The following is a 56,498-nucleotide window of genomic DNA, read 5'->3' as shown; positions in this document are numbered from 1 at the left end:
ATCAAACAGAAGGAACACTTAATTACTTATATGCTTCATTTGCTCAGTAACAAAGCTTCATTAATCATGATAATGTCAGAGATAATATTAATTATTATTTTAATTAGATAAGTTATTTAATATAGATAAAAAAACAGCACCAATTAAGTGCTGCTTTTTTTTATTGAGTTTTTTTAAATTATTAGAATGAATAGTTCAAACCTATTTGCGCACCAAGTTGACGGTAGTTGTTGCTACCAAATCGGCTGTCTAATTGAGCATAGCTACTGAGGGATTTGGTTAAATTACCATTCACACCCACTTTTAATTCAATATAATTTTTACTCATGTCTGATTCAACATGTTTACCATTAATTTTTGCTTCCGGTGAAGAAGAATCATACAACCAGTTGGCTTCTATAAATGGTAATACTCCATAGCCTTCTTTAGTGCTTTGACCATAGAATCTTGCACCTAAACGCATTTGTACTCCATCACCATTAACATTACTTACTTCGCCTTGTGTGCCTAACTTAAAGTTGTGGCTGTCTGACCAGGTATAGCCTAACTGAGCATGTGGCTCAAGTAACCAATTCTTAACTAAACCTTCATGAAGAACCAAACCATAACCAGCTTCCGCTAATACTATAGTTGCCTTGCATTATTAAATACATAATTTTCCCAATATAAATTCAAAATTTATGTATTTAAATCAAAGAAATTTTATAATTAAAATAGTTTAACAAAACTATTTATTCAATATTTTGCACTTGCTCACGTATCTGCTCAATAAGGACTTTTAACTCAATAGCACTAGCTGTGACGTCAGCATTAATTGATTTTGATGCAATCGTGTTTGATTCACGATTAAACTCTTGCATCATAAAATCTAACCTACGACCTACTGCTTCGTTTTTCTTTAATATCGAGTAGGTTTCTTTAACATGCGTCATTAAGCGATCTAACTCTTCTGCAACATCAATACGTTGAGCCATCAAAACAATTTCCTGTTCAAGACGAGAATTGTCCAATTCAATATTGGCTTCATCTAATTTGGCCTTTAACCGTTCCTTTTGCCATTCAAGTATTTGTGGCATCGCTTGACGAATTTTATCCACTTGCTGAGCAATGCCTTCTAGACGCAGGACAATATGGTCACAAAGAGCCTTACCTTCACGTTCACGGACGGTAATAAATTCATCTATTGCTGATTCTAATAGAACTAGAATTTCTTGTGATATTGTGTCTAAATTTTGTTCTTTGGCTGATAAAACTCCTGGCCAACGCAATACATCTATAGGATTTATTTCACCTGATTTATACTCTGTCTGTACCCAATTAGCTGCATTAAGAATTTGTTTTGCTAAATCTTTATTTAAAGATAGTTCTTGATGTTGCAATTCTGAACCTAATTCAAATCTTAAAGTACATTCGATTTTACCACGTGTTAAGCGCTTACGAAGGCGTTCACGGACAAGCGGCTCAAGTGAACGAAACTGTTCCGGCAAACGGATATAAGTTTCTAAATAGCGTTGGTTGACCGAACGCATCTCCCAAGAAGCATTACCCCAAGGTTGGTTTAGTTCTTTTCTGGCATAAGCGGTCATACTGGAAATCATATTTACTTCCTAAATTTTAAAAAACTTACTGGGCATTGTATCATATATTCTGTATAATGCGCTCTTAGCTTAGGCTAAACATCAACTATTTCTTGTTGATGTCCCCTTAAATAATTAGTTCAAAACCATATTTTTTAATTGTAACATCTGGAGAATTGCATGCGCCCGTCTGGTCGATCTGCGGAACAAACCCGCCCTATCAAAATAACCCGCCATTATACTAAGCATGCAGAAGGTTCTGTATTAGTTGAGTTTGGTGAAACAAAAGTACTTTGTAATGCAACAATTGAAGAATCTGTGCCTCGTTTTTTAAAAGGTCAAAACCAAGGTTGGGTTACCGCAGAATATGGTATGTTGCCTCGTGCAACCCATTCACGAACTCAACGCGAAGCGGCTAAAGGTAAACAAACCGGTCGCACTATGGAGATTCAACGCCTTATTGCTCGTTCTCTACGTGCAATGGTCGACCTTAAATTATTAGGTGAATATACCATCACGTTAGATTGCGATGTTATTCAAGCAGATGGGGGCACTCGAACTGCGTCAATTACTGGTGCTTGTGTGGCACTAAATGATGCAATCAATAAAATGGTTACAGATGGTAAAATTAAGCAAAATCCAATTAAATCATTAGTTGCAGCTGTTTCTGTCGGTATTGTCGATGGCCAAGCAGTATGTGACTTAGAATACATAGAAGATTCAAACGCTGAAACCGATATGAATGTTGTTATGACTGGCGATGGTCGTATTATTGAAGTGCAAGGAACTGCTGAAGGCGAACCTTTTAGTCATGACGAATTATTAAAACTATTAGAGCTAGCAAAAAATGGCATCAAAACTATTATTGATGCGCAAAAACAGGCCTTAAAAGATTAATTGGAGAGGATCGATGAAATCATACAAAAGTGAATTTATTGAATTTGCTTTAAATCGGCAAGCATTAAAATTTGGTGAATTCACATTAAAATCAGGACGTAAAAGCCCTTATTTTTTCAACGCCGGATTGTTTAATACTGGTAAAGATCTGGCTTTATTAGGTCGTTTTTATGCAGCCGCACTAATGGATGCTAATTTAGAATATGATGTCATTTTTGGTCCAGCATATAAAGGTATCCCTATTGTTTCATCAACCGTTGTTGCACTATCTGAACATCATAATGTTGACATTCCTTACTGTTTTAACCGTAAAGAAGCAAAAGATCATGGCGAAGGTGGTAATTTAGTAGGTAGTTCTATCTATCAACAGCGTGTTATGTTGGTCGATGATGTTATTACTGCCGGAACGGCTATTCGTGAATCAATGAACATATTGGCAGATAACCAATCTAAACTCGCTGGCGTACTGATTTGTCTAGACCGTCAAGAAAAAGGTCGAGGTGAACTCTCAGCAATTCAAGAAATTAAACAAGCTTATCATTGCGATGTAATTTCAATTATTACGCTTGATGATTTAATCCAGTACCTCTACAAAGATCCTGCTCGAAAAGATCAAGTAACGCAAGTTGAGGCTTATCGGTCTGAATATGGGATAAAGTAATAGCAATTTACTTTTTTATCTTATAAACATTAAAGCATCGAAAGATGCTTTTTATTTTCATATTTTATCTATAAATTTTTTATTTTCAGTAAGATAAATTCCGCAATAAAGTAAAATAACTGCTTTTATTCTTTTAAGATTTAATCATCATATCAAGCCGTTTAAATTTTATTTATATTATTAATCATGATATTTAATTTATATGAAACAAGTAAATTGGTAGAATAACAACTAATAATTAAATCTTTTCAAATTAAATAAAATAGAAATATAAGTAGGTATAAATATGGAAGACTCTTTTAAACCTCGTAGTTTATCGATTAGTGAATTATTTGGTGATACAAAAAATCTTTATAAAATACCAAAGTATCAAAGACCTTATAAATGGGAAAGTGAACAAGTTGAACAGTTATGGGACGATATTTTAGAATCATATGAAAATGATGTGCCAAATTACTTTCTTGGCTCTGTTATTACAGCAAATTCTTATGATGAACCTAATTCACCTTATATTGATGTTGTTGATGGACAACAAAGATTAACAACGTTAATGATACTATTTTGCGTTATACGTGATTATTTTCCGAATCTTAATCTACATGATAACTTAAATCCTCTATCTGTAAATATTGATATTATCCGTTCTGCAATAATTTTTAATAGCCGAGCTTCACGTTTAAGATTACACACTCATAGCTCTCATCAATCTGATTTTGAAACGTATATTTTAAACGAGGGAGCAACAAAAATATTGCCTCCTCCATATAAATATCAAATTAAAAATGATCAAGAACCCAAATTCAAATTTATTAATACAGCACTAATTTTTAAAGAGAAATTAAACTCTTTACCTGAAAGTAAACTTGGAGAGTTAATTAATTACTTATTTTACCAAGTTAAAATTATACGTATCGATTGTACCAGCCGTGATTTCGCTATTAAATTGTTTCAAGTGCTCAATAATAGAGGTTTAGATCTAACTTCTGCCGACTTAATAAAAAGTTTTTTATTAGAAAAACTTTATAAAAAATATAAAGATGATTTAACCACTTCAAAATTAAAAGAAGATAATTTTATGTCTGATTGGCGTGAAATGGAGCAGCTCATTAAACAATGTGACGATATAAGTTTAAATGATTTATTTATTATTTACGCACATTATTTATTAGGCTCAAATCAAAAAAAATCATTTACTGAAGAGCTACAAAACTTATTCGAAAATCAAGATCCTAATCAAGTCATAGCCTCATTAAAACAATTTGTTATTAATTATTACGAAAAAATATATTGTTCAAAAGATAAAAATATTTATTCGTTCCAATATTTGAGATGGAGTAATTATTGGAAAGCGATATTAATGACAGCCATTACAACAAATTATAAAGATTTCGATAAATTAGTTTTTGAACTAAGACGTTTTTATTATTTATATTGGATTGCGGGAAAAACATTATCCCAAGTAAAGCAGACTTCTTTTAATGTCATTAAAGCACTGAAAGAAAAAAAACATATCAATTATTTAAAAGCAATCTTTTCAAATAAATTAAATTCCGAAAAGATTTATGAACTAGCAATATCTCAGCTAACTTCTAATGTGGTTGATAAAGAAGCATGGATTAAACCTCTTTTGATTTTAATTGAATATGATCTAACCGATCAATCTAATCCTATCTTATTAAAACTTAATAATGACTTGCACCTTGAACATATATTACCTAAAAAATATAAGACTATTGCTGAATGGAATCATATAACCGAAGAAGTAAAAAACAGATGGTTACATAGTATTGCTAATCTAACACTATTAAGTGGTAAAAAAAATATTGATGCGAGTAATAATCCTTTCAATGTCAAAATGATTGTATATCAGGGTAGTCATACTAATAATACGACTGCTTTTCGCCTTTCCCAAAAAGTATTAGACGATTTTAATCAAAAAACATTTAATCAACAATGGCATGAAGATGCATTAAAAGATCGTTATAATTGGATACTTGCACGATTAGAAAAATTATTAGCTATAGATTTTACATTAGTAAAGCAGATTGACACCCCTAAATTGGCAAAATAATGATCAATCAGCTAATATGATGTGTAGAAATTATTTTCGTTAGTTACAGTAAATAATTAAGCTAGTGTAATAAATTTTCATAAAATAAAATTAACGCCATATCAACAACAAGCGATATGGCGATAATATCATAAAGAAAAAATCATTATTAATTTGACTAAAAACGTATTATGGTCAGTCATCCAACCATCTATAATACAGAAAGACCTCATGAAGTATTAACTAACATGACTCCTAAGCATATCCTTATATGTCTTTCTAAACTGCCTACACGGCAATGAACTAGAAGCTAATATACTATCAATATAGTATGTAAAAAGGCAAATAGGTATTTAGGTTTTAAAAACCCTTTTTTTTGAGATAAATTTAATTTATTGATTTTATTGAATTTTAAAATATAGCTAAAAAAAGGGTTTTTGTTTTTAGATTTTGTTGCTTTGTTATTTTTTAAGATTTCCCAACTTTAAAGTTCAAAATACCCATTGGCTGAGTTTTTAATAAACGCCCCAGATGGAAAAATAACAACAAATCAGCTATGCTATAGCACCTATAACAGGTAGCTATAAAATGACTAATATGAAAGTAAAAATTAGTTACTTTCTAATTAGGCAGCACCTATTTTTTATTTAGGAATTTTGAAAAATATGACATCTAATAACGCTAAATCAATTACCGAAACGCAACAACGCGATCAACTACAACGACAAATTTGGAAAATTGCCGACGAAGTCCGTGGTGCTGTCGATGGTTGGGATTTTAAACAATATGTACTTGGTTCTTTGTTTTATCGCTTTATTAGTGAGAATTTTGCCAATTATATTGAAGGTGGCGATGAGAGTATCGATTACAGCACATTATCCGACGATGTCATTATCGATGAAATAAAAAAAGACGCAATAAAAACCAAAGGCTATTTTATTTATCCTAGCCAATTATTTTGTAAAATTGTAGCTGAAGCTAATACCAATCCAAGTTTAAATACTGACTTGGCTAATATTTTTAATGCGATTGAAAGCTCAGCCATTGGTTACCCTTCAGAAAGCGATATTAAAGGATTATTTGCCGATTTTGATACCACCAGTAACCGATTAGGTAATACAGTTGCCGATAAAAACAAACGGTTAGCCGCAGTACTTAATGGTGTGGCCGAACTGGATTTTGGCGATTTCGCAGACAATAAAATCGATCTGTTTGGCGATGCTTATGAGTATTTGATTTCTAATTATGCCTCGAACGCCGGTAAATCAGGTGGTGAATTTTTTACGCCACCGAATGTGTCGAAATTAATCTCACAATTAGCCTTACATAATCAAAAAAAGGTTAATAAAATCTATGACCCGGCGGCTGGTTCGGGTTCTTTATTGTTACAAGCGAAAAAACAGTTTGACGAGCATATTATTGAGGATGGATTCTTCGGTCAAGAAATCAACCATACCACCTATAACCTTGCTCGAATGAATATGTTTTTACACAATATCAACTATGATAAATTTGAAATTGCCTTAGGGGACACGCTGCTTAATCCCAAATTTGGCGACGAAAAGCCATTTGATGCCATTGTTTCAAATCCACCCTATTCAATTAAATGGATTGGCAGTGATGATCCAACCTTAATCAATGATGACCGATACGCACCTGCCGGTGTACTGGCACCCAAATCGAAAGCCGATTTTGCCTTTATTATGCATGCACTAAGTTATTTGTCCGAGCGAGGGCGAGCGGCAATTGTTACCTTTCCGGGGATATTTTATCGAGGTGGTGCGGAACAAAAAATTCGTAAATATTTGGTCGATAATGATTTTGTTGAAACTGTAATCTCGCTCGCACCAAACTTATTTTATGGCACATCGATTGCGGTTAATATTTTAGTGCTTGCCAAAAATAAAACCGTCAAAACAACACAATTTATTGATGCTAGCAAACTGTTTAAAAAAGAGACCAATAATAATGTGCTCACTGATGAACATATTCAAGAAATTATGCAAGTATTTGCTAGCAAGCAAGATATCGAATATTTTGCTAAATCGGTCGATAATCAAACCATTGCGCAAAATGACTATAATCTATCAGTCAGCTCGTATGTGGAAGCCGAAGATACCCGTGAAGTGATTGATATCACCCAACTTAATGCCGAAATAAAAGATACCGTAGCTAAAATTGATAGTTTACGTTCCCAAATTGATGCAATTGTGGCGGAGATTGAGGGATGAATAAGAGTAATAACATAACTGAGTTGCTAAAAGGTGTTGAGGTTGATTGGAAAGCTTTGAGCTCTGTTGCCCAATATGTTAGAGGGCTAACTTATAACAAAAAAAATGAAAGCAACAATAGCATAGGATATAAAGTACTACGTGCAAATAATATTACACTATCAAACAATACGCTAAATTTCAATGATGTTAAAATTATCAATTTGGATACCAAAGTTAAAGATACACAAAAACTTTATAAAAATGATATTTTAATAAGTGCTGCAAGTGGAAGCCGTGAACACGTTGGAAAAGTTGCTTTCATAACTAATGATATAGATTACTATTTCGGTGGTTTTATGGGCGTGATTAGAACCTCAAACAAAATCAGCCCTCGTTATTTATTTCACATTTTAACAAGTGAAATTTTTCAAAATTATCTAAATGAAATGTTGAATAGCTCAACTATAAATAATTTAAGTTCAAAAATTATAGAAGGATTCCAAATTCCCATCCCCCCTCTACACATTCAAACCGAAATTGTCCGTATTTTAGACACATTCACAGCCCTCACAGCAGAGCTCACAGCAGAGCTCACAGCAGAGCTTACCGCAAGGAAAAAACAATACAACTATTATCGAGATAAATTGTTGACCTTTCAAGAGGATGAAGTTGAGTGGAAGGCTTTAGAAAGTATAACTTTACCAACAAGCAATATAAGATGGAAAGAAACAGATCGTATTTACAAATATATTGATTTAACTTCTGTTAGTCGTGAAACTAAATCAATTATTGGAACAACTGAAATAACAGCTATAAATGCACCAAGTAGAGCACAAAAAGTTGTTGAAGAAAATGATGTTATTTTTGCAACGACTCGTCCAACACTACAAAGATTCACATTAATAGAAAAAGAGTTTTCTGAGAACATTGCAAGCACAGGTTATTGTGTTTTAAGAGCAAATCGTAATTATATTCTACCTAAATGGATTTACTACAATATTTCATCTACACGATTTAATAATTATGTTAATGAAAACCAAAGTGGTACTGCATATCCTTCAATTTCAGATGCAAAAGTAAAACAGTTTAAAATCCCAATTCCCCCACTCAAGGAACAAGCTCGTATTGTCGAAATCCTAGATAAATTCGATGCGCTTACCAACTCAATCACCGAGGGTTTACCGCGTGAGATTGCATTACGCCAAAAGCAATATGAATATTATCGGAATTTATTATTAGACTTTCCGAAAGTACAAGAATAATAAGATAGAGTTATAAAAAATGAATGCCACATTAAGGAATATTGCTGAAAAGCTGGATAAAAACAATAGAAAAGTCCAATTAATCTATGCCTTTAACGGCACTGGTAAAACACGTTTATCTCAAACCTTTAAGAATTTAATTATATCGCAGCATAAAGATGATAAAGAGAATAATGCCGCCTTAACAAGGCACAATATCCTGTACTATAACGCTTTTACTGAGGATTTATTTGCTTGGGATAATGATAAACATCAAGAGGGTGAACATCAATTAATCATACAACCTAACTCATTTACTGACTGGATTTTAAAAGACCAAGGACAAGACCAAAATATTGTTCGTTACTTTCAATCCTATACCCATCAAAGATTACAGCCACATTTCAATGAGGATTTTTCTACTATTACTTTTTCGCTAATAGGCGATAATGATCAGCGTATTGATAATATTAAAATCTCTAAAGGCGAAGAAAACAATTTAATTTGGAGTCTTTTTTTTACACTGATTAACTTAGTTATCGCAGAGCGCAATATTACTGACAAAAGCGAACGCTCAACTAATGAATTTGACCATTTACGCTATATTTTTATTGATGATCCCGTCAGTTCATTAGACGAAAATCATCTTATCCAATTGGCAGTAGATATTGCCCAATTAATCAAATCTAGTGAATCTGATATTAAATTTATTATTACGACCCATAACCCGCTGTTTTATAATGTGCTTTATAATGAATTAGGTTTAAAAAATGGTTATATTTTAAGACGATTTGAGGACGGTAAATTTGCATTAGAAGATAAAAAAGGCGATTCAAATCACTGTTTTTCTTATCATCTTTATTTAAAAGATATTTTACAACAAGCCATTCGCGAACAAAAAATTGAAAAATATCATTTTACCCTATTACGTAACTTATATGAAAAAACCGCTGGTTTTTTAGGCTATCCACAATGGTCAGAATTATTGCCTGACGATAAACAAGTTTATTTAACACGAATTATCAATTTTACAAGTCATTCAAAATTGTCGAATGAAATGATCCCTGAACCTTCCGATCCTGAAAAGCAGATTGTTGCCTTTTTACTTAATCATTTACTCGAAAATTATAATTTTAAATAGCTGGAATAGAATATGACGACTTATACAAAACCAATTGCCGAAACCAATAGCTACATTATTTTAGATAACTACAACAAACTTGAAGAGACGGCAGCTGTTTATCAGACTGAAAAGGATTTAGAAAATGAATTTATTCATGATTTAGTTCGACAAGGTTATGAATACTTACCGAATTTAAATACGCATGAAAAGTTATTAGCAAATGTTCGCGAGCAGTTGCAAAAACTTAACAAAATACAATTTACGGATGATGAATGGCGACGTTTTATATTAGAGTATTTGGATAAACCCAATGAATCGATGATCGATAAAAGTCGCAAAATCCACCACGATCATATTTACGATTTTGTTTTTGATGATGGTCATATTCAAAATATCAAACTGTTAGATAAAAAAGATGTTGCTAATAATAAATTACAAGTTATCCATCAATTCCAGCAAACTGGTAATTATACAAATCGTTATGATGTGACGATTTTAGTGAATGGCTTGCCGCTTGTTCAAGTTGAACTAAAAAAGCGTGGTATTGCTATTCGTGAAGCCTTTAATCAAGTACATCGCTATAGTAAAGAGAGTTTTAATCAAGACAATTCACTATTTAAATATTTACAACTGTTTGTTATATCAAATGGTACCGATACGCGCTATTTTGCTAACACGACAAAACGTGACAAAAATAGCTTTGATTTTACAATGAATTGGGCAAATGTTAAAAACGAACCAATAAAAGATATAAAAGACTTTACCGCAACCTTTTTTGCCAGCCGCACGCTATTAAATGTGTTACTGACTTATTCGGTGCTTGATGTAAATGACACATTGTTAATTATGCGCCCTTACCAAATCGCCGCCACCGAACGTATATTATGGCAAATCATTAGCGCTTATCATGCCAAAAAGTGGAGTAGCTTACAAAGTGGGGGCTTTATTTGGCACACAACAGGTTCCGGCAAAACACTAACCAGCTTTAAAACAGCACGGTTAGCGACAGAATTAGAATTTATTGATAAAGTTTTTTTTGTGGTGGATCGTAAAGATCTGGATTATCAAACCATGAAAGAGTATCAAAAGTTTTCAAAAGATAGTGTGAATGGTTCAAATAGTACCGCTGGGCTTAAGCGCAATATTGAGAAAACCGATAATAAAATTATTGTTACTACCATTCAAAAACTCAATAACTTGATCAAAAGCGACGATAGCTTAGCGATCTATGATAAACATGTGGTATTTATTTTTGATGAAGCGCACCGCTCCCAGTTTGGCGAAGCTCAAAAAAACTTAAAGCGTAAATTTAAAAAGTACTACCAATTTGGTTTCACCGGTACGCCGATTATGCATACTAACGCAATCGGAACGCAAACCACAGAGGATGTTTTTGGTCGTGAACTGCACGCTTATGTATTAACCGATGCAATTCGTGACGAAAAGGTACTAAAATTTAAAGTTGACTATAATGATGTGCGCCCTAATTTTAAATCGATAGAGCAAGAACAAAATCTCGAAAAACTTAGCGCTGCTGAAAACAAAAAAGCATTGCTCCACCCAAACCGTATTGAGCAAATCACACAATATATTCTGAATAATTTTAAACAAAAAACCCATCGATTAATGGGTAAAAGTAAAGGATTCAATGCCATGTTTGCTGTGAGTAGTGTCGATGCAGCTAAGCTCTATTATGAATCATTCAAAAAATTACAAAAAGGTGCAAATCAGCCATTAAAAATAGCTACGATATTTTCTTATTCTGCTAATGAAGAACAAGATGCACAAGGTAATTTTGCCGATGAAAGTTTTGAAATAGATGCCTTAAATCAAAGTGCTAAAGAGTTTTTGGTTTCTGCGATATCAGATTATAATCAGATGTTTAAAACTAACTTTGATGTCAGTAGTGATCAATTTCAAAACTATTATCGCAATTTGTCTTTAAAAGTAAAAAATCAAGAAGTCGATCTATTAATTGTCGTTGGCATGTTCCTAACTGGTTTTGATGCCCCAACACTTAATACCCTATTTGTTGACAAAAACCTGCGGTATCATGGGCTAATTCAAGCCTTTTCACGCACTAATCGTATCTATAATGCTACCAAAACCTTTGGTAATATTGTGGCGTTTCGTGATTTAGAACAAGCGACCATTGATGCAATAAAAACATTTGGTAAAAGTAATACTCGTGAAGTAGTGTTAGAAAAAAGCTTTAAAGAATACATGGAAGGGTTTACTGATAAAAATTCAGGTAATTTCCACAATGGCTATCTAGCCATCGTTGCCGAGTTACAAGAAAAGTTCCCACGCCCTGATGAAATTATCAAAGAAAAAGATAAAAAAGAGTTTGTTAAATTATTTGGTGAGTACTTACGTGCTGACAATATATTACAAAATTATGATGAATTTGTTGCATTAAAGGATTTCCAACAATTAGATATGAAAGATGCGCAGGCGGTTTTAGCGTTTAAAAACAAGCATTATGTGACTGATGAAGATCTGCAAAAAATGGAAGCAGTTAAACTACCGACTGACCGCGCAATTCAAAATTACCGTTCAACTTATAATGATATTCGTGATTGGCTACGCAGAGAAAAACAAGCCAATCAACAAGATCAACAAAGCATTGACTGGGATGATGTGGTTTTCGAAATTGATCTACTAAAATCACAAGAGATCAATCTGGATTATATTCTTGAGTTAATTTATGAACAAAATAAACAAGAAAAAACCAAACAAAACATTGTCGAAAATGCTCAGCAATTAATTCGATCAAGCTTAGAAAATCGTGCTAAAGAAGAGCTAGTTGTTGAGTTTATAAAACAAACTGATCTTGATGCTATTCCAGATAAAGCCTCGATTATTGATGCGTTTTTCTTGTATGCACAGCAAGAGTTACAGGTAGAGCTTAATTTCTTAATTGAAGAAGAAAATTTAAATGAAGCGGCTACAAAACGCTATATCGCCTCGTCACTAAAACGAGCATATGCAACCGAAAATGGCACAGAGCTAAACGAAATTTTACCGAAGATGAGCCCACTCAATCCACAATATTTAATTAAAAAGAGCCGAGTCTTTGAAAAGATCGCGGCATTGGTTGAAAAGTTTAAGGGTGTTGGTGGTGAAATTTAATTGTTAACAGTTAAATTCGCTAATAATTAAAGGAAGATGAATGATCGATTTCTTATTCATCTTCCTAATAATTTATCATTCAAACTTACTTTGAGTGATTTTGTATGCAAAATCTTGCATGCTCATAATGATAAATGATTTTTGAAAAATCAAATGGTTCGCCTGATGAGGTGTAAAATATTTCTTCAACACAAAGTGCTGGTTCACCAGGTTGCAGTCCTAAATAAAGAGCCATTTCTTCATCAAGTTTTATCACTTGCATATATTTATCAGAAAAACCAATATTAATATTATAATTTTCCTGAATGTAATTAAAAATTGAGTTTTCCACAATTTCTTTATTTAAATAACAAATTAACTTTTTACGGTAATATGACTGTTCTAAGCCATATAATTTATCTTCAACATAGCGCAATCTTTTAACAAAATAGACTTCTTCGTTATCATCGCATTGTAGATTTTCTTTAACTTTTGCACTAGGCTTGATGATATCAACATTAAATACTGTTGAAGAACCATAAACATCTTCTAGATCGACAGTAAAACCATGACTTTGCAAAAAATTGAGATAGCCTCTTTTTTTACGCTCACGAACAAAAATACCACTACCTTGCACTTGATAAATAACGCCCTGCCGCTCAAGACAATTAAGTGCTTTAACAATTGTACTACGACTGACCTGATATTGATTAATTAGACCGTCAATATTATCAAGCTGAGTGCCTTTGGACAGTTGTTTTTGATAAATCATCTGTTTAATTTTTTTTGCAACTTCTTGATATTTAACCATTTGTTATGTTATTAATTTAATCAATAATTAAAGTTGTATTTTATACAGCTTATTTTTAGTTTTAAATTAAATAATATAAAAACTCGATCTAGATCACAAACAATATAATTGTTAATTAACAATTTTGAAATTGTCTATAAGATGAACTTACTAAATTGCTTTTAAGGAGTTTATGGATGTCATCAAAAATTAGAGATTATAACAAGTTAGCTGTTGATATTTTAAATGAGTTAGGTGGTGAGAAAAATATTGTTACCGTCGCTCGTTGTGCAACACGTCTTCGTCTTGTGACCCAAATTACACCAGAGCATGCAAAAGAAAACATAGCTAAATTACCAGGTGTTATTACCGTTGTTGAGAAAGGTGGTCAAATCCAAGTTGTAATAGGTACAAACGTCGATAAAGTCTACAATGCTTTTATTCAGCTGGTTAATACCGATAACAAAATCAAAACAAGTAATGATAACAACATCTTAAATCAAATTATTGCAACAATGTCAGCTGTATTCGCTCCCTTTGTCTATATTTTAGCCGCATCAGGTATTTTGCAAGGCATCTTGATTTTAATTAAATTGGCATCCCCTGAATTAGAAAAAACTGGAACCTTTGGAGTATTCAATTTCATCTCTTGGGCACCTTTTTTCTTTTTACCTATCTTTATTGCTATTACTGCTTCTCAGCATTTTCGTTGTAACTTATATATCGCTGTTGCTTGTTGTGCAGCGCTGTTATCACCAACATGGACTGAGTTTGCAAAACTAATAAGCGAAGGGCAAAAAATTGATCTATTTGGTATTGCGCTATCGCAAACCACTTATGCTTCAACCGTTTTACCACCACTATTTTTAGTTTGGTTACTCTCTTATTTAGAACGATTTTTAGAGCCTAGACTGCACAGCATTATAAAACCCGTTTTATTGCCATTATTTAGTCTTGTCATTATGGTACCTTTAACATTACTTGTTGTTGGTCCATTAACCGCAAATGGTGCGCAATATATCGCTAACGGTTATAATTGGTTTGTCAGTCTAGCACCTTCAATAGCTGGTGGGATTATTGGAGCCGTTTGGCAAGTCTTTGTTATTTTTGGTGTGCATTGGGGGATCACACCTGTTATCGTCGAAAACTTTAAGCAGTATGGTCAAGATTCTTTCCAAGCTTTCCAAACCATTGCCGTTATTGGTCAAGTTGGTGCAGCATTAGGTTTTTATTTAAAAACCAAAACGCAAGAGATGAAAGGTATTTCATTATCTGCTTTTATCACTGGCTTATTCGGTATAACCGAACCTGCTATTTATGGTGTTAACTTACGCTTTAAAAAACCATTTATTTATGGTTGTATTTCTGCATCTTGTGGTGGTATTGTGGCAGGATTTTTTGCTCCTCACTATGTTGCTTACGCTGGTTTACCAGGTCCATTAACTATCGTTAATGCAATTAGCCCAAATAATCCTGATTCATTTATTGGCGTGTTGATTGGTGCGCTTATTGCTCTTTTAGGACCTGTATTGTTAATCCAACTATTTGGTACTGGTGAAACAGTGCAAGATGCTGCTGTTGTTGAAAATGATAACCCTAAAATTCTTCTTGATGAGGTTAATATTACTAGCCCGATGACAGGCCATGCTTTACCACTGAGTGAAGTGCCCGATCCTGCTTTTTCACAAAAACTTATGGGTGAAGGGATTGCCATTGAGCCTACTGATAATCACGTTTATGCACCTTTCGATGCCGAGGTAACTGCGGTATTTGAAAATTCCAAACATGCTATTGGGTTAACATTAGATAATGGCGTTGAATTATTAATTCATGTGGGGATTGATACGGTTAATTTGACTAATAACGAGTTTGCATATCATGTTGAATTACACCAAAAAGTGAAAAAAGGTGATCTACTAATCAGCTTCAATCCTGAGGCAATAAAACAAGCAGGCTACCCACTAATCACCCCAATTATTATTGTTAATACCGATCAATACCAATTCATTTCATTAACGGATAAAACAGAAGTCACAGTTGATGATATCATATTTAACATTAAGCAATAACAAGGAATCAAAAAATGACTAAAAAACCATTTTTATGGGGCGGTGCTTTAGCCGCTCACCAATTTGAAGGTGGCTGGAACGAAGGCGGCAAAGGACCAAGCGTAGTTGATGTCATGACAGCAGGTGCGCATGGCGTAGCAAGACAAATCACTCAAGATATTGAACCCGATAAGTTTTACCCAAACCATACGGCCATTGATTTTTATCATCATTATAAAGATGATATCAAACTCTTTGCTGAATTAGGTCTTAAATGTTTACGCACGTCAATTGCTTGGACACGCATTTTTCCAAAAGGTGATGAGCTTGAACCAAATGAAGAAGGTCTGCGCTTTTATGATAATGTTTTTGATGAGCTCATTGCTCATGGCATAGAGCCTGTTATCACGCTATCACATTTTGAAATGCCATTACATATAGCTCGCCATTATGGTGGTTTTAGAAACCGTAAAACAGTAGAATTTTTTGAACGTTTTGCGACAGCATGTTTTGAACGTTATAAAAATAAAGTTAAATACTGGATGACATTTAACGAAATCAATAATCAAATGGATACTAGTAATCCTATCTTCTTTTGGACTAACTCTGGCGTACAAGTTAAACCTGGCGAAAATCCGCAAGAAGTTCTATACCAAGTCGCTCATTATGAACTTTTAGCAAGTGCCAAAGCAGTCATTGCCGGTAAAAAAATCAATCCTGATTTTCAAATTGGTTGTATGGTATCGCATGTGCCAATTTATCCATATTCTTGTAATCCTGAAGATATGATGGCTTCAGAAATTGCTATGCATCAACGCTTCTTCTTCCCTGATGTTCACGTTCGCGGTTACTATCCAGCTTATGCATTAAAAGAATTTGAGCGTGATGGCTATAAACTCGATATTACTGAAGAAGATTTAGGTTATTTGAAAAAAGGTACGGTTGATTACATTGGCTTTAGCTATTATATGTCAACCGTTGTGAAAGCGGATGCCAAAAATGATAATCGTGACAACATAGTTAACGGTGCACTACCTAATGCAGTTGAAAATCCTTATATAAAAAGCAGTGATTGGGGTTGGCCAATTGATCCTGAAGGTTTACGTTATACACTTAATCGTCTGTATGATCGATATCAATTACCGCTATTTATTGTCGAAAATGGCTTTGGTGCAATTGATGAACTCGAAAACGGTAATCAAATACACGATAAACCACGTATTGAATACTTAGGTGCCCATATCAAAGCTATGCAAACCGCTATAGATTATGATGGTGTTGATGTAATGGGTTACACTGCTTGGGGAATTATTGATGTTGTATCATTCACTACTGGCGAAATGAAAAAACGTTATGGCGTAATTTATGTTGATCGTGACAATGAAGGAAATGGTAGTATGAAACGTTATAGAAAAGACTCATTTGAATGGTATAAAAAAGTCATTAGCACCAATGGTGAAAGTTTAAAATAAGTAGATTATATAGCTGTAATAATGTTCATTAGAGGGTGCTATCGATTCAATAGCACCTTCCTTAAATTTAAATATAATAAAATAACTATTGATAAAAGGTAATTAATAAATATTTTTCATGTAGTTATATAAAACTAAAAGTTAAATATCAATTGCTTATCTAGCTGAGGATCGATTAAAGTAACATGAAAGCCAATTAACCGCACACCCCTTTCATTACGCCTTTCATGCCAAACTTTGTAAGCCTGATCGATTAAATCTTGCTTATCAAGCTTAGCCCAAATATGTTCTTGCGTAGTAAGCTGAAAATCATCAAACTTAAATTTGACACCTTGCCTAGCTATAGACAAATCCGCACGCACTTTACTTAACCGTTTTTCAAGCTCTTCAAATAATGGTTCGAACTGCAATAAACACTCTTCCCAACGATGAATGTCATTCGTTAAGGTCCGCTCTACCCCAACTGATTTACGTTGCCTATCATTACAGACTTCACGTTCATCAATACCTTGACATCTCTCGTACAATACACGACCAAACTTACCAAATTGATTGAGTAATTTAGTTAAATCATACTTAACAACATCTCTACATGTAAATAACCCTAATTCTGCTAATTTTTTTTCAGTAACTTTACCTACACCAGGAATTTTTTTTAGTGGCAATTGTTCAATAAATGTATCAACTTCTTCTGGTGGAATAACATATTGGCCATTAGGTTTATTCATATCGGACGCAATTTTTGCCAAAAATTTAAGTGGTGCTGCGCCTGCCGATGCGGTTAATTCCAATTCATTAAAAATAGTTTGACGAATATCTTGAGCAATAAGCGTTGCTGAACCATAGCAAAGTTTACATTCTGTCACATCCAGATAAGCTTCATCAAGAGACAACGCTTCAATTGCATTGGTATAACGTTTAAATATTTGGTGGATTTGATTCGAAACTTCTTTGTAAACAGCATGCCGCCCCGGTATTACTTTAAGATTAGGACATAGCTTTAGCGCTTGTGACATTGACATCGCACTATGAACTCCATATTGACGAGCTAAATAATTGGCGGTAGCAACCACACCACGCTTACGAGGATCCCCACCTACCGCAATAGGCATATTACGATACTGGGGATTATCTCTCATTTCAACAGCAGCATAGAAACAATCCATATCAACATGAATAATTTTTCGCATAACCTGTTTTCATTGCACTTTAAAAAAAACAACTGTATATATATACAATATCATATTTCAAATATGTATGTAAACTGGGTATTAGCTACTTCTCTAATTTATCAAAATCGATTAAACCTTTTTTATCATATGGATCACCTATCCAGCGTATGGATTCATAGAAATTAGGATTAACTAAACTTTTTTGAGGTATGAATAAGTTATAACTTAATCCGGCTAAATCAGACCATGTATGAATCAAATCTTGAGTACTAAATTTCCGATTAACATAGTCTTGATAATTATTTGGGTGGGTTGCAATCCATTGTGGCGATTCCCAAAGCATAAAAGGAACTGTATACATCGTTCTAGTGGGTGATTTTTCATTACGACCTAAAACGTCATGTGGCGGTGTTTCATAAACATCTTCACCATGATCAGAAAAATACAATATAAAGCCATTTTCTTTACTATTCTTAAATAAATTAAATAATGTAGTTGTAACGTAATCATTGTAACTTACCGCATTATCATAACTATTGTAAACAGGTAGTTTACTTTCATCAATATTAAACGGTATGCTTGTTTTACCTTTAAAACGGTTATGCTCACCATTTTTAGGATAACGGAATTCATACTTCATATGAGTACCAAGAAGATGTATAACAATAAATTTCTTTTCAGCTGGATCAGCTAATACTTCTTTAAATGGCTCAAATACAGACTGATCATATTGTCTTGAACTTTGATTACGGTCGTTATTCATATAATACTGTTTGTCGGTTTGTTTAGAAAACATAGTCAACATTGTATTACGTTCAGTTATAGTTTGTTGATTAGTAATCCAAAAGGTTTTGTATCCTGCTTGTTTCATTAGATGAATCAATGAAGGAGTCTTAAGATATAAATCAGGGTGCTGCTCATCAGCAAAGGTTAGGGCTTGTTGTAAAATTTCAATCGTATAAGGTCTTGATGAAACTACATCATTAAATACAACTAAATTAGGATTTTCTTTTTTAAATTGTTCTATTTTTGGGGTAGTATTTCTCCCATAACCATAAAGCCCCATTCTATTGCGAGTTGTTGATTCACCTATGACCAAAACTAACGTCCTTGGAGTATTACCATTTTTATCTTTCAGATTTTCCAATGGCGGTAATGATTCTAAATGCTCTAAAATATGCTCCATATTATTCAACTGCGAGCGATAAGCCCAATAACTGCAAATCAGTTGCCATGGAACTGTTGTTTCCATACGTGTTAATAAATGAGCACCAGCTTTTTCAAAAGATGAATTTTTGACAACTACACTAATGACTAACGGCATTAACGCATAAATAGCAATAAATGAAGATATTAGCCATTTTGTCGTATTTTTAACATAAATCGGCTCTACTTTTTTCCATAGATATATACCGATGGATACATAAATAATTAATACTAAAATTAATTGGACATTTAAATATTGCTGAATAAATTCATGTGACTCACTGAAGTTTGATTCAGCCATAACAAATAAAACACTCTGTGAAAACTCTTGCCTATAAATAGTAAAATAACCAACGGGAATCAGTGATAATCCACCAACAACTAATCCATAAACAGTTGCAATTTTTTTCGTATATTTAGGAAAAATGAAAACAGGAATAAGCCAAATTAAACTATAGATAATTGAATCGCGCAGCCCTATCGCATTAGAATGCCCAGAAAAGAAAATATATAATTGTAATGCACAAGAAAAATAAGTAAAAAATAAAATAACAAAAATAAGAGTCGACCAACTAAATATCAAGTTTTCCTTTTGATTTTTCATAAATTATGATTAGTAATAATTATTTGTAGGTCGCTCTAGTATACTATCTATAGATTAATAAAACCTTAAAAAGAACTGATTAAATGATAAAATATTTTTTCAAAATATCTCTAATCATTAAATGATCACTTTTTATATTAAAGAATAATCTCGATGAATGTTAAATTTTATGAGTTAGTCAACATTTAACCCTAATATTTTCGCTGTGAGGCTATTTTCTGGTTGATTTAACTGTTTAGGTGGACCATTAAAAATAGTATTCCCTTTATTTACTACTAAACAACGTGAAAAGTAATTCAAAGTGTCATCAAGATAATGTGACACCATCATTAATGTTAATCCAAACTCATCACAAATTTTATCGACCAATGCTAGCATTTCAAAACGTAAAGCTTGATCAAGAGCAGAAAAAGGTTCATCTAATAATAAAATAGGACGATGTTGAATTAGGCAACGGGCAAGCGCAACACGTTGATATTGTCCACCAGAAAGTTTATCAGGATAACGATCCCCTAAATTATCTAAACCAACATTCGCTAAAATATCATTAACTTGCTTTTTTTCAGATGTGCTTAATTTTAATGATGGCTTTATACCTAAACCAACATTTTGTTTAACCGTTAAGTGGCTAAATAAATTATTATGTTGAAATAGCATCGAAACAGGTCTTTTATTGGGTAAAATTTTGGTAAAATCTTGATGATTTAATATTACTTTACCTGAATTAGGTAATAAGAATCCTGCAATTAAATTTAATAAAGTCGTTTTGCCTGAGCCACTTGGTCCAACCACTACAACTCGCTCTTTTGTAGTAATTTTTACATCAAAATCTATTTTAAAATCATCATAATGATAATTAACTTGATTAAGTTCGATCATAATCCATCACAATTAATAAACTAAACGATAAAGTTAATAATACTGCAGCTGTAACCATACTTTCATGATAATGATAATGGGAGATTTGTTCATATAAATAGTAAGGTAGAGTAGTTACTGACTGCCCTCCAAATAATGCAATAATACCAAAATCACCTAATGACAAAATACCTGAAAAGGCGAAACTCATAATAATGATTTTTTTTAATGCCTTATATTCGACGATATAAAAATGCCTAAAACCATTAATATTAAGAGATTGGCTCAATTGCCAATAACGCAATGTGACCTCATACATAGGTATTGCAAGGTTTTTTAATACAAAAGGCAATGCCATTAAGGCATTACATAACATCATTAATATACAAATAAATACACGGTTATCTGCATATTTAAATAGCAATAAAAACAATCCTGAAGATAATACCATACTAGGAATAGCTAAAATTAATGATCCAACAAGCATTAACTGATTACTCCATTTAATCTGATGATTAATGATCAATCTGCTATTAGTCCATAAAATTAATAAAGCAAGCACTATAGCGATCATAGCAGCACCTAAGGCAATTAAAAGCGAAAATAAGGTAGCTTGTTTAAAAGCCGTATTTAATAGTGATAAGTCAAAAAAACGGCTTCCTTCAATAACTATATTTATTAATGGTAAAAAAATAAATAATCCACCAACTAAAATGATGACAGCACTAAAAAACTTTAAATAATTAGAAACCGATAAATGATAATTTTGCTTATTAAAATCAATAGTTACATTTTGATTATCTTTATTTTTATGAAGTATTTTCTGGGTCAGCCATAAAAAACTGATACAGCATATTAGCTGTATACCGGCAAATAAAACAGCTTGTAGCAGTTCAAATTCTCGAATAGATTGATAAATTGCCACTTCAATAGTGGTATATTTAGGCCCTCCACCCAGCGCAAGCACTATAGCAAAACTAGAGAAACACAGCATAAAAATTAATGCAGCCATAGGAAATAATTGACATCGCAATAAAGGCCATTCAATCAATTTAAAATAGGTAATACTTGAAAAATTCAATTGCGCAGCCAATCGCTTATGTTCAACAGGAACAAGGCTTAATGTTTGATAAAACAAACGACAAGCATACGGAAAATTAAGAAATACATGAGCTAGCAAAATTCCTTTTAACCCATAAATTGACCACCCAGAAAATGATATACCAAAATATTTTAAAATAGAGGCTAATAACCCCTGTTGACCATAAATTGACAAAAGACCAGTTACAACTACTAACGAAGGCAATATAAAAGTGATAGGCATTAAACGCAATAATAGGTGCTTACAAAAGAAATCAACCATTGATAATGCTTTTGCCATTAATAGAGCTAATAGGATTGACAATATAGTAGATAATACCGCTTGAAATACCGTTATCCCAATTACATGCAATAAATAACTATCGAAATAAATATTAAAATCATTCGACTCAATAGCCGCTTGACAAAGTGCAAATAATGCCGCACCTAATACAATTAAAATTATACTTGCCGAACTAATACCAGGCAGCAATGTTTTAAATTTCAACATTCTTTTTAATTGCTTACTAGTTGCTAATAGCTGATTGCCATTCACGTATCCACATTTTTTGATTTTGTTCAACTCGTTTTGAATCAAACTCAAGAACTTTATTCACTGATTGGATTTGTTGAAAAGCTTCAGGTAGCTGTGTATTTATTATCGGATACATAACATTTTTTTCGGCAAATTGGCGCTGAACTTCTGGTGTTAATAAATATTGTAAAAAACGACGTGCAAGTTCCGTTTTCTGAGTATATTTGACGATCCCGGCAACTTCAACTTGACGATAATGTCCTTCATCAAAAATAGCAGCTTCATAATGATCATCATTATCATTTATAATATGTGCAACTGGTGAAGTACTATAGCTTAGCACAAAATCTGCTTCCCCTTTTAAAAACAGGCCATAAGCCTCACTCCAACCTTTCGTTACCGTTACTGTATTTTTAGCAATTTTTTCCCAAACAGTAACTGCCTTATCACCATATATATATTTCACCCAAAATAGTAATCCTAATCCAGGCGTACTAGTCCTTGGATCTTGATAAATGATTTTCCAATTGGCTTTATTATATACTAGGTCATGAAAACTATGTGGAGGATTGTTAATTTTTTCTTTGTTATAAATGAAAGCAAAATAACCAAAATTATAAGGGATAAAATCAATATCCCACCAATCTGTATTAATATTATCAGGTCTTTTAATTTGATGAGGAATAACAATATTAGCAAGCTTTGCTTGTTCTAACAAATTATTATCTAAACCTAAAACTACATCAGCTTTGGTATTATTTCCTTCAAGACGAATACGATTTAAAATTGATACACCGTCACCCAATGTGACAATATTTAGTTGGCATTCGCACTGCGTTTCGAAACCTTTTTTTATAGCTTCACCTGGTCCCCATTCTGACATAAATGAACCGTAGCTATAAATGGTTAAAATCGGCTTTGCAAATACAGGATTAACAAGAAAAAATGCCCCAAATAGCATAAAAAACAAAAGATTCTTACAAAGCATTTTGCCTCCAGAAGCCAAATAAAAGACAAAAGGTTTGAGCAGACATAATAACTCAAATCCCTCCGCTGGTATAATCCAGTTCAGGTTCGGCGGGTTATGTCGATATAAAGGACATTCTCAGCCATTTAGGCACCCCGTTGAGAACATCGATTAGTTTAGTGTTTCCAAGAAGAATTGTAAATAGTTGATGCAAATATAAAAAAGTTAGTATAAAGGAAAACCTATCAACGAAGAATAAATAAAAATATTACTTACAAAAATCATATAACAGCAGAAAATATATAAATGATAATTAATCGCTATAAACCTGAGCCCTATCAAATTCAGAAGCACATATAATGATAATGTAGGTAAATAGCTTCTATCCATATGCTTATAACCCCCCAAGGATTTTATCTTAAATTTAAAGCAATTAATGATCAGTGCAGGTATCCTTATTACTTTACCAATACTAAACTCTAACAATAAAAATTATTTGTTCAATTCGTTGAACAAACCGAAAATCTATATGAATTTCCCCTTTTCTCAAAAGGTAACTATTAACATTCTAGATCCTAAAACTATACCAGGAAGTGAATTACTCGATCACATAATACAACGTCATTACCGACAATAATTATTAATACTTCCACTACATTTCAAGAAAACAAATTGAAAGAATTTGTAAATTCCACAAAATCACTTTTAGTGAAAAAACATGAAAAATATTGGCAAACCCTAGTTAAACGAAAGAAAAGCGCTTAATCCGATAAGTGACAATTCATTACTTTGTCGGTATTATATTTAGCATTTAATGATGATTAATTAGGTTTAGTGTGAATATTCAACAATTACTAACACAACGTGTTTTGCAAGCTATGATCATGGCAGGTGCAGACAAGAACAGCGACGCATTAATTAAACAATCTACTAAAGTTCAATTTGGCGATTATCAAGCTAATGGCATTATGTCTGTTGCTAAAAAAATGGGAATCCCTCCTCGCGAACTTGCTCAGACGGTTTTACAGCATCTTGATGTTGATGATATCGCTGAAAAAGTTGAAATTGCAGGTCCAGGTTTTATTAATATCTTTTTGAAAAATAGCTGGATTGCTGAGCAAAATGAAGTTGCTTTAAGTAGTGATAAGCTTAATATTACTTTACCCGCCAAACCGCAAACTATTGTGGTTGATTATTCGGCGCCTAATGTCGCCAAAGAGATGCATGTTGGACACTTGCGTTCAACTATTATTGGTGATGCTAGCGTTCGTGTTTTATCTTTTTTAGGTCATAATGTTATTCGTGCTAATCATGTTGGTGATTGGGGAACTCAATTTGGTATGTTAATTGCGTATCTTGAAAAGATGCAAAATGAACATGCCAATGATATGGAGCTTTCAGATTTAGAGTCATTCTATCGCGCCGCTAAAAAACATTATGACGAAGACGAAGTGTTTGCCGAAAAAGCTCGTAATTATGTAGTGAAATTACAAGGTGGCGATGAATATTGTCGTGATATGTGGCATAAGCTAGTTGATATTACCATGACGCAAAATATTGCCACTTATAAACGTTTAAATGTTACGTTATCGCTTGAAGACACCATGGGTGAAAGCATTTATAACAGCATGCTACCTAGTATTGTTGCCGATTTAAAACAGAAAGGGCTTGCGGTTGAAAGTGAAGGGGCGATTGTTGTTTTTCTTGATGAGTATAAAAACAAAGAAGGCGAACCGATGGGTGTTATCATCCAAAAACGTGATGGTGGCTACCTTTATGCAACAACCGATATTGCTTGTGCTAAATATCGTTACGAAACGTTACATGCCGATCGTATTCTTTATTATATTGATTCCCGCCAACATCAACATTTAGAGCAAGTTTGGACTATTGTTCACAAAGCTAAGTATGTACCTGAATCATTAAAGCTTGAACACCATATGTTTGGTATGATGTTAGGTAAAGATGGTAAGCCGTTTAAAACCCGTTCAGGCGATACTGTTAAATTAAATGATTTGCTAGATGAAGCGTGTGAGCGAGCAACAACTTTAATTCGTAGCAAAAATCCTGATCTTTCTGAAAGTGAGCTTGCAAAAATTGTCGATGCGGTAGCTATTGGTGCAGTTAAATATGCTGATCTTTCTAAAAATCGGACTACTGATTATGTTTTTGATTGGGATAATATGTTGTCATTTGAAGGCAATACTGCTCCTTATTTGCAATATGCTTATACTCGTGTGTTATCAATTTTTAAAAAGTCCAATATTTCCGAAGATAGCTTAACGGCTAATATTAGTTTAGAATCTGATAAAGAGCGTGCTTTAGCAACTCGTTTAATTCAATTTGATGAAACTATTTCAATCGTGGCAAATGAAGGTACACCGCATGTGCTTTGTGCTTATCTTTATGAAATTGCGACGCTATTTTCAAGTTTTTATGAAAACTGCCCTATTTTGGCGGCAGAAAATGAGAGCTTGAAACAAAGTCGCTTAAAATTAGCTTCGTTGACGGCTAAAACACTTAAAATTGGTCTTGATATGTTGGGCATCAAAACAGTTGACAAAATGTAGTTGAATAATTCACCAATGCTACTGCATTGGTGAATTGTAGTACGAACGACTTAATTTGTTCAAAGATTAACATGAATTTGTTGATAAATCGTCATTAAAACAAATTAATACCGTTAATACTTATATTCATAACAATTATAAGCATTTAGTTATAACCGCATTCCCCCGTTATTTGAATCACTCACTTTTTAACGTGCTATTTCCCAAACAATAATCAGTGTTAAAATAAATCGGTAATTTCTTATTTAAATATCCTACGTTATTATTCATATCTATTATTTAATTAGGCATTCAAATACCAAGGAAATTTAAAATGTCTCGATTTTTTTACAATTTATTATTCATATTAAACAGTAAGTTAACTATAAAAAACCTTTCTTATACCAATGATAATGATCATAAAATACTATTCCTATCATAATTAGTCTAAAAAATAATACTTTAACTATATCATTTATTTATATATTTTATAGATTATAGCTCTTGCTATTAAAAATATTTTGGTTAGAATTTCTTCAATTTTTGATCGCCTAGGTATAAGCACAATGAATGATTACAGCTTTACAAGTTTAATCAATAAAATTATTAATGTTACATTTAATCCTCCTTTTTGGAGGATTTTTTTTACCTATTGCGCTCGATTTTAGCAACTTCATTTAGAATGATTGAATTATAGAGGCAGATTATGATTGAACATAAAAACATGCTATTAACGACAAAAGACCAAAGTTTAAAAGCCTATTTAATGCATAAAATTAAGCAAAACGGCGGTTGGATTAATGCACATATGCATGCAGATCGTGCTTTTACTATTTCGGTTGATAGTTTTGATGTCTATCAAAAACAGACTTTAATTGAAAAATGGGATACGCTCGATAAAGTCAAAGCAACGATGAGCGAAAATGATTACTATCGTCATTTTAGTATGGCAGTTGAACGTATGATTGAGCAAGGCGTAAGTGCTATGGGATCGTTTGTTGATATTGATCCAATCACCGAAGAACGTGCAATCAGAGGAGCACTCCGTGCACGTGAAACCTATAAAAATGACATAACCATAAAACTAATTAATCAAACACTTAAAGGTGTTATCGATAAAGAAGCTCGTTATTGGTTCGATAAAGGCGCCGATTTAGTTGATATTATTGGCGGTTTACCACGTCGAGATGAACGTGATCATGGTGAAGGAATGGGGCTTAAGCACCTTGATGTATTAATGCAAACGGGTAAATCATTAGGCAAAATGGTTCATGTTCATGTTGATCAATTTAATTCTCAAGATGAAATCGAAACCGAGCAACTAACTGATAAAACTCTAGAACATGGTATGCAAGGACATGTAGTAGCTATTCATAGTATTTCAATCACAGCCCACAGTTTAGAATACCGTCAAAGGCTTTATAAAAAAATGAAAGAAGCTAAAATGATGGTTATTGCTTGTCCTTTTGCATGGATAGATAGCCCTCGCCGTGAAGAACAAGGCCCTACTCGTAACTCATTAACCCCTGTTGATGAACTGGCTGCTGCTGGTATTCCTGTTGCTATTGGCACGGATAATGTTAGTGATTATATGTTACCATTTTCAACGGGTAATATGTGGGAAGAACTTAAATTGCTAGTAACAGGATGCCGTTATACCGATCTTGATAATGTCGTTAAGGTTGCTACTAAAAATGGCCGTTTGGTACTTGGTATAGATTAATTGTAAATAAAAGAGTTACCCCTAAATGTTATAGACATTATAAGGTTAAACTAATACACATAACAAAAAAACCCAACTGAGCAGTATCGGCTGCATTTGTTGGGATTTTAAATAAGTATAATCAACTAATTTACTTTGGTTCTTATATCACTATAGTAGAGAACAGCATACTATTAAGAACCAGCACGATAATTAGGTGGCTCTTTAGTAATAAGCACATCATGAACATGGCTTTCTTTCATTCCTGCGCCAGTAATGCGATAAAACTTAGATTTAGTACGTAATTCTTCAATCGTTGAACAACCGGTTAACCCCATACATGAACGTAAACCACCCATTTGTTGATGAATAATCTCTTTTAATAATCCTTTATAAGCAATACGCCCTTCAATTCCTTCTGGCACTAATTTATCCGCAGCATTATCAGATTGGAAATAACGATCAGAAGAGCCTTTTGCCATAGCACCTAATGAGCCCATACCACGATAAGACTTATAAGCACGACCTTGGAATAATTCAATTTCACCTGGTGCTTCTTCGGTTCCTGCAAACATTGAGCCAACCATTACACAGGAAGCCCCTGCAGCAATTGCTTTTGCAATATCACCTGAAAAACGAACTCCACCATCAGCAATAACTGGAATATTATATCTTTGAGCTATTTCAACGGCATCCATAATCGCACTAATTTGTGGCACCCCTACACCTGTCACAATACGCGTTGTACAGATAGAGCCAGGACCAATACCAACTTTAACCGCGTTAACTCCAGCATCAATAAGCGCTTTTGCACCTTCTGCAGTCGCTACATTGCCACCGATAATTTGTAAATCAGGATAAGCTTGTCTTGCCTGGCGAATACGCTGTAATACTCCTTCTGAATGCCCGTGTGATGAATCAATCAACAAAACATCTATCCCGGCCTCAATTAAAGCAGCAATACGTTCTTCATTACCTGCACCCGCACCAACTGCAGCACCAACACGCAACCGTCCTTTTTCATCTTTACAAGCATTTGGTTTTTGTTCGGCTTTATTATAATCTTTAACGGTTATCATTCCTTTTAAATGGAATTTTGAATCGACTACCAATGCTTTTTCGACACGGTGTTCGTGCATTTTTTGTAGTACAATATCTCGTTTTTCACCTTCTTTAACGGTTACTAACCGCTCTTTAGGCGTCATCACCGCAGTAACTGGTAGTGATAAATCTGTAGCGAATCGAACATCTCGAGCAGTAATAATTCCGACTAATTCTTGTGTTTGAGTAACCACAGGAAAACCGGCAAAACCATGCTCCTTAGCTAAATCAATAACTTGTTTTATTGTGGCAGTAGGTAATACAGATACAGGATCTTGAACTATCCCACTTTCGTACTTTTTAACACGCCTTACATGATTTGCTTGATGTTCTATCGACATATTTTTATGAATAAAACCAATACCTCCTTCTTGCGCAAGCGCAATAGCAAGATCTGATTCAGTTACCGTATCCATTGCGGCAGACAGCATTGGAATATTTAATTTGATTGTTTGAGTAAGTTGGGTACTAATATCAGCGGTATTGGGCAAAACAGTAGAGTGAGCTGGAACTAATAAAACATCATCAAACGTGAGGGCTTCTTTAACTATACGAGACATGACAATATTCACCATTGAGTTAAATTGTTGATAAAATATTGCCGATGCATTCTACTTGCTTTTCTAGTAAAAGGCTAGAAGCATTTTATTTTATTTTAGGTTGATAGTTTTTTATTTTGTTAGAAAAATAGAATTTGGTTTTATAATATTTTACATAAATGATTTACCGATAAACTGTATACTTTTCAACCTAAATAAATTTATACCTTCGTATTTTTTATAACCCAAATTAGTCAAAAATACATTGTAATCTATGATCACAATGTCAAATACACCTCATTTTGGTTAAGTACTTTTTATTGCGCTATAGATACAACCTGTATTAGATTACTAATTTAAAAAAAGTGTTAACTATAATATTAATGATAGAGAAAATTTTAAAGGCATAAACATAAGTGGCATCACTTATTCGCTCATCGCATCATTAGAAGTAAAATCACATTTTTAAAATCAATCCATTTTTTGAGCCATAAGAATATAATTTACATCAATATTGGCACCTAATTTAAACTGGTTTTTTAATAAATGGTATTCCATACCAATCACATCGCCAGTACTAAGCCCGGCTTGCTCTACCCAAGTCATAAGCTCAGAAGGTCTAATAAATCGGTTAAAATCATGTGTACCTTTAGGTACAAGCCGAGCAATATATTCTGCGCCATAAATTAACAGTAGCTTGGCTTTGTGATTGCGATTAATTGTTGATAAAAACAATTTACCATTAGGCTTAAGTAATTTAGCACATGCCCGAATAATCGAAAGAGGGTCTGGTACATGTTCTAATAGTTCCATACAGGTAATTACATCATAGTGCGCTGGGTATTGCTTGGCGTGTTCTTCAACAGTCTGCTTTTTATAATCAATTGATAGACCACCCAACTTAGCATGTGATCTTGCAACGTCTAATGACACATCAGCCAAATCGATAGCTGTAACTTTAGCTCCTAACTTAGCTAAACTTTCCGATAAAATCCCCCCACCACAACCAACATCTAAAACCAATTGATTCTCAATAGAAGCACATTGTTGTTTAACATAATCAACGCGTAATGGGTTAATAATGTGTAATGGCTTACATTTGCCATTAGGATCCCACCATTCAGAAGCTAATTGAGAAAACTTATCTATCTCATTAATATCGACATTTTGTGACATGGACTCTCTTTTTATTTATAAATATTCTTAATAAAGAAACATTTTATGCTATACCTATTATTAATAAAAGGACTAAATAACATATTTGCAGAACTAATAATTCAAGTAATAATATAATGGCAAAGCCAATTTGTTTATCAAATCTTGTTATAATTTTATCTTTAAATTAATTATTTATATTAATAATTTTAATGATTTCTTGTTTCACTCATTATTTCATGGCATGATTTACAACGCTGAAAGATTTTAATAAAGTCATGGTTAGGCGTTTGCCTAAATTAAAATGAAACAATAATTGAAGAAATCAAAGGAAAATTCATGAGTACAGGAACTATGAAAAAAAGTCATTCACAGTGGAGCTCCCGCATGGGATTCATGCTTGCAGCAGCCGGCTCTGCTGTTGGATTAGGTAACATTTGGAAATTTCCCTATATGGCTGGTGAAATGGGTGGCTCTGCATTTGTGCTCACTTATTTACTTTTCATGTTTATGATAGGACTACCTATTTTAGTGTTAGAATGGTTAATCGGTCGTCGTGGACAAAAAAACCCAATTCACACAATGGAAGATGTCGCTGTTTCAGAAGGTCGTTCTAAGTCATGGCGTTGGGTTGGCATTATCGGCGTACTTGGTTCATTTCTAATCTTATCTTTTTATAGTGTAATTGGTGGTTGGGCAACTGATTACATTGCTTTAGCTGCAAAAGGTTCATTTGAAGGAGTTACTGGCGAAAAAACAGACCAAATATTCACTGATTTTCTTAGTAATGTGAATAGTCTATTAACATGGCACACCGTATTTATGTTTGCAACTGCATTTATTGTTGCATTGGGTGTTGGCGCTGGCTTAGAACGCGGGTGTAAAATCATGATGCCTGGATTAGGAATCTTACTACTTGTTTTAGTTGGTTACGCAGCTTATGCAAGTGGTCCATATTTTTGGGTAGCATGTAAATTCTTATTTTCACCAAATTGGTTAGCCTTAAATAGCACAGCTATTTTAGCCGCATTAGGTCATGCATTTTTTAGTTTATCCTTAGGCATGGGAATCATGATGGCATACGGCTCGTATCTCGGACAAGACGTCAACTTATTATCAACGGCTCGAACTGTAGTTATATTAGATGTAGTTGTTGCAGTACTTTCTGGGTTAGCTATTTTCCCATTAGTATTTGCTAATGGCTTACAAGCTGGAGCAGGTCCTGGTCTAATTTTTGTTACGCTACCAATTGCTTTTGGTAACATGACTGGCGGTTTAGTTTTAGGCATATTATTCTTTATCTTCTTAACATTTGCGGCGTTAACTTCTTCTATTTCTTTATTAGAGCCAACAGTTGAACTATTAGAAGAAAGAACACCTATGGGTCGTAAAACTGCAACCGTAGTAAGCAGCATTATCATTTGGGCATTAGGAATTGCTTGTATATTGTCGTTTAATCAATGGGCTGATGTGAAATTATTTGATAAAAATATTTTCGACTTACTTGACTATTTAACCAGCAAAATTATGTTACCTGTTACTGGGTTAGGCACTATCATTTTTGGCGCGTGGATGATGAATCAAAAACATATTCGCAATGAGCTCAACTTAAGTTCTTCATGGTTTGGAATATGGTCCATACTTACACGCTTTGTTATTCCAGTTGCAGTGGTTACTATTCTTATTTACGGATTTTTATAACACTTAAAAAGTTAATTAATGTTCAATTTAAAAGCTCTGAATTTTTCAGGGCTTTTTTAAACAAAAAACGACCAAATAGCTAATTAAATTTTTTAACCTCTATTGAAAACTGTCTTTTTATTCCCATATAGCAATACAACAATAAATCAAACTATTAAATTCATGTTATTCAATTAATATTATGTTCTATTTCATTATCATTTGTTTTTGAAACATGATTTATGAGTTACATTTCTTATCAGTAAAGCATAATTAATTGAATTTTATATAAATTTAGAGGGACTAGTCAATGAGTAAGCAAGGTACTGAAACTCGCGGATTTCAATCTGAAGTTAAACAAATTCTACATTTAATGATCCATTCTTTATATTCTAATAAAGAGATTTTTTTAAGAGAACTTATTTCAAACGCATCTGATGCGGCCGACAAACTTCGTTTTAAAGCGCTTGAAAACCCAGATCTATATGCTGGCGATAGTGAACTAGGTGTACGTATTTCAACCAACAAAGAAGCTGGCACCTTAACCATTGCTGACAATGGTATTGGGATGACCCGAGATGAAGTGATTGAAAACTTGGGTACTATTGCTAAATCAGGCACCAAAGCTTTTTTAGAGTCTATTGGTAGTGATCAAGCCAAAGATAGCCAATTAATTGGTCAGTTTGGTGTAGGTTTTTATTCAGCCTTCATAGTTGCTGATAAAGTCACAGTCAGAACTCGTGCTGCCACAGCAAAAGCTGACCAAGCAGTTATGTGGGAATCAGTGGGTGAAGGTGAATACACCATATCTGACGATAATAAAGAAACTCGCGGCACCGAAATCACTTTACACTTAAAAGAAGAAGAAAAAGAATTTTTAGAAGATTGGCGTTTGCGTTCTATTATCAGCAAATATTCTGATCACATTTCACTTCCTGTTGAAGTGCAAACCACTGACGAAGAAAGCAAAGAAGTCAAATGGGAAAAAATCAACAAAGCACAAGCACTTTGGACACGCAGTAAATCAGAAGTCACTGACGAAGAATATAAAGAGTTTTATAAACATTTATCACACGACTTTGCCGATCCATTAAGTTGGAGTCATAATCGCGTTGAAGGTAAACAAGAGTACACCAGCTTACTTTATATCCCATCTAAAGCACCATGGGATATGTGGAATCGCGATAATAAACACGGATTAAAACTTTATGTACAACGTGTTTTTATTATGGACGATGCTGAACAGTTTATGCCAAACTATTTACGTTTTGTAAAAGGCTTGATTGATTCAAATGATCTGCCATTAAATGTATCGCGTGAAATTTTACAAGATAATAAAATTACTCAAAACTTACGTAATGCATGTACTAAACGTGTGTTACAGATGCTTGAAAAACTTGCTAAAGATGATAAAGAACAATATCAACAATTCTGGAATGAGTTTGGTTTAGTATTAAAAGAAGGCACTGGTGAAGACTTTGCAAACCGTGAAGCCATTGCTAAATTAATTCGTTTTGCGTCAACTCACACCGATAGCGATGCACAAACAGTATCTCTAGAAGATTACATTAGCCGTATGCAAGAAGGTCAAGAAAAGATCTACTACATTACCGCAGACAGCTATGGGGCTGCTAAAAATAGCCCTCACCTAGAGCTATTCCGTAAAAAAGGAATTGAAGTATTATTATTATCTGATCGCATTGATGAATGGATGATGAGCAATTTAACGGAATTTGATGGCAAACAGTTCCAATCTATCAGTAAATCAGACGAATCGATCGAAAAACTTGCCGATCAAGATAGTGAAGAACAAAAACAAGTTGAAAAAGAACTCGAACCATTTATTGAGCGAGTAAAAACCGCATTAGGCGATAAAGTGAAAGAAGTGAAATTAACTCACCGTTTAACTGATACACCGGCAATTGTTACTACTGCTGCTGACGAAATGAGCACACAAATGGCGAAATTATTTGCTGCAGCAGGTCAAAAAGCACCAGAAATCAAATACACATTTGAAATCAATCCAGATCATAAACTGGTCAAACGTATTGCCGATACGCAAGATGAAAGCGCATTTAACGATTGGATAGAACTATTGTTAGATCAGGCTTTACTTGCTGAAAAAGGATCATTAAGCGATCCAAGCAAATTTATTCAAACCATGAATAAATTACTAGCTCAATAACAAGGTAATAGGCACTAATCATAGCCCCGAAATATTAACGTTATCGGGGCTTTTTTATATTAGTAAAAAAATCACTATATTTTTTCAAATAGCGTGATATTTATCACATTTTTTTATTTTTATTCCTCTTATTTTTTATAGTGGTTTACAATAAGTAAACATATGAAATTGGATTTAAAAAGTATAAAGTCGATTTAATCAATTCAAGCCTTATAGCCATTAAAGAATAAAAACTGAAGTTACTAAACGTTATGGGTTTATCTATATCGATCTAAATCAATATGGAACAGTCACGATTAAATCGTTATAAAAAAAGCTTCTACTGGTATGAATCCTTGATTGCATTCAAAAAAGAAATACAAAAACAATTTAAACCAATACTATTCGTTATAAAACAAGAGGAATAATTATGTCTAATTCTATAAAATTAGTAAGTTTTCTATTTATCATGCTATTTACCATATGCAATGCATTCGCAGAAGATACTTATCTTTATGTCGTTCGTCATGGTCAAACTATGTTCAATATTGCTCATCGAGCTCAAGGTTGGTCCGATACACCACTAACTAAATCTGGCATCAATGATGCCGAGCAACTAGGCCGTGGTTTAAAAGATGTTAAATTTGTGTCAGTTTATTCAAGTGATTTAGGTAGAGCAAGGCAAACAGCTCGCATCGTTTTAGAATCAAAAGGTGATCCAGTTCAAATGAACGAAATGGAAGGCTTGCGCGAAGCTTATTTCGGTCAATTTGAAGGTGATCTTGATTCTAATATGTGGACACCTGCGGCACAATATCTAGGCTATCAATCAGATAAAGAGCTAATGGCTGATTTTTCGCAAGGGAAAATTAGCCTTGATAAGATGCTCAATGCTATAGCAGCAGTTGACAAATTAGGGGAAGCGGAAAATTACAAAACCATAAAAACACGTATGCAAAACTCATTAAAAACCATTGCTGAAGCGGCAAAAGCACAAGGTGGTGGAAATGTACTTATTGTATCTCACGGGCTTGCAATAATGGCTATGGTAAAAGATCTACAAGATAAACCAATTACTAGCGGATTAGGTAATGCTAGTGTGACAAAAATTCGCTATACCAACAACGGAAAATTCATTATTGAAAGTTTTGGGGATATGAGTTATATGGAAAAAGGTAAAAAAATTAATTAATCAAAAACTAAAAGTATTATTTGGTTTACAACAGTAAGCCAAATTTTACCTGATATAAAAACATTAGCATTTACATAAAATTCTAGCATTTCTTGTTATAAAAGAGCATAATTTCAAAAAATGTTCAGTCGTAAATTTAAAAGATAATATGTTTTATTCAACTAGTTACTCTTCACCTTTAGGTTTAATCACACTCGCCGGTCAAAATAACAAGCTGATTGCCGTATGGATTGAAGGTCAAAAGTATTTTGGTGATACGGTAAATGAACAACTAGAAGACAAACCAAATTTAGCTATTTTTAATGAAACTAAAAAATGGTTTGATAACTATTTTTCAGGCAAAAATCCTGCTATTAAACAACTCCCATTAGCACCTATCGGTACCCCCTTTCGCTATCAAGTTTGGGATATCTTATGCAAAATTCCTTACGGTGAAATTACGACCTATGGTGATATAGCTAAAAAAATTGCCAAACAAAATAAGGTTAAGACCATGTCTAGCCAAGCTGTGGGCGGTGCGGTCGGTCGCAATCCTATATCAATAATTATTCCTTGTCACCGTGTAATTGGTGCAAATGGCAACTTAACAGGCTATGCTGGAGGCATTGATAAAAAAATTAAGCTACTACAAATTGAAGGCATTGATACTCAAAAATTTTATCGCCCAACTAAAGGAACAGCACTTTAAAACAAAAATATAATTCAGCAAACTATAAAGAGAAACAGTAAATATCTACTTTAGAATATTTTAGCTTTAATTGAATAATAAATATTAAATGATCGCCAGATCGGATTAATTAATATTTTTAGCATTTATACCGTTAAAATTAAAAAGTTTCTTAATTTTCAAATTGAAACAAATATTTTGATTAAAATTTTTTATTTAGATACAATAAAATTTAAATATCCTATTGAATTTAAATTAAAAATTGGTGATTTTTGGTAGAATAGCATAAATTGAATTGAGCTTGTTTTTTATTTATTAAAAATCAATAAGTTAAAAATCTTTAAAAATTCAAAAAATCTGGTAGAATTTATCACCTACTATAACTGCAAATAAAACAGATAGATACGATTAGAGTGTTCCCTGTATACACAGGGATAAACCGCTCCTCCCGATGTCGGTTGTAATGCGTTATGTGTGTTCCCTGTATACACAGGGATAAACCGTCCGCGTATGTTGTAGTATCAACAACTATACAAGTGTTCCCTGTATACACAGGGATAAACCGCTTTAGCGACAAAGTTTAAAAACGCATTATTTGTGTTCCCTGTATACACAGGGATAAACCGTAAACTATTTAAACTCAAACGGAATTGTCACTGTGTTCCCTGTATACACAGGGATAAACCGTTATACATTTTCCTCATAATGACGCTCGCCTTGTGTTCCCTGTATACACAGGGATAAACCGACGCTAGAGATGATTGGATTGAGGCTAGAGCCGTGTTCCCTGTATACACAGGGATAAACCGAATTTTTACACTTTCCGCAAATCGCTATGCCTGAGTTCCCTGTATACACAGGGATAAACCGGCTTTGCACAGCTTTCCAATACCATTGTCAGCAAATGGTTAAGGTGCTAGCTTCTTTGTTGATTGGTTATATTAATTAAATATCACACAATGCGCTGACAATTAAAGTTAACCTGTCAAATACGAACATTTGATAATGTTCATGCCTTGTTTAGGAAAATCACAAATGATTCGAAAAACTGGACGAGCATAGAAGAGGCAATTCCCATGCGACCACTTTGTTTCTAGCATCTGCATCGAGATTGTAAAGAAGGTTCGCCAAACTCTCTGCTCAGACATTACCAAAAAATTAATTGTATTTCGCAAAAGATAAAAACGCCTCAAATCCTAACTGTACTGAAAAATTTAAAGCTTACAGCACCAAATGGTTGCCATTTTAAAACAACGCTAACTAATGCCGTTTAGAGTTTATTTCTGTATATAGAGAACACGTTAATATGGTTATGAATAAAAAAGGATGCTCCTTGATCAATAAATTAATTATTTTCTATGATTTTTACTCAGATTTTTACAAAGATGCCTAATAGCCATAATGGGATGATGAATGATCATCCTAGGTCCAGAAAAACGCATAACTTGTTTTATGTTTTGTTTGTAATCCTTTCTATAGCAGTGTTTTGGACAACGCTCACAAGTCGTTTTTTCCTCACCAAAACGGCACAATGTTAAACGTTGCATTGCATATTGTAAGAGTTCATTACATTCATCACATAACTGGTTATACAGTGTATGATGTTTTTTATGACAATATAGGTAGATCATCACACTAATAGTATGCTTTTCTCGTTGTATGTTAGGACCTGTATTATTTGCAACCATAATTTGATATACGTAAAAAAATAAAGTGTTAAAATTTAACTTATCTATATGATCACAAGGAACTATTAAAATGGCAAGAATTATTAATAAAGATACAATTGTTTGTATGTCTCTTTCTGCTAGGCCAAGCAATTTTGGTACACGTTTTCACAATTATTTATATGAAAAACTTGATTTAAATTATCTTTATAAAGCTTTCACAACCAACAATTTAAAAAATGCCATTTACGGTATTAAAGCATTAGCTATTCGCGGTTGCGCTATTTCAATGCCTTACAAAGAAGCATGCATCGAATTTATAGATGAATTAGATACTTCCGTAAAATCCATTCAATCAGTGAATACTATTGTTAATACTGATCATTATTTAAAAGCTTATAATACCGATTATATTGCAGTGGCAAAACTTATTACAGAAAATAAAATTGATAATACTACACCATTTGTATTAAAAGGTAGTGGTGGAATGGCTAATGCAGTCATTGGAGCTTTTTATGATGCAGGTTTTAAACATGGCATTATTGCAGCACGCAATCAACAAAAAGGTAATGTTTTAGCGAAACGATACGGGTATAAATGGGTAAAATATGAACAAGAAGTATTGCCAGAACAAGCAAAATTAATCATTAATGTAACCCCAATTGGCATGCTTGGCGGTGCAGAAGCTAATGATTTAGCTTTCCCTGAAACAATGATAAATAATGCCAATATTGTTTTTGATGTAGTTGCCCTGCCCGTTGAAACACCTATGATTAAATACGCAAAAAATTTAAATAAAACGATTATATCAGGTGCAGATGTTGCTGTTATACAGGCATTAGAGCAGTTTATATTATATACAGGTGTTACTCCAAGCAAGGAATTAGTTAAGCAAGCCGGTGATTTTGCCAGATTGGTCGAATAATATTATATTCCACCGGCTTTATTCGGTGGAATATTTAAAGCGTTTTTATAACATAGCTTGATGTAATTTGTGATAGACAGCCAATATTTTTTGGTGCATTGCAAATTGTTCTAAGTTCTGATTTGATGATTTATCTGTCGTTGCGAAATCAACCAAACCAAAAAACGTTTTCTCGCTTGTTGCATATTGCCACATCTCATCAACGCATACTTTACCATACATTTTATAAAAAGCACTTTGATAATCACTAAACTGCTTTTTATTACGTTCAAGTATAAAATTTACTAATGTTTGTAAGCAACGATAGGCATGATTGCGCTCTTTGGTAAAAATAGATTCATTCATTTCCACTGTCCAATCAATCCATTGTTTTGCCTGTTCTAAATCCTTACCTGCCAAGGCCAACATTGCTTTCAACTCACCGACTCGCAATGTTAACCATGCATTATCTTTACCAGTTGCAATACCGAGTAGTTCACGGATTCTAGCAGAATCATCTAATCCCTCTTCATCTAATTGCTCAATAATGGTAAGGTATTGTTTAGCTGAATGCTTTTTACTTGGTAGGGATAAAATCAAATCACGCAAGTGAATTGCCATATTATTATTAGCAAGGAATAAATCTTCAGGTGGATAAATTTCGGACATACCAACTGCTAAAATTCGACAAGCATAAACCCCAAGATGCTCATAATCCATAATGAGGACTTCCGTTTTGTGACGAGTAAAAATAGCCATTAAGTTATTAAATTCTTGCTCTGTTGTGCCCGAAAAATCCCAATCAACAAAATCATAATTGGATTCTTCTTTAAATAAATCCCAAGAAATTAATCCACTTGAATCAATAAAATGCGTTTCTAAATTGCTCAGTTCAGCAACCTCATCATTATTAAAGCTTGGCGGTGAAAAGACATCAAGATCTTTTAAACTGCGCCCTTGTAATAATTCAGTAACTGTTCTTTCAAGAGCTACACCAAAATTAGGGTGAGCACCAAACGAAGCATAGCAAGTACTATTTTCAGGATTAAATAACACGACACAAATGACAGGAAATTCACCGCCCAATGAAGCATCAAAACAGTAAAGTGGAAATCCTTCGTTTTCAAGTGTTGTTATAGCTGCCAAAACAGCAGGATAACGATTAATCACATCTATTGGAATAGTCGGTAAACTAATTGCTTGCGAAATTATTTTATTTTTTACATAACGTTCAAAAATTTCAGATAGAGCCTGAACGCGTGCTTCATTACGTGTATTACCTGCTGACATACCGTTTGATGCATATAAATTAGCAATGAGATTAACGGGAATATAAACTGTTTTTTGATCAGATTGTGATACAAATGGTAAAGCACAGATACCTCGTTCGATATTACTTGACTGCAAGTCTACTAAATCCGTAGCGCCTAACTCTTTATCGGGATCATAAAACTTGAGGAGTTTTTTTGATAACAAGCCTTTTGGTAATGAGTTATCATCTGGAATAGCAAACCACTTTTCAGTGGGATAATGCACAAATTCTGCATTAGCTACCTGCTTACCTAGATAAAAATCAGAAAAAAAGTAATTGGTAGACAATCGTTCAAAATATTCCCCTAATGCCGAAGCCAAAGCAGCTTTTTTCGTTGCACCTTTGCCATTAGCAAAACAGAGTGGACATGCTTTATTTTGTATGTGAACTGACCAAACATTAGGAACTGGGTTTAGCCAAGAGGCTTCCTTAACTTCTAAATTAAATTTAGTTAATTGTTGATGAAAATAATCGATCGAATCTTCAAGAGCGGCATCTTTGCCAAGAATAAAAGTTTTCATAATTTTTTAATAATTAATTATATTGATTTCTTCTAGAAAATGTTTTCTAATATAAAAGGATTATTTTAAATAATCATTCTAAACTTAATTTTAATAATATACATCAAAAATATTGAGGAAGAGATGAATAATTTTAAACCATTAGATTTACTTTTTTTTAGACGTTTAATAATGCCAAGTGTGTTAACTTTCCTATATTGGTTATTGTTAGCTTTTATTGTAATCATGAATATTATTAACATGTGTTACGTGTCTTTTTTAGGTGGATTATTTGGCTTAATTGGTGGTGTTATAGCTACACGCCTTATTTTTGAATTAATGTGCGTATTTTTTAGCATTAATAGAAACTTAGAAAAGCTAGTTGATTTACAATCAAACAATAGCAATAGCCCTACTAATATTGAAGATAAAAACAGTTAATCTTCTATAAGCTGATTGACTGATATATCCAACGTTTAATTGTTGGATATATCTAATGCCCATCTTGGATTAATTTCAATAGCCAACTCATTATTAACTTTTAACTTCAAGTGAATCATCCCCGCATAAGCTATCATTGCACCATTATCAGTGCAAAATGCGAGCCTAGGATAATAAGCTTGCCCATTTCTTTGTTGCATTAGACTAGAAAGTTTGTCACGTAATGAATCATTAGCGCTAACACCACCTGCAATAACTAAACGCTTATATCCTGTTTGTTCAAGAGCTCGGCGCACTTTTATTACCAAGGTATCCACAAGTGCATCTTCAAAAGCTCTAGCGATATCAGCTTTAGTTTGTGGATCAATAAGATTATCAGTTTTATTTTGATGAATAGTATTTGCAGCAGCCGTTTTAAGACCAGAAAAACTAAAATCAAGCCCAGGTCGATCGGTCATTGGTCTTGGAAAATGAAACCGAGAAGGATTCCCTTGTTTAGCTAATTGAGATAATTTTGCACCACCTGGGTAATCAAGTCCAAGTAGCTTAGCTGTTTTATCAAACGCTTCACCTGCAGCATCATCAATTGATTCACCTAATAATTTATATTGTCCAATACCAGTTACACTAAATAATTGAGTATGTCCTCCAGAGACCAATAACGCCACAAATGGAAACTTAGGAGGATTATCTTCAAGCATTGGCGCAAGCAAATGCCCTTCCATATGGTTAACCGCAATAGCAGGAACATTCCAAGCATAAGCGAGTGAACGCCCAATTGATGCGCCTACCATTAAAGCACCAATTAACCCTGGTCCCGCAGTATAAGCAACACCATCAATATCCGCTGAGGTTAAATTAGCCTCTTTTAATGCAGCTTGAATTAGTGGTACTGTTTTACGAATATGATCGCGTGATGCAAGCTCAGGAACCACTCCCCCATAATCAGCATGTAATTTAATTTGTGAATATAGTTGATTAGCCATTAAACCGTGCTCATCATCATAAATCGCAACGCCTGTTTCGTCGCAAGAGGTTTCTATGCCAAGAATCTTCATTAATGCTTACCTGAAAAATCTGATGTGTTTTCGTCGCTCCAAAGATCTTGTTCTGATATATCTTTATCAGCTATACGATATTCTTCTGTTGCCCAATCACCCAAATCGATAAGTTGACAGCGTTTACTACAAAAAGGACGGTATGGACTCTTTTCTGACCACTCGACCTCTTTTTGGCAAGTTGGACATTTAACAAATGCTTTTGTTAGACTATTCATTACTATTCTTTTCAAGTTCTCTTTAAAATTATTAGCAACATGCTAGCTCAAATTCAATGGTATCTATATTAACATTTTCACAAGTTTCAAGCGGTAAAAAACGTATACTATAACGAGACATATGCCCAGAAACTTTCGGATAAACTCTTTTATCTAAAGAAACGCGGATACGGATCAAATTTACATCGCCGTTTGTTTCTTGGAAAAAGTTATTACTATAATTAAATTTCTTAAATTCACCTAATTGCCTTATTAATTGCATACAAGATGTCAAGGATTCATCCAATAAGGACAAATTTTCTAACCAATTCTTAACTTGTGCATCTCGTTTTTCTTGAGAGAGTTTAAGCCACAGATAAAAAGAAGGTATATCAAAACTACAACATCCCCCAGGAATCATTAATCGTTGTCTAATTGCCATAATAAAACGGTCATCCTTTAAAGGCTGACCTAATCTAGATATTGTATTAAATCTAATTAAAAAAGACTCTAGCTTGCTCAGTAATCCATTTAATAACTCTTGATCTACACCATCAATATTTATCCATGCGTTAAGTTTTTGTTTTTGAGATTCAATCTCTTTTATCAAATCGCCTTTTACATCATTGCGTTCAATTATTTCAAGTAATTCTGATAATGCATGAAAAAAAAGCAATGCATTGTTTTGATTAAAATGACAATGCATATTGATCTGCTGTAACAAAAATTCAATACGTAACCAAATACGCATTTTTTCATTCAAAGGATGTTCAAAAATAATATCATTCATGCTTATTCATTCTTCATTTCCAAATGTTTTTAAATATTGCTGATGTAATTTATTGACTTGTAACGTTAATGAAGATAAATCACCATCATTTTTAATAATATCATCAGCATAAGATAATCTTTTACTAGAAGTAACTTGTGAAAGTATCATTTTTTCTGCTAATAATTCATCAACGTGATCTCTTTTAACCAAGCGAGCTAATTGTAGTGACTTTGGTGTGTCAATAATCAACACACGATCAGCAAATTCGTTTAAATTATTCTCAATTAATAACGGCACAACCCAAATGACATAAATTGCATATTGTTTGGCTAATAATAGCTGAGTTTCTTTATGGATAATTGGATGTAATAAGCTATTTAGCCAAAGCCTTTCATGATCATTATTGAATATAATTTCTCTTAACTGACTGCGATCCAAATCACCGTTTGGTAACAAAATTTCTTGGCTAAAATGCTTAACGATTTGTGAGAATGCATCTGTTCCAACTTGAACAACTTGACGAGCGATAATATCAGCATCAATAATTGGCACACCTAAATTAGCAAATAGATTGGCAATGGTACTTTTACCACTAGCAATCCCTCCACTAAGTGCAACAACATAAGACATGATACAAATTCCAACCTAGTAATACTATTAATAGTATATCATACAGTAAAGGTTCATTACATAACCTAAATCATCTCAACGTTATATAAAGAATTAGTAGTTTTTTATTACTACCCTTATATTTTGTAGATAACGCAATATCAATCATTTTCTAATAAAGAATAAGTATACCACCTATTAAATATTAAATACCCCATTAACTATGTCAATGTAAGTTTTTAGCATTAAATTCATAATTTAAAAACAATTAATGACATTAATCAATTGATGATCTTTGCACAAGGTAACAAAATTTATCTTAAGCTATATACATTAATTATTTATAGACTAAAAATAAATTAAATAAACAGTTGGCTTTATCAAATTGGCTGTATATAATTACATATATCTGTATATAAACACAGGAAAAAATATGAGACCATTAACAGAGCGACAACAACAGATTTATGACTTAATAAAAGAAAATGTTCAAACAACTGGTATGCCACCAACTCGAGCAGAAATTGCTAAAAGTTTAGGATTCCGTTCGGCTAATGCAGCTGAAGAACATCTAAAAGCACTAGCTAAAAAAGGAGCAATTGAATTGATAACTGGATCATCCCGGGGTATTCGACTATTGCTTGAAAATCAAGAAGATCCAAACGAATTAGTTGGTTTACCGCTTATAGGGCAAGTTGCTGCTGGTTCGCCAATTTTAGCTCAAGAACATATTGAAAGCCATTATCAAATTGATCCTTCTCTTTTTAAACCTCATGCAGATTTTCTACTACGCGTTCATGGCATGTCCATGAAAGATATTGGCATATTAGATGGTGATTTGCTCGCAGTACACAAAACACAAGATGTTAAAAACGGGCAAGTTGTTGTTGCTCGCATTGATGATGAGGTCACAGTAAAAAGACTATCTCGTCAAGGCAAAAATGTTCATCTTCTTGCCGAAAACGAAGCGTTTTCACCAATTGAAATCGATTTAGAACAACAAAATTTTGCTATTGAAGGGCTTGCTGTTGGTATTATTCGTAATGGGGCATGGATGTAACTATAAAGTTAGTATAAAATAGCGACTAATTATTGTCTAGGAGGAACGATATGTGGCTATTTTGGTTATACGAATTTTTAGGATTTATCGGTGTAATTTTACTCATTGCTGTTTATTGCCATTTTTGTAAGCAGAGTTTTTGGGCTTTTGTTTGGCAATATTTAAAATGGGTAGGCTTAGCGATTCTTGTTGTATGGTTAATTATTGCGATACTTTGTCGACAAGATTTATATAGTGCTACTCACTGCTACTTCCGAGGTGTCAGTATGCATGCAAACACTAAATACTCAATTTATTTAGGTGAATGTCAAGTAGAAACACGAAATGGCAGCTATGTACCAATCGACCGTTCTAGGGCGCTGCCGGGATCAAGCGATCATGAAAACACAATTGATAACGGTGCAGAAGAATTATACTATTAATCAATTTGATTAGATAAATTATTCATTAAATCAATGAGGTAATTGCATACAATTACCTCATTTTACATTGCATAAATAACTTACTGAGTTGTAGTTTACTAAACTTGTATTAAGAATACTCAATCATATCAATCATAATAAATCAAATGTACTGACATCTTACCAATAAAAACATTTAATATTGAAAAGTTACCGCTCAAAAGCATTTATCCCAACATTAAATTTTATTTATTTATTTCGCCTAATAATAATTTCTGCAAGGCTGATGCATTTTTAAACTCAGTAAAATCATTTATTGCTTGAGGCTGTTTAGCTGAATTAGTAACTGAACCAAGTACTTGCGTTGCCAATACTAAACCTTTTTGTTCCATTACCGAACGATTATAAAAATCAACTAAATCTTGCTGAGTGATTTTTTTAATCTGTGCTATTTTTTTATCTTTAGAATCAAACATAAAACGCGAAAACCGATAATCAGACATATAAAAATTGAGTTCATCATCTAATGTTTGCGGCGGCATAGTCAACGAATCAAGTACTGCTTTTTTGAACTGTTCAACATCTTCTTTTGATAATGCTTGCAATTTACTTAAAATAATTGGATAAAACGCTTGATAACGTTTTAACAAGTATACAGGATCATACTGATTACTTTGAAGAATAAAACTCAACCCAATTGAATCGCCAACAAAGGCAGGAACAGCAAATACAGCATAGCCGAGTTGCTCATTGGTGCGTAATTGGTCATAAAACCAAGGTGAAATAATTTTAGACAGAGTATAACTTAACACACTACTGCTTATGCGATCATAATTAATTGGAATATAAGCCATCATCAAAGCATTATCAGTGCTTTTAGCTTGCTGAGTAATTTGAGCTTCTAGCGGTTTTTTAATTTTAATATTTTCAATCGGTGTAAATCTAGCATCACGCACTAATGTTTTTTGGATTGAATGATAAAGATCCAATGAACCTTCATTAGACAAATTACCCAGACTTAACATATATGGCACAGAATGAGTTAACAAATTATCACGATAAGCTACAAGATCATTAACACTAATCTCTGAAGTAATTTGCCGCCGCTTATCACGTTCAAAATAATGAGGCAAATCAGACAAAGCATTAACAGCATTAACGGCTAACCAATAACTTTTAGCATGATCCGATTTATCTAATTGTTCAAGATACCAAGATTTAGCTAAAGCCAAATTATGCTCATCAATGGTAACATCCCGAAAACTATTAAGGATAGTAGTAACCATTTTCGGAAGATGTTGACTAAAACCACTAGCCCTAATCATCAAACCATTATCATAATTTGTTGATAATGACATACCGGCAACTGCAGCTTGAAATTGTAATTGATCTAAGCTACGGCTAATTATATAGTCAAGTAAATCAAACGACACCTTAGATTTTACATCAACAAAAGCTAGATTATTACGTAACGAAACCACAATTGCTGCTTTAGGTTCTTTAGAAAAATATTGACTAACAAAATGTATAAAATTCCCCCGATTGCTAAATTCTGCGGGTTGAATTTGATTACTATTTTTGTTTGAAATAGAAAAATCATCAGGAATATAAGGATTTAACTCTGGCAAACTAAACACATAATTTTTACCTAAAGCTACCCAATTTGATTTCTGTTGTTCAGTGATATTATCCATTTTATAGGGAGCTTCAACAAAATACGCAGTTTTATTGGTTGTTTGATCTGATGAAATCACCCAAAGCCTAACATTATCTGGTGTTAAACTTTTTAAGCGCTTATTAATCTCTGCTTTATCAAAATGGTTAGCAATATAATCAGAATTCAATATATTCTCAACAGGGTACATCAGCATCTGATCTGACAACCATTCTACATAAGACATATCGCGTTCAACATTTTGATACTTAAATTCTAATGCGAGAACTTTTTTAAGCTCTTCATAATAAATTTCAGAAATCCCTTCTTTTTGTATTAATTGTAAATAATTAAAAATGGCACCAATAACTATATCTTTTTGTGCAAGCCCCTCATCGGTTAACGTAGCATTAATACTAAAAATACCACTATTACCATAGCGAATCGGATCACTTCCTGCTTGAATACTTTCAATTAATCCTTGTTTTTGCAGTTGATCAGCCAAAGTATTTTGACTACGATTACTAATTAAATAGGCAATGTATTCATCACTTTTGTCAGCAAATTTAGCTAAGTTATCATCAATTGGGAATTGCAACATCAACAACTTTTTGGGTTGAGCCGGAACCATAACAATTTTCTTACTTAAATTATCAGAAGTTATTGCTGGTTTATCAATTTTAGGCACATTAATATTTTTATTAGGGATTTTACCAAAAGTACTTTCAGCTAATTTTGCCAATTTATTGATAGACTGATTACTATAAACCACCCCAACCATAATATTGGCTGAATAATAATTGTCATGAAATCGAACTAATGCATCTTGCAACTTACTGCTAACTTTATCGCTTAACGTTTCTAAATTACCACCTGAAAATTGCGAAGCTGGATGATTTTGATTAATTGTTTCAGAATCAACTTGCCCAATTCTAAAACCATCACTTGATCTAGCCATAGTCATTTCAGCGTTAACGGCATTGCGTTCTTTATCGGCAAAATTAGGATCTAACTTAGGATCGGCAATAGCATCGGCTAAATAATCAAGTGCTGTATCTAACGCACTATTTTCAACTTCAAAATAAAAAGCCGTTCTATGTGCTGCAGTACTGGCATTATAACTACCTGAATGTCGGCTTAAAAACTGTGAAAAACTCGCTGGTTCTGGATAATTTTTTGACCCTATCAACACCATATGTTCTGCATAATGCGCCAGCCCTTGCTGATCTTTAGGATCTTGTAAAGACCCAACAGGTAAAGCAAGTGATGCCAAAGATTTAACCGCTTTAGGATCTGACACTAATAAAACTCGCATATCATTAGCCAGCTTAATCACTTCATATTGGCGCTCATCTCGCTCGCTTTGCTGTATTTTTTCTAATAATACTGGTTGAACAAGTTTATTTTCAATAGCAAAAGAAAAATTGGAAATAATGAATCCTAGTACAATAAAAAAAATCAATTTAATTTTTATGTTATTCATATAATTTTCCCACTAAAAAATACTATTATATTCTAAATTCAATAATTAAGAACAAAACATAAATCTGAAATCGATAGAATGAAGGATCATATGTAATTCAAGTCAGCCTTAATGATCACTATTTTATCTACAGCCCCACTTTATTACTGCTCTAATTAGCAATAGTAAAGTAGTTAAAACCAAACAATCAGTTAAAAATACTTCTAACTTTAATACTCAATGAAATTTAATAACTAATTTGCACACTAAAAAAACAAAACATCAATTTCATAGATAAATAGACAAATTACTAAAAAAATAAACAAACAACCAATGAATATCCTGAACTAGAATTTATTTAAAAGCATTGAAATTTACAGCCCTAAATATGAAGATTAATAAAAAAGAAGAACTAAAATACTAGTTCTTCTTTTTTATTCTTTTTATAAAATTAATAGCCTAAAATCACAATTAATGTTCACGTGTTTCCCTAAATTCAACATCAGGGTATCTTTCCTGAGTTAAATTTAAATTAACCATACTTGGTGCTATATAGGATAAATTATCTCCACCATCTAAAGCTAAATTCTGTTCACATTTTCGTTTAAATTCTTCAAATTTTTTCACATCATTGCACTCTACCCAACGAGCAGTAGTAACATTGACAGGCTCATAAATGGCTTCAACATTATATTCCGATTTTAAACGAGCAACGACCACATCAAACTGAAGTACCCCAACTGCTCCAACAATTAAATCATTATTCATTAAAGGACGAAATACTTGCACAGCGCCCTCTTCAGACAACTGAACTAAACCTTTCAACAACTGCTTTTGTTTAAGTGGATCTTTAAGACGAATTCGGCGAAATAGCTCTGGTGCAAAGTTAGGAATGCCTGTAAATTTCAAATCTTCACCTTGTGTAAAGGTATCGCCTATTTGAATCGTGCCATGATTATGTAAACCAATGATATCACCCGCATAGGCTTCTTCAACATGTTCACGATCACCAGCCATAAACGTTAAAGCGTCAGAAATATTGATATCTTTAGCAATACGTACATGTCGTAACTTCATGCCCTTTTCATATTTACCCGATACAATGCGCATAAATGCAACACGGTCACGATGTTTAGGATCCATATTAGCTTGAATTTTAAAGACAAAACCACTGAACTTTTCTTCTGATGATTCGACTTCGCGCTTATCAGTTTGACGAGGTTGAGGTGTTGGAGCCCAATTAGTTAAGCCATCGAGCATATGATCAACACCAAAATTACCCAAAGCTGTACCAAAAAAAACTGGTGTTAAATCGCCCGACAAGAAAGCCTCTAAATCAAATTCATTTGATGCACCTTGTACTAGTTCTAATTCTTCACGTAATTGATTAGCTAAATCATCACCAACCGCTAAATCCAAATCAGGATTAGTTAACCCTTTAATAATTCGAACCTCTTGGATTGTATGACCTTTCCCTGATTGATAAAGGTAAGTTTCATCTTTAGCTAAATGGTAAACACCTTTAAATAACTTACCACAACCAATTGGCCAAGTAATAGGTGCACACATAATATTTAGCTCGTTTTCAACCTCATCAAGCAGTTCCATAGGATCGCGAATATCACGGTCTAGCTTATTCATAAAAGTTAAAATTGGTGTATTGCGCAACCGTGTAACTTCCATTAACTTGCGTGTACGATCTTCAACACCCTTTGCCGCATCAATTACCATCAAACAACTATCAACCGCTGTTAGCGTACGATAAGTATCTTCAGAAAAATCCTCATGCCCTGGGGTATCTAATAAATTAACTAAGCAGCCATTATAAGGAAACTGCATAACAGAGGTAGTAATTGAAATACCACGTTGTTTTTCCATTTCCATCCAGTCAGATTTAGCATGTTGTGCATTGGCACCACGTCCTTTTACAGTTCCAGCGGTTTGAATTGCATGACCAAATAATAATACCTTTTCAGTAATGGTTGTTTTACCTGCATCGGGGTGAGAAATAATTGCAAAAGTGCGACGTGCATTAACTTCATCTAAATAAGCTTGTTCTGTCATAAAATTAACTGTTTTAACTTACACAAAATAATTGTATATTTTAACAGGTATCGTTATATATTACCATTGATGTTATTGGTTATTGCATTTGCCTTACCCATCTATCTATGCATAATATTTACATTTACTACGAATCAGTAAATCGCTTTCTTCTTGCCAAGAAGTGTTAAATTAAAATGGAAGCTTCTATGAATATTCGTGATTTAAAATTGTACTTACACTTATGCGAAACGTGCCATTTTGGCATAACAGCAAATGCCATGCATGTTAGTCCATCAACGCTATCTAGACAAATTCAACGCCTTGAAGAACATTTCGGCCATCCACTATTTATCCGTGATAATAGACAAGTACAAATTACGCAAGTAGGCGAAAAAGTAAAACAATTTGCTCAACAGGTAATTAATCAACACCAACAGCTAAGGCAAGAACTAGATCAATTTAATCAACAACTAATGGGCGAACTTACCCTTTTTTGTTCGGTCACAGCCGCGTATAGCCATTTGCCGGATATACTTGATCATTTTAGGATAAATTATCCTCTTGTTGAAATTAAGTTATCAACGGGCGATGCGGCCGATGCAGTTGAAAAAATAAAGTCAAATGAAGCTGATTTAGCTATTGCAGGAAAACCAAAACAACTCCCTTCTGGCATCGAATTTTTAAAGTTCGGTGAAATTGAAATGGTGCTACTAATACCCAAGCTTAATAGCTCATTTAATGACAAATTACATCAAAAAAAGCCAGATTGGCATAATATTCCTTTTATTTTACCTGAGCACGGACCAAGCCGACACCGCATTGACTTATGGTTTAAACAACAAAAAATTATCAATCCTAAAATTTATGCCACAGTTGCTGGACATGAAGCTATTGTTTCCATGGTGGCACTTGGATGCGGTGTAGCATTATTACCAAAAGTGGTAATAGAAAATAGCCCAGAAAGGATTAGAGAACGCACGACCCAATGGCCAACAAATTTAATGGAGCCCTTTGATATAGGCATTTGTGTACAAAAAAGACGTTTATCAGAAAAAATCATTGCAGCTTTTTGGGCAATCAGCAATTTAAATTTATCACATATTCCAAAAGGTAAATAACAATCTTATTTTGGTAAATTTATTTTATGGATTAAGGTTTATCAGCATCATAACAAGACAACTTAAAACTAATAGCCACTCTATTTCTGGGTTTGATTTCAAATCGTTAATAATTTTACTTGTTCGCATACTTCAGGGTACAGCCTAAAAAAAAGCTCTTCTAACCGTTTATAATTTAACTCAATATCAAAAATTGTTTCTTTTAACAAATATAATTTTGGTCGCCGATTAGCCATCCCATTTAACACTTTGCCAATAAAATGAAGCGAAACATAATTTTCAAGCCAAACACCCTGCCACATTGCTCGCATAAAATCTTGATAGTCTAAAGGAAAATTAGAAATAAAAGGCTGTATCTGCAACTGAGTTGAGCGATTAAATTCAGCTACGCTCAACCCAACTCCATAAGTTGACCAATGCTTAGATAAAAAATGATCCCAAACAATATCCAATGTAATAGGTGCAACTCGTTGATGCGTTTTTCGAAATAGCAATTTAGCTTGCCTAACTTCGGGCAGAGTATCGGTCATCTTGTCGATTTTACGGTGCAACATAACGCCATTGGCAATCTCATTCGGATAAGTCAAATAAGGATCGCCTTTAACAAAATCAGCTAATGTATTGCCAATTAATGAACTATTGGCTAATGTTGCTAAGTGCAAATGTGCAAGAATATTCATAAAATAAATTCAACTATTATTCACGATGCTTAAACTCACCTTCAGCAAATCCCTCACGCCAATAACTAATAACATGTATAGCATTAGGAGGTAAATCCACATATTTATCTTTCAAAGCCTGACGCAATTGTTGAGCCAATGAACTTTCCATTCCTCCCCAGAATAATAGATTATTATGATTCACAATTTCGGAATCATTAATCACCTTATCGACTAATTGATTGGGTTTATTGTAATCACGAATAAACCAATTAATCTTAACTTTTTCATGAATTGGCAATGGTATAATATCGGTTTGATGATTAACTTCGATAAAAGCATAGGCAATATAATTATGAGGTAAATGTTCAAGTGTATAACAAATGGTAGGAACTGCTGAAATATCGCCCATTAACACAAGCGTTTCATTATTAAAGTTTAATTTACCAACTATACTGACAATACCAATCTGATTGCCTACTTTAGCTTCTTGAGCCCAGCGTGTTGCTAAACCTTCAGAGTGAATGGCAAAATCGATTGATAATTGATTAGTTACTTCATCAAAATAGCGAATACTATAACTACGTACAAGTTGGCGTATTTTATCGTTGACCACAATCTTATTATTTTCATCCAATTGTGGAAACATAATTGTACCGGTTGAAGGATCAGCAAAAAGTAACTTCAAGTGAGGGCATATCCACAGAGGATCAATCGTTAACCGTTTATCACAGCTAAACTGTACTCGAATAAAACTATCCGATATCCGCTTTACTTTTAACACCGTCAGTAAAGCATTAACGATCACTCTTCTTGGGCGTTCTAACATAAAATGAACCCTTATATTTCTTTTTCAAAACAAAAATAATCATACAACAAATATTTAATAAATTATGCTATCTTTTCAATTTATAAACCTGATATTCTTACACCAAACACACTTATTACCATCAAAAATTATATCAACTTAATGATTGTTAAGAGAACTTAAAGAAGCACGACTTAACTCATGCAAAATTCTCATTATCAAAAAAACACCGAACCAAACAATCTCAATCTAACTTAGGATGCTGATCGACTAAATCCTGACGCTGTTCTTGCAGAGTTTCGATCTGCTCATCTATGTCTTCGACTTTCTTCTCAATAGAATCAAAATGATCGGACAAAATTTCTTTTGCTTCTGAGCGATCAGACGCCGCTGGTGTTGCGCCTCTCAGTGGCTTATTAGCGGTTTCTTTCATTTTTAAGCCAGTGAATAATCCAATTAATGCCACTATCATTAAGTAATAAGCGGGCATATAAAGATTATTACTTTCTTCCACTAACCAAGCAGCAACAGTTGGTGTAGCTCCAGCTATAAGCACAGAAATATTAAACGAAATAGCCAGTGCGCTATATCTAATACGGGTTGGAAAAATAGCCGGTAAAATAGATGCCATAACTCCCGTAAAACAGTTAAGTAAAACCGCTAATATCAATAACCCTAAAAAAATTAACCCAATAACATCACTATTAATCATCATAAAAGTAGGATAAGAAAGAATAAATAACCCCAAACTTCCGCCGATTATAAATGGTCTACGCCCTATTTTATCGCTGATTAAACCAATCATAGGTTGCACAAACAACATACCAATCATAATAGCAATAATAATTAACACACCATGATCTGTAGGATAATTTAAATTATGCGATAAATAACTCGGCATATAGGTAAGTAACATATAATAAGTCACATTAGTAACTAGCACCAATCCGACACAAACAGATAAACTTTTCCAGTATTGAGTGATAATCTCTTTAAAGGTAATTTTTGATAGATTTTCGACTTTATCTTTATTATTTTCATCTATTGAATCAGTAAATTGTTGGAAAGCAGGCGTTTCCTCCAAGGCATGACGCAAATATATACCAATCAAACCCAATGGCAATGCAAATAAGAAAGGAATTCGCCACCCCCAATTTTGGAATTTAGCCTCACCAAGAATAGTTGATAACAACACAACTAAGCCTGCCCCTACTAAAAAGCCAGCAATAGAACCAAAATCTAACCAACTGCCCATAAAGCCCCTTTTACGATCTGGTGAATATTCAGCAACAAAAATAGCCGCTCCTGAATACTCTCCACCGATTGAAAACCCTTGCGCCAATTTAGCAATGAGCAATAAAAGTGGTGCTACAATGCCAATTGAGGCATAAGAAGGAATAAGCCCAATACAAAAGGTACTTAACGACATGATAACAATGGTAACAGAAAGGACTTTTTGGCGACCAAATTTATCACCTAAAATCCCAAACACTAACCCACCCAAAGGGCGAACTAAAAAAGGGACCGAAAAAGTTGCTAAAGCGGCCACAACTTGAATACTTGGTGATGCATCAGGAAAAAACACTTGCCCTAAAACATAAGCTAAAAAACCATAAACCCCAAAATCGAACCATTCCATAGCGTTCCCGAGTGCTGCTGCGGTTATCGCTTTTTTTAACTTACTATCATCAATAATGGTAATATCATTTATACTTAAGGGTTTATTTTTAGAGTCTATTGTTTTATTCATAAAATACCGCCTTTTTTATGCAAATAAAAGAAAAGGAATAATGCAACAAAATAAATCGGTTACTTATTAATACAGAATAAATACGTTTTAAATTACATATTAACTATGTGTTTCAATTAATTAAATTTGACGAAAAATCAAGCAAAGATAAAAAATAGAGGATAATAAAAAAGCAAAAACTGTTGTTATGTCGGTAAGTTAAATTTTAAATGAATATCGACAAAACAATTCCTTTTCGTGGAAATTAAGTAGATAAGTATAGCAATATTCCGCTTTTTTGTAAAATTGAAGCGAATGTGAAAGATTCTAGGGTAATTTATCCCTGTGTATACAGGGAACACAGTTCGATGCCCGATACATTTAATAACAACCGCGGTTTATCCCTGTGTATACAGGGAACACGCTTCCGCTGCTGTTTCAACGCTCATATTGAACGGTTTATCCCTGTGTATACAGGGAACACACTATCCCAAATCTCAGAAGCCATTCTTTAGCCGGTTTATCCCTGTGTATACAGGGAACACGAGTGCAAAAGTTGCTGGTCTCATAATTTAATCGGTTTATCCCTGTGTATACAGGGAACACCATCCGAATAATCGCCAGATCAATATTGGACACGGTTTATCCCTGTGTATACAGGGAACACTCTAATTGTAGCTATCTGTTTTATTTACAGTTATAGCGACCGATAAATTCTACCAGATTTTTTAAATTTTTAAAGATTTTTAACTTATTGATTTTTAAAAAGTCATAAGTAGGCTTGTTTTAATTTCTACCGTTCTACCAATAAAAAATTTTTTTTATTTTAAATTCAATAAGATGCAGTATTTGATTGAGCCTAAATAAAAAACATCACCTTTTGTTTTCGTATTGGTACAAGATTTATCATAACTGTTTTAGATTAATTCCCTTTTTTATTGGTGGTTTACTCCTGATTACGAAAAGATATTCCCTCTATCTTAATGCGAAAACCCTAACCCCAGTTAATTGATAAAATTTTAAGTGGGCTTAAAAGCAGCAACCTAAAAAAACATGACTCACTAAGCTTATCTTAAATTTCAATAAATTAACTTCAATTAAATATTGCAAATTGTGTAAAAATCGTGTAATTTTATGCCTGATTTTAGTTATCATTATTGATTATTAAAATTACCGATAAAAATAGATAAATATGACAAAACTAAATAAGTAGCAAGGTAGTATAGTTAAGGATGTCACGATTGTTAGTAGATCAAATGCCCGCATTATGCAGCATGATATTCATTCATTTGCATTGGTTTATTCACAATAAATTTGATTATTGTCCCTTACGGTTTGGTTTTCTAATAAAAACAAAGCAATCACGCTATCAATGTAACAATCCTCAACGCCAGATTTATGGCTATCTATTCATGCCCCTTAAAACAACTAATCATTAATCCATTTAATGGGGTAAAACGCACTTATTAAATTGAATGCGAAGAATAATAAGGAAAAAAAATGGTAAAACATTTAGATAAAATCGTCGAACAAGCAGGACAAGCAGGGAAAGATTTGCTTAGCCAATTAACAAATAAAGTTAGCCATAACCGTTATACACTAACCATTGATGAACTCAGCGCTCCTATATCGGTGTTAAACGTCAAAGGCGAAGAGGCCTTAAACCAGCTGTGGCGTTACACCATTACTTTTACCAGTGCCAATAAAACCCTATCTACCGATGCTTTTTTAAACCAACCGGCTACTT

Annotated in this window: 41 protein-coding genes, 1 pseudogene, 2 CRISPR repeat arrays and 1 riboswitch; of the genes and pseudogenes, 21 read left to right on the top strand and 21 right to left on the bottom strand. The window is 33.4% G+C overall.

Annotation, left to right across the window (positions count from 1 at the left end; translation table 11 throughout):
• Positions 1-181 precede the first annotated feature (181 nt).
• Together A9G36_RS07780 and A9G36_RS07775 are read right to left on the bottom strand one after the other, a co-directional pair.
• On the bottom strand, positions 182-628 hold the full coding sequence (locus tag A9G36_RS07780) for an autotransporter outer membrane beta-barrel domain-containing protein (protein WP_081295316.1): 447 nt from the start codon (positions 626-628) through the stop codon (positions 182-184).
• A 103-nt stretch (positions 629-731) separates the two neighbouring features.
• Positions 732-1,598, bottom strand: a complete 867-nt coding sequence (locus tag A9G36_RS07775) for a YicC/YloC family endoribonuclease (protein WP_065569619.1) — start codon at positions 1,596-1,598, stop codon at positions 732-734.
• Between the two features lie 159 nt (positions 1,599-1,757).
• On the opposite strand from A9G36_RS07775, the gene rph reads away from it, so the two are divergent.
• The 7 genes from rph to A9G36_RS07740 all read left to right on the top strand — a co-directional run bounded on the left by rph (position 1,758) and on the right by A9G36_RS07740 (position 12,894).
• Positions 1,758-2,474: a ribonuclease PH gene (gene rph / locus A9G36_RS07770; RefSeq protein ID WP_065585602.1), complete on the top strand. Its 717-nt coding sequence runs from the start codon at positions 1,758-1,760 to the stop codon at positions 2,472-2,474.
• A gap of 13 nt (positions 2,475-2,487) precedes the next feature.
• The gene (gene pyrE, locus A9G36_RS07765; RefSeq protein ID WP_034946438.1) at positions 2,488-3,135 is read left to right on the top strand and encodes an orotate phosphoribosyltransferase; all 648 of its coding nucleotides are present in this window, start codon (positions 2,488-2,490) and stop codon (positions 3,133-3,135) included.
• Positions 3,136-3,421: 286 nt separating this feature from the next.
• A complete protein-coding gene (locus A9G36_RS07760) occupies positions 3,422-5,206 on the top strand; it encodes a DUF262 domain-containing protein (RefSeq protein ID WP_065585601.1) in 1,785 nt (594 codons plus the stop codon).
• A gap of 644 nt (positions 5,207-5,850) precedes the next feature.
• The gene (locus A9G36_RS07755) at positions 5,851-7,416 is read left to right on the top strand and encodes a type I restriction-modification system subunit M (protein WP_218055779.1); all 1,566 of its coding nucleotides are present in this window, start codon (positions 5,851-5,853) and stop codon (positions 7,414-7,416) included.
• Positions 7,413-8,660, top strand: a complete 1,248-nt coding sequence (locus tag A9G36_RS07750) for a restriction endonuclease subunit S (protein ID WP_065585600.1) — start codon at positions 7,413-7,415, stop codon at positions 8,658-8,660. The genes A9G36_RS07755 and A9G36_RS07750 overlap by 4 nt, the downstream gene beginning before the upstream one ends.
• A gap of 19 nt (positions 8,661-8,679) precedes the next feature.
• Positions 8,680-9,780 carry an AAA family ATPase gene (locus A9G36_RS07745; protein WP_065585599.1) on the top strand — a complete coding sequence of 367 codons (1,101 nt, stop codon included), beginning with the start codon at positions 8,680-8,682 and terminating at the stop codon, positions 9,778-9,780.
• Positions 9,781-9,792: 12 nt separating this feature from the next.
• Positions 9,793-12,894: a type I restriction endonuclease subunit R gene (locus A9G36_RS07740; RefSeq protein WP_065585598.1), complete on the top strand. Its 3,102-nt coding sequence runs from the start codon at positions 9,793-9,795 to the stop codon at positions 12,892-12,894.
• 85 nt (positions 12,895-12,979) lie between these two features.
• On the opposite strand, the gene A9G36_RS07735 is transcribed toward A9G36_RS07740, so the two are convergent.
• Positions 12,980-13,684 (bottom strand): GntR family transcriptional regulator, encoded by a 705-nt coding sequence (locus A9G36_RS07735; RefSeq protein ID WP_065585597.1) that lies wholly within the window; start codon positions 13,682-13,684, stop codon positions 12,980-12,982.
• A gap of 176 nt (positions 13,685-13,860) precedes the next feature.
• Here A9G36_RS07735 and A9G36_RS07730 point away from each other — a divergent pair, with 176 nt between their 5' ends.
• Positions 13,861-15,732: a glucose PTS transporter subunit IIA gene (locus A9G36_RS07730; protein WP_065569613.1), complete on the top strand. Its 1,872-nt coding sequence runs from the start codon at positions 13,861-13,863 to the stop codon at positions 15,730-15,732.
• Positions 15,733-15,746: 14 nt separating this feature from the next.
• Positions 15,747-17,183, top strand: coding sequence for a 6-phospho-beta-glucosidase (locus A9G36_RS07725; protein ID WP_065569612.1), 1,437 nt, complete (start codon positions 15,747-15,749; stop codon positions 17,181-17,183).
• A 134-nt stretch (positions 17,184-17,317) separates the two neighbouring features.
• On the opposite strand, the gene dinB is transcribed toward A9G36_RS07725, so the two are convergent.
• The 5 genes from dinB to thiB form a co-directional block, all read right to left on the bottom strand.
• Positions 17,318-18,373, bottom strand: coding sequence for a DNA polymerase IV (gene dinB, locus A9G36_RS07720; RefSeq protein WP_034946451.1), 1,056 nt, complete (start codon positions 18,371-18,373; stop codon positions 17,318-17,320).
• Between the two features lie 85 nt (positions 18,374-18,458).
• A complete protein-coding gene (cptA, locus tag A9G36_RS07715) occupies positions 18,459-20,165 on the bottom strand; it encodes a phosphoethanolamine transferase CptA (protein ID WP_065574146.1) in 1,707 nt (568 codons plus the stop codon).
• Between the two features lie 174 nt (positions 20,166-20,339).
• On the bottom strand, positions 20,340-21,044 hold the full coding sequence (thiQ, locus tag A9G36_RS07710) for a thiamine ABC transporter ATP-binding protein ThiQ (RefSeq protein WP_065569610.1): 705 nt from the start codon (positions 21,042-21,044) through the stop codon (positions 20,340-20,342).
• A complete protein-coding gene (gene thiP, locus A9G36_RS07705) occupies positions 21,031-22,614 on the bottom strand; it encodes a thiamine/thiamine pyrophosphate ABC transporter permease (RefSeq protein WP_065575999.1) in 1,584 nt (527 codons plus the stop codon). Before thiP ends, thiQ begins: the two co-directional genes overlap by 14 nt.
• Before the next feature lie 16 nt (positions 22,615-22,630).
• Complete coding sequence (thiB, locus tag A9G36_RS07700; protein WP_065585604.1) at positions 22,631-23,626, bottom strand: thiamine ABC transporter substrate binding subunit; 996 nt, start codon at positions 23,624-23,626, stop codon at positions 22,631-22,633.
• Positions 23,627-23,665: 39 nt separating this feature from the next.
• A riboswitch (TPP riboswitch) is annotated at positions 23,666-23,773 on the bottom strand.
• Positions 23,774-24,441: 668 nt separating this feature from the next.
• Here thiB and argS point away from each other — a divergent pair.
• On the top strand, positions 24,442-26,175 hold the full coding sequence (gene argS / locus A9G36_RS07695) for an arginine--tRNA ligase (protein WP_065585596.1): 1,734 nt from the start codon (positions 24,442-24,444) through the stop codon (positions 26,173-26,175).
• A 685-nt stretch (positions 26,176-26,860) separates the two neighbouring features.
• The gene (locus A9G36_RS07690) at positions 26,861-27,877 is read left to right on the top strand and encodes an amidohydrolase family protein (protein WP_202807451.1); all 1,017 of its coding nucleotides are present in this window, start codon (positions 26,861-26,863) and stop codon (positions 27,875-27,877) included.
• A 173-nt stretch (positions 27,878-28,050) separates the two neighbouring features.
• Here A9G36_RS07690 and guaB read toward each other — a convergent pair whose 3' ends face one another.
• A complete protein-coding gene (gene guaB, locus A9G36_RS07685; protein WP_065569607.1) occupies positions 28,051-29,517 on the bottom strand; it encodes an IMP dehydrogenase in 1,467 nt (488 codons plus the stop codon).
• 450 nt (positions 29,518-29,967) lie between these two features.
• Positions 29,968-30,672 carry a bifunctional 2-polyprenyl-6-hydroxyphenol methylase/3-demethylubiquinol 3-O-methyltransferase UbiG gene (gene ubiG, locus A9G36_RS07680; protein WP_065585595.1) on the bottom strand — a complete coding sequence of 235 codons (705 nt, stop codon included), beginning with the start codon at positions 30,670-30,672 and terminating at the stop codon, positions 29,968-29,970.
• 318 nt (positions 30,673-30,990) lie between these two features.
• On the opposite strand from ubiG, the gene A9G36_RS07675 reads away from it, so the two are divergent.
• The 4 genes from A9G36_RS07675 to A9G36_RS07660 all read left to right on the top strand — a co-directional run bounded on the left by A9G36_RS07675 (position 30,991) and on the right by A9G36_RS07660 (position 36,375).
• Positions 30,991-32,352, top strand: coding sequence for a sodium-dependent transporter (locus tag A9G36_RS07675; RefSeq protein WP_218055778.1), 1,362 nt, complete (start codon positions 30,991-30,993; stop codon positions 32,350-32,352).
• A gap of 289 nt (positions 32,353-32,641) precedes the next feature.
• Positions 32,642-34,516 carry a molecular chaperone HtpG gene (htpG, locus tag A9G36_RS07670; RefSeq protein ID WP_065569605.1) on the top strand — a complete coding sequence of 625 codons (1,875 nt, stop codon included), beginning with the start codon at positions 32,642-32,644 and terminating at the stop codon, positions 34,514-34,516.
• A 409-nt stretch (positions 34,517-34,925) separates the two neighbouring features.
• On the top strand, positions 34,926-35,687 hold the full coding sequence (locus tag A9G36_RS07665; protein ID WP_081295315.1) for a histidine phosphatase family protein: 762 nt from the start codon (positions 34,926-34,928) through the stop codon (positions 35,685-35,687).
• A gap of 148 nt (positions 35,688-35,835) precedes the next feature.
• The gene (locus tag A9G36_RS07660) at positions 35,836-36,375 is read left to right on the top strand and encodes a methylated-DNA--[protein]-cysteine S-methyltransferase (protein WP_065569604.1); all 540 of its coding nucleotides are present in this window, start codon (positions 35,836-35,838) and stop codon (positions 36,373-36,375) included.
• A gap of 392 nt (positions 36,376-36,767) precedes the next feature.
• A CRISPR array of direct repeats spans positions 36,768-37,224; the repeat unit is 29 nt; unit sequence GTGTTCCCTGTATACACAGGGATAAACCG.
• Positions 37,225-37,703: 479 nt separating this feature from the next.
• Here A9G36_RS07660 and A9G36_RS09925 read toward each other — a convergent pair.
• The gene (locus tag A9G36_RS09925) at positions 37,704-38,042 is read right to left on the bottom strand and encodes a nitrous oxide-stimulated promoter family protein (RefSeq protein ID WP_081295314.1); all 339 of its coding nucleotides are present in this window, start codon (positions 38,040-38,042) and stop codon (positions 37,704-37,706) included.
• 70 nt (positions 38,043-38,112) lie between these two features.
• On the opposite strand from A9G36_RS09925, the gene A9G36_RS07655 reads away from it, so the two are divergent.
• On the top strand, positions 38,113-38,946 hold the full coding sequence (locus A9G36_RS07655; protein WP_065585594.1) for a shikimate 5-dehydrogenase: 834 nt from the start codon (positions 38,113-38,115) through the stop codon (positions 38,944-38,946).
• 45 nt (positions 38,947-38,991) lie between these two features.
• Here A9G36_RS07655 and ycaO read toward each other — a convergent pair whose 3' ends face one another.
• Complete coding sequence (gene ycaO, locus A9G36_RS07650) at positions 38,992-40,761, bottom strand: 30S ribosomal protein S12 methylthiotransferase accessory factor YcaO (RefSeq protein WP_065569602.1); 1,770 nt, start codon at positions 40,759-40,761, stop codon at positions 38,992-38,994.
• Between the two features lie 120 nt (positions 40,762-40,881).
• On the opposite strand from ycaO, the gene A9G36_RS07645 reads away from it, so the two are divergent.
• On the top strand, positions 40,882-41,178 hold the full coding sequence (locus A9G36_RS07645) for a DUF4282 domain-containing protein (protein WP_065569601.1): 297 nt from the start codon (positions 40,882-40,884) through the stop codon (positions 41,176-41,178).
• Between the two features lie 35 nt (positions 41,179-41,213).
• Here the strand turns inward: A9G36_RS07645 and tsaD are convergent, their stop codons facing one another.
• The 4 genes from tsaD to coaE are packed head-to-tail and all read right to left on the bottom strand — an operon-like array spanning position 41,214 to position 43,835.
• Positions 41,214-42,236 (bottom strand): tRNA (adenosine(37)-N6)-threonylcarbamoyltransferase complex transferase subunit TsaD, encoded by a 1,023-nt coding sequence (gene tsaD / locus A9G36_RS07640; protein ID WP_034946486.1) that lies wholly within the window; start codon positions 42,234-42,236, stop codon positions 41,214-41,216.
• Complete coding sequence (yacG, locus tag A9G36_RS07635; RefSeq protein WP_034946489.1) at positions 42,236-42,454, bottom strand: DNA gyrase inhibitor YacG; 219 nt, start codon at positions 42,452-42,454, stop codon at positions 42,236-42,238. Before yacG ends, tsaD begins: the two co-directional genes overlap by 1 nt.
• 31 nt (positions 42,455-42,485) lie before the next feature.
• Positions 42,486-43,223, bottom strand: a complete 738-nt coding sequence (locus A9G36_RS07630) for a cell division protein ZapD (RefSeq protein WP_034946491.1) — start codon at positions 43,221-43,223, stop codon at positions 42,486-42,488.
• A gap of 6 nt (positions 43,224-43,229) precedes the next feature.
• The gene (gene coaE / locus A9G36_RS07625; protein WP_034946493.1) at positions 43,230-43,835 is read right to left on the bottom strand and encodes a dephospho-CoA kinase; all 606 of its coding nucleotides are present in this window, start codon (positions 43,833-43,835) and stop codon (positions 43,230-43,232) included.
• 412 nt (positions 43,836-44,247) lie between these two features.
• On the opposite strand from coaE, the gene lexA reads away from it, so the two are divergent.
• On the top strand, positions 44,248-44,874 hold the full coding sequence (gene lexA, locus A9G36_RS07620) for a transcriptional repressor LexA (RefSeq protein WP_034946494.1): 627 nt from the start codon (positions 44,248-44,250) through the stop codon (positions 44,872-44,874).
• A 50-nt stretch (positions 44,875-44,924) separates the two neighbouring features.
• A complete protein-coding gene (locus tag A9G36_RS07615; RefSeq protein ID WP_065569600.1) occupies positions 44,925-45,296 on the top strand; it encodes a hypothetical protein in 372 nt (123 codons plus the stop codon).
• A gap of 224 nt (positions 45,297-45,520) precedes the next feature.
• On the opposite strand, the gene ptrA is transcribed toward A9G36_RS07615, so the two are convergent.
• Both ptrA and prfC read right to left on the bottom strand, forming a co-directional pair.
• Entirely contained in the window at positions 45,521-48,412 is a 2,892-nt protein-coding gene (gene ptrA, locus A9G36_RS07610; RefSeq protein ID WP_065585593.1) for a pitrilysin, read from the bottom strand.
• A 450-nt stretch (positions 48,413-48,862) separates the two neighbouring features.
• Positions 48,863-50,455: a peptide chain release factor 3 gene (gene prfC, locus A9G36_RS07605; RefSeq protein WP_065585592.1), complete on the bottom strand. Its 1,593-nt coding sequence runs from the start codon at positions 50,453-50,455 to the stop codon at positions 48,863-48,865.
• 188 nt (positions 50,456-50,643) lie between these two features.
• On the opposite strand from prfC, the gene ilvY reads away from it, so the two are divergent.
• Positions 50,644-51,555 (top strand): HTH-type transcriptional activator IlvY, encoded by a 912-nt coding sequence (ilvY, locus tag A9G36_RS07600; protein ID WP_065569597.1) that lies wholly within the window; start codon positions 50,644-50,646, stop codon positions 51,553-51,555.
• Between the two features lie 98 nt (positions 51,556-51,653).
• On the opposite strand, the gene A9G36_RS07595 is transcribed toward ilvY, so the two are convergent.
• From A9G36_RS07595 to proP, 3 genes are all read right to left on the bottom strand, one after another.
• A complete protein-coding gene (locus A9G36_RS07595) occupies positions 51,654-52,235 on the bottom strand; it encodes an acyl carrier protein phosphodiesterase (protein ID WP_065569596.1) in 582 nt (193 codons plus the stop codon).
• A 16-nt stretch (positions 52,236-52,251) separates the two neighbouring features.
• Positions 52,252-53,043 (bottom strand): siderophore-interacting protein, encoded by a 792-nt coding sequence (locus A9G36_RS07590; RefSeq protein WP_065569595.1) that lies wholly within the window; start codon positions 53,041-53,043, stop codon positions 52,252-52,254.
• A gap of 223 nt (positions 53,044-53,266) precedes the next feature.
• Entirely contained in the window at positions 53,267-54,772 is a 1,506-nt protein-coding gene (proP, locus tag A9G36_RS07585; protein ID WP_034946509.1) for a glycine betaine/L-proline transporter ProP, read from the bottom strand.
• Between the two features lie 312 nt (positions 54,773-55,084).
• Positions 55,085-55,418: direct repeats of the CRISPR family, unit length 29 nt; unit sequence CGGTTTATCCCTGTGTATACAGGGAACAC.
• An 833-nt stretch (positions 55,419-56,251) separates the two neighbouring features.
• Here proP and A9G36_RS07580 point away from each other — a divergent pair.
• A pseudogene (locus A9G36_RS07580) lies at positions 56,252-56,498 on the top strand (hypothetical protein); the annotation flags it as partial.

Source organism: Gilliamella sp. Choc6-1 (genome assembly GCF_001690385.1).
In the GTDB taxonomy this organism is placed as follows: Bacteria; Pseudomonadota; Gammaproteobacteria; order Enterobacterales; family Orbaceae; genus Gilliamella; species Gilliamella apicola_A.
The sequence above is the reverse complement of the archived record's forward strand: the minus strand, read 5'-3'. Positions and strand labels throughout refer to the sequence as shown.

Bases quoted from the DNA above. Each gene is read 5' to 3' on its own strand.
- A9G36_RS07645 (WP_065569601.1), top strand. From the start codon at position 40,882: ATGAATAATTTTAAACCATTAGATTTACTTTTTTTTAGACGTTTAATA.
- A9G36_RS07660 (WP_065569604.1), top strand. From the start codon at position 35,836: ATGTTTTATTCAACTAGTTACTCTTCACCTTTAGGTTTAATCACACTC.
- htpG (WP_065569605.1), top strand. From the start codon at position 32,642: ATGAGTAAGCAAGGTACTGAAACTCGCGGATTTCAATCTGAAGTTAAA.
- A9G36_RS07775 (WP_065569619.1), bottom strand. From the start codon at position 1,598: ATGATTTCCAGTATGACCGCTTATGCCAGAAAAGAACTAAACCAACCT.
- proP (WP_034946509.1), bottom strand. From the start codon at position 54,772: ATGAATAAAACAATAGACTCTAAAAATAAACCCTTAAGTATAAATGAT.
- coaE (WP_034946493.1), bottom strand. From the start codon at position 43,835: ATGTCTTATGTTGTTGCACTTAGTGGAGGGATTGCTAGTGGTAAAAGT.
- A9G36_RS07725 (WP_065569612.1), top strand. From the start codon at position 15,747: ATGACTAAAAAACCATTTTTATGGGGCGGTGCTTTAGCCGCTCACCAA.
- A9G36_RS07735 (WP_065585597.1), bottom strand. From the start codon at position 13,684: ATGGTTAAATATCAAGAAGTTGCAAAAAAAATTAAACAGATGATTTAT.
- pyrE (WP_034946438.1), top strand. From the start codon at position 2,488: ATGAAATCATACAAAAGTGAATTTATTGAATTTGCTTTAAATCGGCAA.
- A9G36_RS07750 (WP_065585600.1), top strand. From the start codon at position 7,413: ATGAATAAGAGTAATAACATAACTGAGTTGCTAAAAGGTGTTGAGGTT.
- A9G36_RS07745 (WP_065585599.1), top strand. From the start codon at position 8,680: ATGAATGCCACATTAAGGAATATTGCTGAAAAGCTGGATAAAAACAAT.
- A9G36_RS07740 (WP_065585598.1), top strand. From the start codon at position 9,793: ATGACGACTTATACAAAACCAATTGCCGAAACCAATAGCTACATTATT.
- A9G36_RS07595 (WP_065569596.1), bottom strand. From the start codon at position 52,235: ATGAATATTCTTGCACATTTGCACTTAGCAACATTAGCCAATAGTTCA.
- rph (WP_065585602.1), top strand. From the start codon at position 1,758: ATGCGCCCGTCTGGTCGATCTGCGGAACAAACCCGCCCTATCAAAATA.
- A9G36_RS07675 (WP_218055778.1), top strand. From the start codon at position 30,991: ATGAGTACAGGAACTATGAAAAAAAGTCATTCACAGTGGAGCTCCCGC.
- A9G36_RS07730 (WP_065569613.1), top strand. From the start codon at position 13,861: ATGTCATCAAAAATTAGAGATTATAACAAGTTAGCTGTTGATATTTTA.
- ubiG (WP_065585595.1), bottom strand. From the start codon at position 30,672: ATGTCACAAAATGTCGATATTAATGAGATAGATAAGTTTTCTCAATTA.
- A9G36_RS07630 (WP_034946491.1), bottom strand. From the start codon at position 43,223: ATGAATGATATTATTTTTGAACATCCTTTGAATGAAAAAATGCGTATT.
- ptrA (WP_065585593.1), bottom strand. From the start codon at position 48,412: ATGAATAACATAAAAATTAAATTGATTTTTTTTATTGTACTAGGATTC.
- thiP (WP_065575999.1), bottom strand. From the start codon at position 22,614: ATGTTGAAATTTAAAACATTGCTGCCTGGTATTAGTTCGGCAAGTATA.
- guaB (WP_065569607.1), bottom strand. From the start codon at position 29,517: ATGTCTCGTATAGTTAAAGAAGCCCTCACGTTTGATGATGTTTTATTA.
- A9G36_RS09925 (WP_081295314.1), bottom strand. From the start codon at position 38,042: ATGGTTGCAAATAATACAGGTCCTAACATACAACGAGAAAAGCATACT.
- A9G36_RS07690 (WP_202807451.1), top strand. From the start codon at position 26,861: ATGATTGAACATAAAAACATGCTATTAACGACAAAAGACCAAAGTTTA.
- yacG (WP_034946489.1), bottom strand. From the start codon at position 42,454: ATGAATAGTCTAACAAAAGCATTTGTTAAATGTCCAACTTGCCAAAAA.
- dinB (WP_034946451.1), bottom strand. From the start codon at position 18,373: ATGCGAAAAATTATTCATGTTGATATGGATTGTTTCTATGCTGCTGTT.
- A9G36_RS07665 (WP_081295315.1), top strand. From the start codon at position 34,926: ATGTCTAATTCTATAAAATTAGTAAGTTTTCTATTTATCATGCTATTT.
- A9G36_RS07755 (WP_218055779.1), top strand. From the start codon at position 5,851: ATGACATCTAATAACGCTAAATCAATTACCGAAACGCAACAACGCGAT.
- prfC (WP_065585592.1), bottom strand. From the start codon at position 50,455: ATGACAGAACAAGCTTATTTAGATGAAGTTAATGCACGTCGCACTTTT.
- A9G36_RS07590 (WP_065569595.1), bottom strand. From the start codon at position 53,043: ATGTTAGAACGCCCAAGAAGAGTGATCGTTAATGCTTTACTGACGGTG.
- ilvY (WP_065569597.1), top strand. From the start codon at position 50,644: ATGAATATTCGTGATTTAAAATTGTACTTACACTTATGCGAAACGTGC.
- thiQ (WP_065569610.1), bottom strand. From the start codon at position 21,044: ATGATCGAACTTAATCAAGTTAATTATCATTATGATGATTTTAAAATA.
- tsaD (WP_034946486.1), bottom strand. From the start codon at position 42,236: ATGAAGATTCTTGGCATAGAAACCTCTTGCGACGAAACAGGCGTTGCG.
- A9G36_RS07615 (WP_065569600.1), top strand. From the start codon at position 44,925: ATGTGGCTATTTTGGTTATACGAATTTTTAGGATTTATCGGTGTAATT.
- A9G36_RS07760 (WP_065585601.1), top strand. From the start codon at position 3,422: ATGGAAGACTCTTTTAAACCTCGTAGTTTATCGATTAGTGAATTATTT.
- lexA (WP_034946494.1), top strand. From the start codon at position 44,248: ATGAGACCATTAACAGAGCGACAACAACAGATTTATGACTTAATAAAA.
- cptA (WP_065574146.1), bottom strand. From the start codon at position 20,165: ATGAAAAATCAAAAGGAAAACTTGATATTTAGTTGGTCGACTCTTATT.
- A9G36_RS07655 (WP_065585594.1), top strand. From the start codon at position 38,113: ATGGCAAGAATTATTAATAAAGATACAATTGTTTGTATGTCTCTTTCT.
- thiB (WP_065585604.1), bottom strand. From the start codon at position 23,626: ATGCTTTGTAAGAATCTTTTGTTTTTTATGCTATTTGGGGCATTTTTT.